The organism is bacterium, assembly GCA_035528375.1.
Taxonomy (GTDB): Bacteria; RBG-13-66-14; RBG-13-66-14; order RBG-13-66-14; family RBG-13-66-14; genus RBG-13-66-14.
In genome coordinates, this window is the sequence record DATKYS010000072.1 from 1 (window position 1) to 56,634 (window position 56,634).

The following is a 56,634-nucleotide window of genomic DNA, read 5'->3' on the forward strand; positions in this document are numbered from 1 at the left end:
ATTATCTGGGACAATTTTTAAAGAGATGTGAGATACGCGACCAGACGGGTCCGCTCGGCGTCGTCTAACTTGGCCCCGTAGCCGACCATGTCGTCCAGGACGGCGTTCCAGCCCGCCTCGTTCCTCTTCTCGGAAAAAACCCGGTCCAGGGTGTGGCAAACCGTGCAGCGTTCTTCGAGAAGCGCCTTCTCGCCGGTCGAGGTCTCGACGGCGACGGTTCCCCCGGCGGAGGCGTCGTCAGCGGTATTATCCCCCCCGCCGTCACAGGCTATGAGAAGAAGAGCTAAGAATAGGCAGCATAGCAAGATACGCATTATTTCACCTCTAAGCGGTCTTATACTCGTCATAAATGAGCGGGGTCGTGCATTGGGTCAGCCACCCAGCACACGCTCGATTTCCTCCAGTGTGGTCAGGCCGCGCTTGAACTTCTGTACCGCCGAATGGCGCAGCGTCTGCATCCCCTGCTCCACGGCGTACTCGCGCATGGCCCGCTCGCCGGCCTGCTCGCCGATCATCGTCCGGAGTGCATCGTCAATCATGAGTATCTCGAAGATGCCCACCTGCCCCGCGTAGCCCAGTCCGAGGCAGTTCTCGCAGCCCGAGCCGACGAAGCTGGCCACCCCCTCCATCTCCGAAGGTTTCAGGCCGAATTTTGCCAAAAGCTCCGGCGGGTAGGTTATCGGCTCCTTGCAGTTGGGGCAGATGCGCCTGAGCAGGCGCTGGGCGATGACCGTGTTGAGGCTGGCGGCCAGCATGAACGGCTCCACGCCCATGTTGACCAGACGGTTGATGGTGCTGACGGCGTCGTTGGTGTGGACGGTGGAGAAGACCAGGTGGCCGGTCAAGGCGGCCTGGATGCAGATGTTGGCCGTCTCGATGTCGCGGACCTCGCCGACCAGAATAACGTTGGGGTCCTGGCGCAGGAAACCCCGCAGCGCCCGGGCGAAGCTCAACCCTATCTCCGCGTTGGCGTTGACCTGGTTCACCCCGTCCAGCTCGTACTCGACCGGGTCCTCCACGGTCATGATGTTGCGGGAGGGGTCGTTCAAAACCTTGACGGCGGCGTAGAGGGTGGTGGTCTTGCCGGAGCCGGTGGGGCCGGTGACGAGGATGACGCCGTTCTGCACGCCGATGGCATGCTCGAAAACGACCAGCTGCTCCTTGGTGAAGCCCAGCTCCTCCAGGGGGATGTTTATGGTGGACTTGCGCAAGAGACGCAGGGCCACCTTCTCGCCGGTGATGGTGGGGGCGGTGGAGACGCGGATGTCTATCGGCTCGTCCCGGGCGTCGAAGCGGATGGCCCCGTCCTGGGGCATGCGCCGCTCGGCGATGTCCAGGTTGGCCATGATTTTCAGGCGGCTGACGATGGCGTCGCGGTACTTGGCCTCGGGGGAGAGGACCTCGTGGAGGATGCCGTCCACGCGGTAGCGGATACGGAAGCGGTCGGCGTAGCTCTCCAGGTGGATGTCCGAGGACTTGTGGGCGAGGGCGTCGGCGATGAGGTCGTTGACGAAGTTGACGATGGGCGCCTCGTCGGTGGAGGTGGGCGCGGCGACGGTCGTCTTCGGCGGTTCGGGGGCCTCGACGATTGGCTCCTCCTTCTCGGGGGCGGGCCTGGGTTTCGCCTTTTTCTTCTTCGGCGGCTCGAGGCCGTAGAAACGCTCGATGGCGGCCAGCAACTGCTCCCGCGACGCCAACACGGGCTGGACGTCGTAGTCGGTGGCGAAACGGGCGGCGTCAATGGCCACCATGTCCCCCGGGTCCACCATGGCCAGCGCCAGGCGGTTCCCCCGGCGTTGGAGGGGGAGGATGGTGTGCTGTCGGGCGATTTCGGCGGGGACCTTCTTCAGGAGCCCCGCCTCGATCTCGACGTCGGTCAAGTCCACGTAGGGCAGGCCGAGGTGGCGCGATACGGCCGCCGCCAGCTCGCGGTCGTCCATCAGTCCGCTTTCCAGTGCCGCGGCGATGAAGCTGACGCCCTCCCGGGTCTGAATCACGACGATCTGCTCCAGGTCCTGTTGGGAGAGCGCGCCGGACTCGACCAGGGTCTGTTCCAGGCTGCGGATGGTTCACCCCCGTTCACGTGGGCTTTCAGCCCCTACACGTGGGTTCGCAGGATGTCGTACACCTCGTGGGCGTTCTCGGCGCCCTTGAGCCACTCACGGAGCGCCGGGGCGTGGAGGAGCCGCGAGATTTCGCCGAGGAGGATGACCACCTCGGCGGGGTTCCCCGCAGAACCGGCGATGGCGAAGACGAGTCTCACCGGCTGTTCGTCCATGCTCTGCCAGTCCACGTTCACCGAGGTGACGCCGACGGCCAGCCGCGATTTTGCGAGTTCTCCCAGCCGGCAGTGGGGGAGGGCGACCCCGTGGCCGATTCCGGTGCTTATCAACTCCTCGCGGGCTCCGATGGCCTCCGCTATGGTCGCGGCGTCGTGGAGCTCGTCCCGGAGGAGCTCCGCCATCTCGGCGATTATCCCCTCCTTCGTATCCGCCGCCAGGGGGACACGGATGCGCTCGAGGGTGAGGTAATTCAACAGAAGCTCGGACACTGCTACTCTTCCAGAATCTGCCTGACCTGTGAGAGCTCATCGCGTACGTGCCGGAGCCTCTCCGTGAGCTTCGCCCCGTCGGGCGTTCCCGCTTTGTCCAGGGCGAGCTGACGGCGCGCACCGGCGATGGTGAGCCCCACCTCGTCCAACAGGAGCTCCAGGCGCAGGACGAGCCCCAGGGCCTCGTAGGTGAGGAAGACCTCGTCCTCCTCCTCGAGGGCCAGCTCCCGCAGCTCGGGGAATTCCGAGAGCCAGTAGGAGACTTTGGTCACCGGCACGCCGGTCATCCGTTCGACCTGACCCAGACTGAAGCGTTCCAAGGGGGCTCCTTACGGTTTCGGGGATTTCCCCCCACCGGACGAAGGGGCGTTCTCCCGACCCTCGCGCAGCCTCTTCAGGTTGCTCCTGTGCATGAATATTACCAGAGCCGCCGCCAGAACGCCAAACCCGAACAGAATCCAGTTCATCCCGTTCCCGGTGAGGCCGAAGACCGTTATGACCGCCGGGTAGGCCACCGAGGCGGAGATGGTGGCCACGGAGACGATGCGGGTGGCGAAGGCCACGATTAAAAAGAGGCCCAGGGTGACGAGGCCGATCCAGGGGTCAAGGGCCACCGCCGCGCCGACGCCGGCCATCGCACCCTTGCCGCCCCGGAAGCCCAGGAAGGGTGTGAAGATGTGCCCCAGCATGACGGCCAGCATCAGCGCGCAGCCGTAGAGGGTGGGGTCGAGCCAGGTTACGGGGAAGAGTTGGGGGAGGAAATAGACACCGACAAAACCCTTGGCGCCGTCCAGAATGTAGGCCAGAACCCCGGGGACTTTTCCGCAGGTGCGCAGGACGTTGGTGGCTCCGACGTTCTTCGACCCCTCTTCGCGCAGGTCAATGCCCCGCCAGAGCCTGGCGACGAGCCAGCTCCAGGGGACGGAGCCCCAGACGACGGCGACGAGAAGGCCCAGGGTGAAGGTCAACGGCGTCCCCGCTTGTTCGACGCGCCGCCGGAAACGCTCCGGACGGCGTCGGTAGCCCCCTTCCGCCGGCGGGGCCCCTTCTCCGTTTTGTACTCGACGAAGAGCGGCACACCCGCCCAGCCGCCGGCCTCGCGCAGCCGGTTCTCCAGGAAGCGCCGCCAGGAGAAATGAAGCTCCGCCGCGCGGTTGGTGAAGACGGTGAAACCGGGCGGCCCGGCGTTGGTCTGCACGGCGTAGAGCAGATTCACCTCTTTTCCCCGATAAAGGGGCGGCGGGTGGTCCTCCTGGGCTTTCTGTACGACGCGGTTCAGCTCCGGCGTGGGCATCTTCCGCCCGAAGGACTCCGCCACCCGGCCGATTTCGTCCATCAGGAGCTTGAGGCCGAGCCCTTCGGTGGCGCTGGTGAAGGCCACCGGGATGTGGGCGGCGAAGCCCAGGAGCCCGTGGGCGTCCTCGGTCAGCCGTCGCCTTTCCGTGCGGTTCAGCTCCACCAGGTCGCACTTGTTGAAGACCAGAATCGCCGCCCGGCCCTCTTCCAACGCGTAGCCCAGAATCTTCGCGTCCTGGGTCACCAATCCCTGCACGGCGTCCACCAGCATGAGCACGAGGCGGCTGCGGCGGATGTGCTCCAGGGCGCGCACCACGGTGAGCCGTTCGAGGAGCTCACCGCGGACCTTCTTCTTTTTTCGCAGCCCGGCGGTGTCCACCAGGAGGTAGTCCTGTCCGCCGTATTTAAAAGGCACCCCCACGGCGTCGCGGGTGGTCCCCGGGACCTCCGAGGTTATCAGGCGGTTATCCCCGACCAGGGCGTTGACCAGTGAGCTCTTGCCCGAGTTGGGCCGCCCGACGATGGCGATGGGGAAAGGCCCGGCGTCCGGCTCTTCCCGAAAACCGCCCACGCGGCCCTCGATGGCTTCCAGAAGTTTTTTAAAGTTCCGCTTGCCCTTTGCCGAGAGCGGGATGACATCGGCGTCGAGCCCCAGTGAATAGAAATCGGCGGCGGCGGTCTCCAGCCGTTCGTTGTCGGCTTTGTTGGCCACGACGACGAGCGGTGCGCCCAGCCGGCGGAGTGCGTCGGCTATCTCGGAATCTTCGGGCAACAGGCCGTCTATGACGTCCACCACGAAGAGGACGAGATCGGCTTCGGCGAGGGCGATGCGACGCTGCTCGTCCACGAGCTGGCGCATCTCGGGGTCGGACTGGTCCCAGCCGCCGGTATCCACGACCCCGAACCGGCCGAAGGGCCAGTGCGCCTCGGCGTACATCCGGTCCCGCGTCACGCCGGGTATGGCGTCCACGATGGCCAGCCGCCGCCCGATGAGGCGGTTGAACAGGGTGGACTTCCCCACGTTGGTCCGGCCGACGATGACGACGGTGGGCGGCATCAGAGGAGCTCGTCCAGCTCGGCGGGATCGGTGAAATCCCGGGGCAGTAGGCCCTGGTCGTCCAGCAGGGCGAGGTAGGCGTCGAAAAGTTTTTCGGCCAGTGTCACGACGGTTTCAAAATCTTGAGCGCGCCACAGGGCGGGCGCCGTCTCCGCGTACCCCGCGGGCAGGAGCGGGAAGCCGGCGGCGTCGGCCAGCCCCCGGGAGTAGTCGTGGGTCACCCAGCGGCGGTTCAAGAGGCACAGGACGAGGTTCATCTCCAGGAGAAATTCGCAGATCGCGGGGTGGAGGTCGTCGGGGGCCTCCCGCACGGCGCAGGAGCGGATGCGGCCGTAGGACTCGAAGACCAGTTCGGGCAGCTTTTTTACCAGATAATCGCGGAAGCTTTCCGGAGGGACCGATTCGCCCAGCTCGAGCCACTTCGGCACCCAGTCGCCGTCGCCGGCCAGCGGCTCCAGCACGGAGAGAATCCCCATCACGACCGGCCACTCGCTGGACGGCTCGGTGAGAAGCCGTTCCAGCACTTCCAGCCTCTTCACCGTCACGACCACGTGGATGCCGTGGTAGCGGAAGATTACCGTTTCCAGCGGGCAGAGGTCGTCCACCACGCAGAAGAGCTCGAGGTCGCTCCACGGGGTGTCGGTTCCGCGCATGGTCGAACCGTAGAGGCCGCACAGGAGGAGGTCCTCCCCGAGCCGCTCGGAGAGCGACTGGGCCAGGCGCAGCGCCAGGTAGTAACGGTTGTCCTGGTCAAGCATCGTCGGGACGGGGGCCCTTCACCCCGGCTTGCTCGCGAGTGAGGCTGAAATACTCCAGGCAGAGGTCTATGTCGTTGGAGATCTCCACGTGGTCGGCGAATTTCAGCCGGTACTCGTCGCCCTTTCCGGCGACGATGACGAGGTCGCCCTTCCGCGCCAGGGCGAGGGCCCGGTGTATCGCCTCCCGGCGGTCGAGGACGATCGAGAGCTCGCAGGAGCCGTCAATGACGCCGGAGGCTATGCTTTCCGCGATTTTCGCCGGATCCTCGCGGCGCGGATCCTCGGTGGTCAGGATGACCACGTCGGCCAGCTCCCCGGCGACGCGGCCCATGTCCGGTCGTTTGGCGGCGTCCCGTTCCCCGGCGGAGCCGATGACGATTATCACCCGGCCCGCGGCGATGCGCCGGGCGGCGGTGAGCGCCTTGGCGATGCCGTCGGGCGTGTGGGCGTAGTCCACCACGACGTCGTAGTCCGACCCCACCTCGAGGAAGTGGAAGCGTCCCGGAATCTGGGGCAGCGTTTTAAGGCCCCCGGCGATGGCCGCGTCGTCCACCCCGAGCCCCCGGGCCAACCCGACGGCCAGGAGCGCGTTGTAAACGTCGTACTCGCCGACCAGCGGGGTTTCTATGGGCAATTTCCAAAAATCCTGGACCGCGGTGAAGGCCAGGGAGCGGCGGCCGTAGCGTATCCCCTCGGCGCGCAGCTCCGCGGTTTCCCCGAGCCCGTACAGAACGCGCCGGCCGCCGGGGACGGGCGTCCCGGCCACCAGCGGGTCGTCGGCGTTCAACAGGGCGACGGCCCCGGGCTCCAGTTGAGTGAACAGACGACACTTGGTGGCGTAGTAGCCCTCCAGCCGCCGGTGGTAGTCCAGGTGCTCCCGGGTGACGTTGGTGAAGCCCGCCGCGGCGAACACCAGGCCGTCAGTCCGCCTCTGGTCCAGAGCGTGGCTGGTCACCTCCATCACCACGTCCCGGAATCCCGAATCCACCGCCTCCCGCAAGAGGCCGTGGAGCTTGAGCGGCTCCGGCGTCGTCCAGTCCGCTTCCTCCCAACGGTCGCCGAGCCAGTAGCCCGTCGTCCCCAGCAGGGCCGCTTTCCGCCCCGCCGATCCCAGGATGCTCGCGATGATGTGGGCGCTGGTGGTCTTGCCGTTGGTTCCGGTGACGCCGACCAGGCGCAGTTTTTCCGCCGGGCGGCCGAACCAGTGGGCGGCGATCTGAGCCAGGGCCAGTCGCGGGTCCTCGCTCGTCGCCCAGGGCACGATCACCCCGGCCGGGGGTGGCGCAGGTGCTAAAACCGCCGCGGCGCGGCGTTCCAAGGCGTTGCCCAGGTAGGCCAGGGCGTCGTGACCCACACCGCCCATGGCGACGAAGAGGGTCCCCGGCTCGACCCGGCGGGAGTCGTAGGCGATTTTTTTTATTTCCGTGTCGCCCCGGACGAGCACCGCCGCCGGTACGTTTGAGATGAGGGCGCTGAAGCGCATGGGGCTCCCCCATTCGTTTGAATGTCATGGTATCACCGGGAGCGTCGGGCTGGCAAGCCCGGTCGTGGGGCGAAACGGTTTCCATCTCCCCGTGGGAGAAGGATTGCCTTACGGGGATGGGAGTGAGGGTTGCCTTAGAAAGAAACGGGAGGGTCAGGAGACCCTCCCCTACGGGTAAGGTGTGAATCGTGCATCACTCTCGTAGGGGCCGACCTTTAGGTAGGCCAATTTCCTCTCCCTTCTGGGGAGAGGTTTAGGGTGAAGGGCGGGATTTGCAACGGAAGAGGCGGCCCGCAGAGGGGCCGCCCTACATCCGGGTGAAAAGCGGTCAATATTGCAGCGTGTATATGTGAAAATCCGCCACTAAGCATGTCCGTCGCGCATCGTACCTGCGGTCACGCGCACCGCGACCGGGCGGACAAGAACGCCTTGCCCGCGCCCCGGTCCTCTGGTACAATGCGCCTTCCGAGGGAGCACGATGGGCAGGCCGTCCTGGGACGAGTACTTCATGCAGATCGCCGGGCTGGTGTCCACGCGCTCGACCTGCCTGCGGCGCAGGGTCGGGGCGGTGCTGGTCCGCGACAGGACCATACTGGCGACGGGCTACAACGGCGCTCCCCGGGGGTTGAAGCACTGCGCGGAGTTGGGCGGCTGCTACCGGGAACAACTGGGTGTGCCGTCCGGCGAGCGCCACGAAATCTGCCGGGGGACGCACGCCGAGCAGAACGCCATCGCCCAGGCCGCCCTGGTCGGTGTATCCACCAAGGATTCCACCATCTACGTGACGATCCACCCCTGCAGCATCTGCACGAAAATCCTGTTGAACGCGGGCGTGAGGAGGGTGGTCTACGCCGAGGGCTACCCCGACGAACTGGCCCGTTACCTGATCGAGGAGGCCCGGAACCTGGGTTTGTTGGAGGTCATCTGCCTGGGGGAGTAGAGCGATCGGCGGCGCACTTTGGGATAACGCTGTTGAGAGGACGAGGGGTTTAAACCCCTTGCCTCTGACACGGGATGAGGAGGGCCTGGGGTGGGGATTTTCGAAAAACTGGTCGAGGGCGGCCACGAGCAGCTCATCTTCTGCCAGCACCGCCCGACCAAGCTGCGCGCCCTGATCGCCATCCACAACACGACTTTGGGGCCGGCGCTGGGCGGATGCCGAATCCGGAATTACCCCACCGAGGACGACGCCGTGGCCGACACGCTCCGTCTGGCGGAGAGTATGACCTATCAGGCGGCGCTGGCCAACTACGACGCCGGCGGGGGGATGACCGTCATCTGGGGAGAGCCGGAGATAAAAGAGGACGAGGCTGTTCTGCGCGCCTTCGGTCGCTTCCTGAACGGCATCGGCGGCCGCATCGTCACCTTCTCCGACCTGGGCACCGACGACGACGACATGCGCTCGGTGGGCATCGAGACGCCCCACGTCATCGCCAGTTCCCCCCACGAGGTCCCCTCGGATGTGGGGGCGGCCTGGGGGGTGTTCTACGGCATCACCGCCTGCCTGAACACCGTTTTCAACAGCTCCAGCGTGCAGGACCGGACCGTCGTCATCCAGGGCGTGGGGGGCGTGGGCAGCGCCCTGGCTTCGATCCTCGTCCAGATGGGCGCAAAGCTCTACATTTCCGACCTGAAGTACGACCCCCTGAAGGCGATTCAGGACCTCCACCCCGACGTGGAGATGGTCCGGACGGACGAGATTTACGACTTGCCGTGCGACATCTTCAGCCCCTGCGCCGTTGGGGGAGTGATAGACGCCGACACGGTGGAGCGCCTGCGGTGCAAGATCGTGGCCGGCGCCGCCTTCAACGTCCTCTCCGACGCCTCCTTGGCGCTGCGTCTCGAGGAGCGGGGAATCCTCCTCGCGCCGGAATTCGTGATAAACGCCGGCGACGTCCTGATGATGAACCGCCCGGGCGGCATGGCCGACCTCGAGGAGGTCAAACGGGCGACGCGCCAGATATACCTGAACCTTTCCAAGGTCTTCGCCCGCGCCAGACAGATGGGCGTTCCACCGCTCTTCGCCGCCCAGGAGATGGCGCGCGAGAAGATAGCCCGCATCGGAAAGACCAAGTCAATCATGTGCTAGGGCACAAACAACGGGGAGAATCACCAGATGTGTAAGATAGCTGCGGTCGTTGGCCGCGAAGTTCTCGACTCCCGGAGCAACCCCACCGTGGAAGTCGAGGTCCTGACCAACGGGGAGAAGATCGGTCGGGCCACGGTCCCCTCGGGGGCCAGCACCGGCGAGCACGAGGCCGTCGAGCTGCGCGACGGAGACAAGTCGCGCTACCGCGGCCTGGGCGTTCTCAACGCCGTGAAGAATGTGAACACGGAGATACGCGAGCTCCTGGTGGGGATGAACCCCCTGGACCAGGAGAACATAGACCGGGCGCTGATCGAGCTGGACGGCACTCCGAACAAGGGCCGCCTGGGGGCCAACGCCATCCTGGGGGCCAGCATCGCCGTGGCCAAGGCGGCGGCCCAGCACTACGACATACCGTTGTACCGCTACCTGGGCGGTGCCGCGGCCCACGTCATGCCCGTGCCCATGTTCAACATCCTCAACGGGGGTGTCCACGCCGACAACAATGTGGACATACAGGAGTTCATGATCTGCCCCACGGGCTTCCCCAGCTTCCGCGAGGCGCTGCGGGCCGGCTCGGAAATTTTCCACGCCCTGGCCCGGGTGCTCAAGAAGCAGGGGCACACCACGGACGTGGGCAACGAGGGCGGCTACGCCCCCAACCTCAAGTCCAACGCCGAGGCCTTCGAAAAGCTCATCGAGGCCATAGATCTCGCCGGATATAAACCGGGGGGCGACGTATGGATTGCCATAGACGCCGCCGCCAACAGCTTCTATAAGGACGGTAATTACCGTCTGGAGGCCGTGGGCAAGACCTTCGACTCCGCCGGCCTCATCAAAATCTACTGCGAGTGGGCCGACATCTACCCGCTCATCTGCATCGAGGACGGCCTGGCCGAGAACGACTGGGAGGGCTTCATCGAGCTCACACGCCTGCTGGGCGACCGTATCCAGATCGTGGGCGACGACATCTACGTCACCGACGTGGACAAATTGCGGGAGGGGATCAGGCGCAAGGCCTCCAACTCGATACTTATCAAGTTCAACCAGATAGGCACGGTGAGCGAAACGCTCCTCACGATGCGCACCGCCTTCCGCTCAGAGATGACCTGCGTCGTCAGCCACCGCTCCGGGGAAACGGAGGACTCCGCCATCGCCCACCTGGCCGTGGCCACCAACTGCGGCATGATCAAGGCCGGGGCCCCCAACCGCGGCGAGCGCCTGGTCAAGTACAACGAGCTCCTGCGGATAGAGGAGGCGCTGGAGACCTCGGAGTACGCCGGCATGGATGCGTTCAACGCCGACGTCGGCAAGAACGGAGGGTGATGAACACGGTACTGGACGCAATCTACGCGGTTCCACTGCTGGTCGTGCTACTCCTGGCCGGTTGCGCCAGCGGCTCCGAGGAGGCCGGGTGGACGCCCATGCCCGACCTGGAACGACTCCCCCCGTCGGCCGTCGGGGGTTTCGGGACGCGGGAGGGCGGGGAGGTCATGCGCTTCGACGGGAAGGACTTCCTCGTCGCGCGTGTGTGGAGCGCCGAGGAGCTCAACGCACCCCTGACGCAGAAGCCCTGCGCCTACTGGTGGTACGAGGCGGCCTGGGAGGAGCCCGACGTCAGCCACCACATCACGACCCAGATTTCAAAAAACACGCTCTACGTGGAAATGGGCGGCAAGCTGATCGAGGTGGGGCAGGCCAAGCGGGGCTTCGCCCCCCAGTACGTAAAAACCTTCGCCCGGGGCGAAGAGCCCGAGCACATGCGCTTCGTGGACTGGAATTTCTACGATTTCCCCGAGGCGACCTACGAGGAGTGGACCCTCGTGCAGGGCGGCGAGTACAGAATCCGCGTCGAGGTCTTCGGCTCGGCCTACGAGGACGATTCGGGCGACATCGTTTACGAGACGTACTACCACTACACCTTCCTCGAATTGCTCGATTGAAGGGATGATTGGGTAGTCGGCCTTTGTGGATGTGTAAGGCGGGGGCTCTGCACCCCGCCCGTTTTTCGGGCCGACCTAAAGATCGGCCCCTACGAGGTTAACGCACGATTAACGCCTTGCCCGTAGGGGCGGGTGTCTACACCCGCCCGCGGTCATTCACCGTTATGGGCTACGAATGTAGAGCGGGGATTCCTATTCCCGCTGTTTTTGCTTCGACCCTCACCCCAACCCTCTCCCTATGAGGGAGAGGGTGGATAAGGCGGCCCTCACCCCAGCCCGCGTCTCGCGGGTTGTGATGACGTAGGGGCCGACCGACGGCGCGCCGTTCAGGTCGGCCAGCGGGCGACCGTGGACGGTCGCCCCTACGGTCGGGATTCGCTGGGTATGTACGTAGGGGCGGGTGTCCACACCCGCCCGTTTTCAATCGAATCCTAAATGTTGGGCGGGGACTTTAATCCCCGCCGCTTTTTCAAATGCAGCCCTCACCCTCGGTCCCTCTCCCACAGGGAGAGGGAGGCCGTGGCGATCCGTTACCCCCCGTTGCCCAGACGGCTCAGGGAGACCAGCGCTCGGGCCCACACAGCCCAGTCGCCCTCCTCCGCCGCGGTCGGGGCGGCCTCTCTCAAAAACCCATCATCGCCCAAAAACTCACCGGCGAATAGCAGCAAGGCGGCTTTGTAAATACAGCGCTCCAGCCCCGCGTTTATGCTCTCCATCGCCACGGAGGGGTTGGTCTCGGCCCGCGCCAGGGCCAGGTAGCCGTCGGGCAGCTCGGGGGAGAGCACGACGGCCTGCTGCGCCGCCTTCCGGGCGTGGTAAACGTCGCCCAGGTCTAAGTACACCCGCGACAGGTCGGCGAGGATCGAGCCTTCGGCGAAGGGCGCTTCGGCCGCCCGCTGGAGGGTGGCCAGCGCCGCCAGGTCGTCGCCCCGCCCCCGCTGGGCCCGGGCTATTGAAAGCTCCAGCCGGGCGGGATCCAGGGCGCTCCCCCGCAGTTCGAGAAATTCCTCCTCGGCGCGTTGGTAGTCCCCGGCGGCGAGGAGCGCCTGTCCCAGGTTGAGCCTCGCCGGGAGCATCCCGGAATTTTGGTCGAGGGCCAGTTCCTGGTAGCGCACCGCCCCGGCGTAGTCGCCCCGGGCGTAGGCCTCGGTGCCCAGGTTGTTGTAGCCCACGGCGAGGTTGTCGTAGGCCCGCGTGACCTCCGGCTTGTAGGCCGTGGCGGCGACGAAGGGTATCAGAATTGCCGCGGTGAAAACCGCGCTCAGCCTGAACTTTTTGCTGAATTTCCACCGCCTCCGGAGGCGGATGAGCCGAATGACGCGCTCGACGAACAGACCCGCGCCGATTATCACCAGCGGAATCACCGGGAAGCGGAACCGGGCGGTGACGAAGAATGGGAGTAGCACGACGGCGTAGGCCAGGGCGATGACGCCCAGGACCCGCGCCCCCCGGCGTCGGCCGAGGACCAGCCCCGCCGCGCCCAGGGGCAGAAGAACGTACAGGCTCAACCAGGGCCACTTCAGCAGCGGGACGAACTCACCCTCGAAGTAGAAGTTTTCCACCTGGGGGTACTCGAAGCCGTTGAGCACGAGGAGCGCCCGCTTCCCGAAAAGGCCCGCGATGCGCCAGGGGTCCTTCTCCAACTCCTCGACGAACCGTTGGGTCCAGTAGGCGGATACCCCCGAGTCGGAGGGCGGCGGGTCGCCCCTCTCGGCCGCCTCGCGCTCCGCCGGCCAGCGGGCGGTGAAGTCCAGGCTGTAGGCGGCCGTTGAGTAGGGCCGATAGAGCCCCACGGCGCCGGGCTGGTTGCCCAGGTAGAGGTTGAGGCCGCCGTTGGTGGACAGGGGCACGAAATGCCCGTCGGCCAGGCTGTTGGCGAGGGTAACCGGAGCGACGACGACGACCGCCGCGGCGACGAGAAGCCCCAGCTCCTTGAATGCCGACCTTTTATCCCGTTTCAGCCGCCGGAGGAAGAGATAGATTCCCACCGCGGCCGCCGGAACCGCTAAAAGGCCGTGGGCCAGCGTCGCCAGGGCGAAGGCGACTCCGATTCCCACGGCGGTCCACCGCCCCGGTCGTTGAAGATGTCGCACGGCGAGGTAAGTCCCCAGAACCGCGAGGAACGTCGTCAGGGTCGTGGGCAACAGGAGGGTTTCGGTGAAGAAGAACTGGGAGTAGAGCACCGCCGCGCCGAGAATGCCCAGAGCCCACCAGCGGCCCGTCAGCCGCCGCGCCGTCCGCCAGATGAAAAAGAGCGCCACCAGGCCGAGGAGCGCCTGTAGCACCCGCACCGTCCACCAGCTCCCGCCCGCCAGCGCGTACACGCCGCCCAGCGTCATCTGGTAGAGGGGGCTCATGAAGAACGGCAGCTCGGGCCCTTCGCCGGCGGCGATCCCCAGCGCCTGGGTGTGGTAGTACCGCTCGTCTATGCCGAGGTAATCCCCGAAGGGGCTGTCGGCGAGCTGTAGAAGCAGGACCAGCCGGATGACCGCGGCGACGAGGAGCGCCACGGCGAACCAGAAGCGGTCGTCGCGCCAGGGATGCCGCCGATCCAGTGGCTTAGCTGGCGGGTAGAGTTTCACCGGGGTGGAGCTCGGCGGTTTTTTCGGGGTCGTTCGAGATTGATAATTTTATGATTTTACTGGAGTTGTTGGCGATTCCACCCTCCCCGGCGAACAGTCGTTCGGCGGCCTTTGTGTGCTCGATGAATTCCCCCGCCGGGCCGCACCAGGCGCCGTTCTCCCGGGCGTGGGCCAGGATTTTTCGAAAAACTTCGCCCCAGCCGGGGTAGGCCGGACCGAAGACCCGCTGGTGCCAGAGGATGCAACAGGCGGCGCCCGCCTCACGCGCGGCGTCGAGATACGGTAGGACGCGGCTCCAGGCGTCCTCCACGTCCACCTCGCCATCGCCGTATTTTTTAAAGAGCGCGCCGTCCATCACCACGAGAGGAAGCTCAAACAGGACAGAATCGAAGACCCGGTACGGCCCGCCGGTGCCGACGCGGTAGCCGGGGCCGTCGGGGAAACCGAGGCTGGAATCGTAAGCCGGCCCGGCCTGCGCGATTAGGCCGAGGTCGTCGGGACCGCGCAGGTGGAGGTAGTGCGCCCGACCGCCGGTGGGGGGGAAGCCGGTCGCCCGCTCGAAGGCGGCCAGCTCCGCGCCGAGTTTTTCAAAGTCGCCGGCGGTCTCGTAGCCGTAGTGGACGCCGATTTCCTGACCGGTCCGTTTAAGAAAAGCCAGCTCAAGCTTGAGCCTGTTGAATTTGTACTCCGGGTCCCAGCGCCCCCGGCGCCCGGCGTGGAAGAGATACGTCGCCCGGTTCGGAGCGTCGGCCGCGACGCAATCGTCCAGGCACCGGTGGCGGTCGGGTTCGCGCAGCAGACGGAACATCCGCCCCGCGGCCCGCAGGTGCGTTTTCGAGAATTTGATCAGCCCCGCGGCCAGGAGGCGCAGGGCCCGCCGGAAGCTCCGCTCGCTCAGCGAGTCCACGTCGTGGGTCAGGACGACCGACCAGTCCGCCCCTTCGGGATGGCGCCCGTACCTGACGACGGTGTTCCTGACGGCGAGTGCGCCGGCGAAGAAACGGCCCCATTCCTCGAGCCGGGGGCGCTCGAAGGTTTCCGGCGGGAGGGCGCTCGTACCCAGACAGAGGCGGCCGTGGGCGTCGCGCCGCTCGGGGAAACGCCGCTCTTCCTCCTGCGTTAAGAGATACCACGCCGTCGCCAGGGGGTCCGCCGCGAGGTGAACGCGGTCCCCGTCGAGTGTGACGAGGTTTTTCCCGGATTTATCCGCATACAGCGTTTTGCCCGGAAGCCGGGCCTCGGCGTCGCCGAAGAGGGCGAATAGCTCCCTGGGCCAATCGAAGGGGCCCGGCGGTTCGCCCTGGAGTCTGAGAAGCACGCCGGTCGGCTCGGTCGCCCTCGCAGGGTGGATGGTGATGTCCCCCTCCACCCCGTAGCCCACCGACGCTCCCTCCACGGGGACGAGGACGCCGCCCAGGCGCAGGATTTCGCCAAAAGCGTACTCCAGCCGCCGGCGGCGCGTCGGCTCTACGTCATCGCTGAAGAGGAGCCTAACCACCCCGCAGCACCCTTCGCAGACCCTTCATGAATCGGCGGGTCTTGGCGAACACGACCCGGGTCTGGAAGTAGGGGACCAGGTCCCCGCCGAAACCACGCTTGAAGCGGCAGAGATGCTCCGTGTTGGCGCCCACGAAATCCAGGTTTTTGCCGTCCTTTGCCGACTCCTCCAGGACACGGGCGACGAGGGCGGTGGGCGATCCGTCGCCGTGCCCCGCCGCGTCGCTGGCCGCGAGGGTGTAGTACCCGGCGGATGCGTCCCGGCCCAGGAGGACGGCGGCCGTATCCGTCTCGAAAATCGTCCCCCGACCCGCAAGTCCCCGGACAAGCGCCTCCGGGGCATGGGGCAGGCGCTGGCGGTCCATGCCTTCCCGGTGCAGCCGGTAAAGCGTTTCCCACGTATCGGCGACGCGGACGACGATGCCCGACTCGCGGGATTTTTTCAACTGGCGGCGGGTGGCCGAATCCCAGGCGTCTTCGTCTGCCGGGGGGACGAGGTAGGTGTAACGCGGAATAACCTCCCATCCCAGGCGCAGGAAGGGCCGCGCGTCGGTCACGTGGGGCGGGTGGATGAAGGCGGCCTCGACGAGCCCCAGGCCGCGCATATACTCGTCCACCGCGCGCACCGTTTTCTCCCAGACCGACTCGCCCCTCCCCGGCGCCGGGTCCGCGATCGGTACTTCCCAGATACCCCAGTACTGGCCCAGGGGCGGCAGGACGCCGGTTTTTCCCTCCCGCAGGAGGGGGAAGAGGGCCCGCGTCTCCCCGCCGGAGCTCACCTCGAAGAGCTCGACGGCGTCGCGAAAAACCTCCCGGACGGCGTCCAGGTAATCGGTGAGGTAGTACGCGCCGAGGCCCATGAGTGTCGGCCTATCGCCCCTGAGAGCCCTGACTTCGAAATCGGCCATGCCCCCGCCTTTCGACCTCAATTATAGCATTAAGGCGCGGGCACGCGCCCGATTGACCCAGGGCCGCCGGGATGCTAGGCTTTACCCGTCGGTCAACCGTGGAGGAAAGACGCCGTGCGTCTCTTCGTGGCGGCGGAGATACCACCCGGGGTGCAGGAAAAACTTGCCGCGGTGCGGAGCGCCTCGCGCGACTCCGCCTGGCGGTGGGTGGCGGCGGGGAACGTCCACCTGACGCTGAAATTCCTGGGGGAGACGGACGAGGGGCTGGTTCCACGGATAAAAGAAGCCCTGGCCGCGGTCTGTCGTCCTCTCACTCCCTTCGAGCTCGGCCTGACCGGTCTGGGAACGCTCCCCCCCTCGCACCCCCCGGCGGAGGGGGACCGAAGGCCGCCGAGACCGCCGAGGGTCCTCTACGCCGGTCTGGACCGGGGGACGGTCGAGCTGCGGAGGCTGTCGCTGGGCGTCGAGGATGTTATGGTCGCTCTCGGTTTTCAAAAGGAGAGGCGCCTCTTTACGCCCCACGCCACCCTGGCCCGGGTGCGCAAGGAGCAGCGCCCCCGGGACGCGGCGGAGCTTTTAGGGCGGTTCGAGGGTAAAAGTTTCGGCGCCTGGCGCTGCGGGGGGGCGGTGCTCTTTTTGAGCGAGTTGGGCCCCGGCGGGGCGCGTTACACGGCGCTGGGAGAGTTTCCCTTCGGCGTATAAATTTAGCGGCCATCGCGGACCGCTTTTTCACCCCTCACCCCGGCTCGTTAAATGACCCGTCCCCTCTCCCTTTCAGTGGAGAGGCTCGCCTACGGGACGGGGTGAGGGTCGGGGTCAGGAACGTGAAAACGGCGGCCCGCAGAGGGGCCGCCCTACGTTTGGTATTCGATGGTCATTGGCTTTTACTGCCGTAGGGGCGGGTGTCCACACCCGCCCGTAATAATTCACCGTCAATGCCAACGAAACGGTTTACATGACCATCCCGCCGTCTATGTTGATTATCTGTCCGGTGACGTAATCCGCCGCGGGGGAGCAGAGGAAGGCGATAACCGCCGCCACGTCCTCGGGCGTCCCGGGCCGCCCCAGGGGGACGGCGGTCAGGAAGGCCTTCTTCACCTCTTCGGGCAGGCCGGCGGTCATCTCGGTCTCGATGAAACCCGGGGCCACGGCGTTGACGGTGATCCCGCGCCCGCCCAGCTCCTTGGCCAGGCTCTTGGTCAGTCCCAGGAGCCCCGACTTGCTGGCGGCGTAGTTGGCCTGCCCCACGTTGCCGGTGAGGCCCACCACGCTGGTGACGTTGACGATGCGGCCCCTGCGCGCCTTCTGCATCGGGCGGACCACGGCCTTGCAGCAGTTATAGGCCCCGGTGAGGTTGACCCGCAGGACCAGGTCCCAGTCCTCGGGCCGCATGCGCATGAGGAGGCCGTCGCGGGTTACGCCGGCGTTGTTGACCAAAACCTCGACGGTGCCGAAGGCCTTCGTCACTTCCTCGGCCGCGGCCTGGACGGCGTCGAAGTTTCCCACGTCCACGCCCCAGCCCTTCGCCCGTCCGCCCCCGGCGGTGATTTCCCCTGCGGTTCTCTCCGCCCCCGGGGCGTCGAGGTCCCAGACGGCGACGGGGAACTCCCGCGCCAGCGCCCGGGCCACGGCTGCACCGATGCCGCGGGCCCCGCCGGTCACGATCGCCGCGCCTCTCTCTCCCATGATTCCTCCTAAAGTCCCGACTCGTCCAACTCTACCTTGGCCTCGGCGAGGGACTTGCCCCAAAGGGCCAGCTCCTCCGCGGCCCGGGTCATGCGTTCCGACGCCTCCTCGCGGCTCAAGAGCAGAACTTCGGCGGCGGTGACGGCGGTCTGGTTGAGCATTTCCGCGAACCGCTCCACCTCGTCCAGGGCGGCGGCGACCATCTCCTCGGCCCGGTCGCTCGTTTTCCCGATGCGCCGGGCGTCGCGGTTGACACGGTCGGCGAGCCCCACGGCCCGCAGCCGCGAAGAAAGGGCGATCAGAGCCCGCAGCGCCTCCCGCCGGGCTTCCCCGATGAGCTCCTCGTCCAGGGTTTCCGTCTTTTCCCAGAAGTTGACGAACACCCGCTCGATGACGGCCAGGCGCGACCGGAAGCGGTGCGACAGGCCGCTGAAACCGGACAGCTCGCGCAGGACGGAGCGCGCGATGTGGACCGGGCGCCCCGTGGTCGCCGCGGACCAGACCACGTAGCCTATCACGGCGATGGCGAGGAGGCCGACGGAGGGCCAGAACCAGGCGAGGACGAGGCTGAAGATGACCGCCGTCCCCAGAAGAACGACCAGGAGCGTAAGCCGCGACGCACTCAGAAAAGCGCGTCGGAAAACCGCCTTCTTCTGCCAGGGCTCGAGCATTTTAAAAACTCCAGATTTCGCCGCCGAAATAGTCGGCCAGGAAAAACTCCCGCGCCGCCTCCGGCAGCCGCCCCTGCGCCTCGTACACCTTTCCCAGAAGACGATGCGCGGCGGAAAAGCGGGGCCGCCGGTTCACCGCCTCCTCGAACTGCCCGGCCGCATCATCGTACCGGCCGAGCGCCCGGAGCGCCATCCCGTAGGCCATCCGCGCGGGGATGAAGTCGGGGTCGGCCTCGACGGCCCGCGAGTAGAGCGAAAGGTACTCCTCCGGGGGGGAGGTCCCCGTCCTCTGGAGGAGCGCCGCCAGGTCGTAGAGGGCGTCGGCGTAGTCGGGGGCAATCTCCACCGCTCGCCTAAAGTCCTCGAGCCGCCCTTCGGCGTCGCCCAGGCGGCCCCGCACCGCGCCCCGGCGTTGGTAGGTCTCGGCGTCGTCGGGGTGGATCTCCAGGGCCCGATTGTACAGGACGAGCGCCTCGGTGGAAAGCCCCCGCTTCTCGAGGGCCAGCCCGGCGTAGAATTCTCCCGAGAAGCCGTCTTCCGCCGGCACCACGGGCGCCAGGGTCAGCCCCAGACAGACCAGGAGCAGGACCCAGGGCAGGATGCTAAGCCGGGCCTTTTTGTCCCTGACCATGCGGATCAGATGGGCGACGAAACCGGCGCCGAGGAGCGCCATGACCGGCAAAAGCGGCATCCTGTACCGGCTGGTGACGAAGAAGGCGACGACCCCGACGATGTAGGTGACGGCGAAGGCGACGAGGATGGTGAGCCCGCGCCCCGCGCCGGGATTTGCCAGCATCCGCCCGCGGTCGCGGCCCAGGGCGGTCACGAGCCCGGCCAGGCCGAAGGGCGCCGCCAGCCACCAGCGCAGCGGGTTGAACCGGAGCCACAGGCTCTGACCCCGCGCCCAGCCGATGTTCACGTTGCTGGAGACGTCCGCCGCGTTGAAGAACCCCAGGGCCTTCTTGAAGAACAACCCGATTGCCCGTCCGGGGGACGCAAAGACGGCGTCCAGGCCCCGGGCGTACCAGTAAGAACCGTCGGCCAGCCCCCCCGCGCCGCCGAGGTCCGAATCGCCCGCGAGCCGACGCCAGGCCATCCCCGGAGGCACGGACGAGAAGCCGTCCGCCTCCGGGCCGTTGCCGATGAAGAAGTTCACCCCCCCGTTGGCGCTCACCAGAACGAATTTCCCCGACTCGAAGAGGTTGTGGAGGGTGGCCGGGAGGATGACCGCCAGCGCCAGGCCCAGTGGGATGAGCGCGGCGGCCAGGGCCCGCTTCCACGAATAATTTTCGTCGCGCAGGCCGTAAAATAACCCCAGCGCAGCCGCCACCGGCAGGAACAGGAGCAGATTGGGCCGGGCCAGCGCGCCGAATCCCAGGGCGATTCCGGCCCAGATGAGCCTCCCCCTCCGCGCCTCCCAGTCGAGACCCTCCTCCCAGGCGTTGACGAAGAGTGCCAGGGAGACCAGGTACGTCAGGGTCTCCAGCGTGACGGAGAGGGCCTGCTCCTCGAAGAAGGGGCCGAGGTCGTAGAGGGCGACGAAGAGCGCGGCGGCGAAGGCCGGTGTGCGGCCGAATAATTTCTTCCCCCACAGGAAGGTCAGCGCGACGATTCCCAGACCCAGAAGGGTGTTGAAAATGTGCGCGGCGACGAGGGACTTGCCGCCCGCCGAGGAGTAGAGGTCGGTCAGGAACCAGACGTAGAGCGGCGGTTTGAAGTATGGACCGCCGGGCAGCGCGGCCCCCTCGGACCCCAGCCGCGCCAGAAAGCTGTGGTAGCCGGCGTCTATTATCGGGAAGTGGTAGAGCGGCGAGCCCGAGTAATCGAAGGCGTAGAGAACCCGCGCCGCCAGGGCGACCAGGATGAGCGCCAACAACAGCTTGGCGTCCCGCCTGAAATCGCTGCTGACGAGCCGCTCGGTCATCAGAGGTAGTTGAAGGAGTACAGGAGTAGGTAGCCGCCCACGCCCAGGACCACCACCGGCCCGGCCCACCAGAGGAAGCGGTACAGCCTCCCCCAGAACGTTTCGCCCCGGAAGCGGCCCGACAGGCGCTCCACGGTTTTTGAGAAGAAGACCGCCAGGAGGGCCACCGCGATCATCGTCACGGCGATGCCCAGGCTGTAGAAGGCCAGGGCGACCAGGGGGTCGGCCAGCTCGTCGAAAAGCTCGGTCGCCGCCGAGTTGCCGAAGTAGATCAGCAAGGCCCCCCGGCACGGCACGATTCCGCCGGAAACGCCCAGGGCGACCAGGCGCTTGATCGAGCGGGGATCGTCGTCCCCCGCGGCCCAGGCGGGGAGGTGGACGTGGTCATGCCCGTGATGGTGGTCCGATTCCACCGCATCGCCGTGGTGGTCCACCACCCCGTGTCGCCGGGCGTGCTGCCGAATCCGCTCCCGGAGCATCCACACGCCGACCCCGATGACCAGCGAGGCGCCGACGACGGAGGTGATGCCCTGCAGGAGGGTGTCGTCCACGAGGTTCCCGGCGAGCTTCACCGCCAGGGCGATGGCGTAGACGACGACGGTGTGCGTGGCGGCGGCGACGAGCCCCAGGATGACCGCGTCGAGGGCGGCGCGGGCGGGCTTCCGGCCCGGGGTGCTCCCGACCATGTAGGCGGAGATGATCGCCTTGCCGTGACCGGGCTGGAGGGCGTGGCCGGCGCCCCAGCCGAAATAGAAGAGGAGTTGGAGGAACATCAGTCGGCAAGCCTTCGGCGTAGGGTGTCCAGGGCGTGAATGACCGTCCGGCGGCGGACGAGGTCCCGGTCACCGGTGAGCTTTAGCTGTCGCGTAAAGAGGAAGTGCGGACCCTCGTGGGTTTGGGTCCGCTGCAGGTCACCCAGGAGCCTGCCCCGCTCGGGCGGCCAGTCGTCCAGGGTGCGCGGGTGCTGGGCCAGGCCGACGAACACCGTCCCGACCGGCTTTTCAGCCGAACCGCCTCCCGGTCCGGCCACGCCGGTGGTGGAGAGGGCGACGTCGCACCCCAGGGCGTCGAGGGCGCCCAGGGCCATGGCCGCCGCCGTCTCGCGGCTCACCGCCCCGTGCCTTTCCAAAATTGCGTTCGGGACGCAGAGGAGCTTGATTTTAATCGCGTTGGAGTAGGCGATGACGCCGCCGACGTAGTAGTCCGAGCTGCCGGGGACGTCGGTGAGCCAGTCCCCGATGCCGCCGCCGGTGCAGCTCTCGGCGGTGCCCAGGGAGAGGCCCAGCTCCCGCAGCCTCGCGCCCACCGCTCCCGACAATGTGTCCGAGTCGCGACCGTACACGCAGCCGCCGACCGCCGCCTCGATCCCCTTCACCAGTTGCGCGAACCGCTCTTCGGCCGACGGGTTCTCGCCGGTCAAAAAGCGTGTCAGGCGCAGGTCCACCAGGCCGTGGCGCGGGAGGAAGGCCAGGGCGATGCCGGCCTCGTCCAGCTTCCCGGGCATCCCGGCGTCCTCCAGGCGCTGCGACAGGACGCTTTCGGAGACGCCCACGGTGCGGACGGTTCGCTTCAGCCGGGCGAGGGGTGTATCCGTGAGCGCACGGACGGCCTCGCGGATGCCCGCCCCCCAGAGCTCGCGGACCTCCCGGGGCACGCCGGGGAGGAGGCAGACGTGACCGCCGCCGACGGCGACGAGCTGTCCCGGAGCCGTGCCCGAGGGATTGTAAACGATTACCGCGCCTTCCATGCGGCGGAACTGGCTCTCGTTGATGGCGGGCATCTCGATGGCGCGCCGGGCGAAAACCTCCCGCACCCGCCGGGCCTGCTCGGGGTCCACGACAAGATTTTGGGAAAATTCCGCGGCCACCGCGTCCAGGGTGATGTCGTCCCGGGTGGGCCCCAGGCCGCCGGTGGTGATTACCAGTCCGGCCTCCCCGAGCCCGAGACGAATTGCCCCCGCGATGGCGGCCGCGTCGTCGGGGACGGTGTGCCGCGCGCTGACACGGACCCCGAGCGCGTTCAACTCCTGAGCCAGGAAGGCCGAGTTGGTGTCCAGCGTGTCGCCGGAAAGAATCTCGTTGCCGATGGTGACTATCACCGCGCGCACGGGGTCTCCTTCTCTTTTCATGCACCGGCCTCGGCGTCTTCGGGGGCAGGTTCCTCGGTTTCGGTTTCAGTCGGAGCCGGCTCGTCCTCGGCGGCGTCATCCTCCGGCATCTCAACAACGACCGCTTTCCGGGCGGGGCGTCCATACTCGGCCCGCTCCGCAAAGCCACCGGGCCAGCGGACGGACCAGGGCCAACCGGTATCGTCCAGGTAAAAGGCGAACCCCTGTGGCTCGACCAAAACTTCGAGGCACGGGCGCACGCCCCAGGCCGTCTCCACGTCTTTCCGGCCCCCGACGGTGATTTCCAGGTCGTAATCGGTGCCCTGGCGCAGATCCCGGGCGGGTAGCCGGTACTCTTCCCCGTCCGCGAGCGCGCAGCCGGCGAGAATCATGGCGATGACGCCCACCGACGGCCCGTCGGTGAGCACGTCGGCGCGGCGGGTCAGGCCCGGACGACCCACGGCCCGCTCCTCGACCCCCGGGGACGGGTGAACGGTCAGGGTCACCAGGCCGGGGAGGAGGAGGCCCTCGCTCCAGCCCGCGCCGGTTTCGAGCCAAAAATCCGTCCGCCACCGACCCGAGCGGCAGGTAAGTGTCTCGCGGCCCAGGTAGTACGGGTCCGCGTCGCCGAACGGCTCGCCGAACGGCTCGCCGAAGCATTCCAGGACGATCGGCTCGACCGTGTCCGGCGGGAGGCGGTGCTGCGGTTCGTGATTCACCGCCGGGACGCTCGTACACAGATTGACCGGCGCCTCACCGGGCACGGGCGACGGTCCGTCGCAGCCGGTTATGAGCGTAGCGGCGAAGCCCAGAACGACCGATGTCTTTATGGTCCGCACGACTGCGGATTCTAGCACAGCTCCCCGGGGCGGACAAGGCGACGTGGACGCGCGGGTTGTGGTAAACTTTGCGTTTGCACTGCACCGTGGAGTACCTACGGGGAATTTCATGGAAAAAATTCTCGTCACCAGCGCCCTTCCCTACGCCAACGGCCCGCTCCACGTGGGGCAGCTCGCCGGCGCCTACCTCCCCGCCGACATCTTCGTCCGCTACCACCGCCGGCTGGGGAACGACGTAGTCTACGTCTGCGGCTCCGACGAGCACGGCGTGGCCATCACCCTGGCCGCCGACGCCCAGGGTACCACGCCCCGGGCCATCGTGGACTACCACCACCCGCGCCTGAAGCGCACCTTCGAGAGGCTCGACTTCTCACTGGACTGCTACGGGCGCACATCCTCGCCCATCCACCACGACACGGCGCAGAAGTTCTTCACCGTCCTTCACGACGCCGGTTTCCTCTACACCAAGACCGTGGAGCAGTTCTACGACGCGAGTGTGGATCGCTGGCTGCCGGACCGTTACGTGGAGGGCACCTGCCCCCACTGCGGCGCGGAGAACGCCCGGGGGGACGAGTGCGAGAGCTGCGGGCGGTGGATCGAGGCCCGGACCCTCGTCGAGCCTCGGAGCAAGCTGACCGGCAGCGCCCCCGAGCTTCGAGAGACGACCCACTGGTACTTCCGGCTCTCCGGCCTCGAGGAGGAGGTCCGGCACTGGATCGAGGCGCGGGACGCCGCGGTGGGCTGGAAGGACAACGTGCTCAACTACTGCCGCTCCTGGTTCAAGGAGGGGCTGAAGGACCGCCCGGTGACCCGCGACCTGAACTGGGGCGTCCCGGTCCCCCTACCGGGGGCGGAGGGCAAGGTCATCTACGTCTGGTTCGAGAACGTCCTGGGCTACGTCTCCAACGCCAAGGAATGGGCGGCGGAGCACGGGAGACCCGAGGCCTGGCGCGCGTTCTGGCTCAACCCCGACTGCCGCCTGTTCCACTTCATCGGCAAGGACAACATCGTCTTCCACGCCATTCTCTTCCCCGCGATGATTTTCGCCTACAACCGGTCCGTGCCCGAGACCGAGCGTTTCGTCCTGCCCGAGAACGTGCCGGCCAACGAGTTCCTGAACATCGAGGGCAAGAAGCTCTCCACCAGCCGCAACTGGGCCGTGTGGGTGGACGACGTGCTGGACGCCTTCCCCGTTTGCTACCTACGCTATTACATGACCTTCTGCCTGCCCGAGACCCGGGACACCGATTTCAGCTGGGACGAGTTCGGTGAGCGGGTGAACTCCGAACTGGCCGATATCTACGGCAATCTGGTCCACCGGACGCTGGTGTTCATCCACCGTTACTTCTCGGGTGTCGTTCCCGATCCGGGAAAGCCCGATGACGCGGCGCGGGCGCTGGAAAGCGAGGTGGCCCGCCTGGTGGGCGAGGTGGCCCGCAGCATCGAGGGGTTCCGCTTCCGGGAGGCGGCCAAGCTGATGATGGACGTGGCCCGGGCCGGCAACAAGTACTTCGACGACGAGCGTCCCTGGGTCACCCGCAAGGATGACCTCCCGGCCTGCGCCCGGACGATGTACCATCTTTACCAGACCCTGGCGTCCCTGGCCATCGTGAGCAGTCCCTTCATCCCGGCGTCGGCGGCCCGGCTGGCCGGGCAGCTCGGCGTCGCCCCGGCCTTCGAAGGCTGGGGATGGGACGACGCCGCGCGCGGAGACCTCGTTCCCGCGGGAACGAAGCTCGGCGAAATCGCCGTCCTCTTCGTAAAAATCGAGCCGGAGGAGATAGAAAAGCAGCGGGCAAAGCTGGGACGCCCGCTGGACGTTTCGGAGGAAAATGTGAACGTTCTGCCCCTGTCGGACGCGCTTTTGGAGTACGCCGATTTCGAGCGGCTGGACCTGCGCGTGGGAAAGGTGCTCGCGGCCGAACGGGTGCCCAAGACGGACAAGCTCCTCCGCCTGGAGGTGGACCTCGGGGCGGAGAAGCGGACCATCGTGGCCGGCATCGCCCTGCACTACGCGCCCGAGGAACTCCCCGGTCGGCTCATCGTCGTCCTGGTGAACCTGAAGCCGGTAACGCTCCGGGGCGTGGAGAGCCGGGGGATGCTCCTGGCCGCCACGGAAGACGGCGGCGGGCTGCGTCTTTTGACCCTGGACGGCGACATCCCCCCGGGTTCCAAGGTGTCGTGAAGCGTTGAACGTGGTGCGGCGTGACGATCGAAACCGTCGAATCGGTGGTGCGATGGATCGGCGCGGCGGCGGCGCTGGTGTTCTTGACGGTCGCAGTGGTCGGATTGGTCGTGACGAGGAACCGGCCCTCGGGGCGGACCGTCGGAAAGGTCCGACGTTGGTCGCCGCTATTTGCGCTGGTTTTTCTCGTTTTCATCGGCGCGTGCGTCTTTTTGTGGAAACCGATTCCGTTGAAGCTCACGTCCGGCTTCAGCGCGGCGGCTCTGGCCTTGGGTGCGCTCCTTTTTTTCCCGGGGTTGGCCCTGTACGTCCGGGGTCGGTTCGCAATCGGAGATATGTTCGGCACCTCGAGCACTTCCGGTGCCGAGCTGTACGGCGATCACAGGCTGGTGACCCGCGGACCCTTCGCCCTGGTGCGTCATCCCATGTATCTGGGGCTGATCCTCGCCGTCATCGGAGGATTGCTCGTCTACCGAACCTGGACGTTCGCGCTGTTACTCGTCTTTATCGTTGTGCTTCCCCTTCGTGCCCGCCGCGAGGAGCAGGTTTTGGCCGCCGAATTCGGCGGCGATTGGGAGGAGTACCGACGGGGGGTTCCGGCTTTCATCCCCTTTCGCTTTAAAGGGCGTGATTCGACCTTGAACAAGGGTGACCATGAAGGGGGTTGAAAGGCGCGAGGTCCTCTTCGAGCAGGATTGCCCCGCTCTGGACCTGGGCCGGGTGGCCGTTCTCGGCTTCGGCAACCAGGGCCGGGCCCACGCCCTGAACCTGCGCGACGCGGGCGCGGACGTGGCGGTCGCCCTGCGCGCGGGCTCACCGAGCGCCGAGGTCGCCCGCGGGGAGCGTTTACACGTCTGTTCTCCGGGAGAGGCCGTCGGAGCCGACGTGCTGGTCTGGGCGATTCCCGACGAGGCCGTCCCCGACGCCGCTTCGTCTTTCAAGAAAATAAAAGACGGTCAGCTCTGGCTCTTCCTCCACGGCCTGGCCGTGACCTGGGGCTGGGTCGTCCCTCCGGGAAACGCGGATGTCGCCCTCCTCGCCCCCCAGGGTCCCGGCGCGGCGTTGAGGGGGCTCTTCCTGGCGGGGAAGGGCCTGCCGGGGGCCCTGGCCGTCGAGCGGGATTCCACCGGGACGGCGGAAGAGCGGCTGCTGGCCTACGCCCGGGCGGTGGGGTGCGCCAGGGGCGGTCTCCTCTGGACCACCTTCCGCGAGGAGACCGTGGTGGACCACTTCGGGGAGCAGGCCGTGCTGTGCGGCGGCGTCCCGACGCTGGTCCGGGCGGCCTGGGACACCTTAGTCGGGGCCGGGCACGACCCGCGCCTGGCCTACATCGAGTGCATGATGCAACTCAAGCTCCTGGCCGATCTGATGTACGAGCGCGGAACGGCGGGGATGCGGGGCGCGATATCGGGTACGGCGCTCTTCGGCGCGGCGACCGGCGGCGATGATGTGATCGGGGCGGAGACCAAAAAACGGCTCAGGGCGCTTTTAGAAAAAATCGAATCGGGCGCCTTTGCCGACCGCTGGCTCGCCGAATCCGGGAAACCGGACTGGCCCCGGGAAAGGGAACGCATCCTCGGCGGTGCGGACCCCTTCGAGGAGGCCGGCCGCTGGGTGCGCGAGAATCTTCGCTGGCCCGGTCTGGGCGGGGAGAACAGATGACCGTACAACTGCCCGTCACGCCGCCGATTCCCCAGATATACTCCATCGCGTACATAATCGCCTACGTGTTCCTGGTGGTGGGCGTCGTCGAGCAGTTCCGCTCCAGGGGCGTCATCTCCGACCTCTCGTCGCGGAACATCGTGGGTCTGGGCGTGGTCCCCTGCACCCTGGCCGCTCCCTGGCTCTTCACCGACTGGTACTGGGTGCTGGCGGCGTCGGTGCTCTTCCTCGTGTTGAGCGCCCTCTCGATGAAGTTCGGCCTGCTCTCGAGCGTGGACGCGGAGAAGGGGCGGTTCGGCGGCGTGGCGATGGCCATCGTGCTGTGCGTCTCGGTTTTCATCGGCTGGTTCTTCACCGACCCGGGGCGGGGTATCGAGCTTCGACCCCTCGCCGCCTTCTGCGTCTTCCCCTCCTCCGTGGCCGACAGCCTCGCCGCCATGGTGGGCCGGCGATACGGCAAGGGAGAGCTCCGGCGCAATCGCTCGAAGATAGGCACCGCGGCCGGGATGCTGGGGGGCGTCGCGGCCTTCGTAATCGTGAACGTTATCTTCGGGTTCACCGGTTGGCTTTCCTACATCCTCGCCGTGGGCTTCGGGGCGCTCGTCGGTCTAGCCGAGCTGATAAGCCCGGTTCAGCTCGACAACCTCGTTACGGGCGTCGTGGCCGGCGTGGGCGGTTACCTCATCCTCACCCTGGGGTAAGAAGGAGGCTCCATGAACCAGTGGGTTTCCCTGGCCGTCTCCTACGCGGCCGTCTTCGCGGTCATCGGCACGGCGGGCGTCCTGGCCAGGAAGGAAAAAATCTCCGGCGAGGCGGCGCGGAAAGTCATCCACATCGGGGTGAGCAACTGGATCATCCTCGCCCTGTTCATCTTCCGCGACTGGTACTTCGCGATAGCAGGCCCGCTCTCCTTCATCGTCATCAACTACGTCTCCTGGAAGCTCGACCTCTTCAAGGGGATGGAATCGGGGGACAAGAGCCCGGGCACGGTGTTCTTCTCCGTCAGCCTCTCGATTCTCACCTGGCACTTCTGGTGGCTGGCGAACATCGGCGCCGGCGATTTCCGCTACGCGGCCGTCATGGGGATACTCGTCCTGGGGTGGGGCGACGGGCTCGCGGCGGTTTTCGGCCACAAGTGGGGGAAGACGAAGCTTTTCGGCCAGAAAAGCCTCGTCGGTACGCTGACGATGTTCGTCACGAGCGCCGTCGTGGTTTTTTTGGTTCTGACCCTCGTCGGGGCGCACGACCTTTTGACCAACGTCCTGTTGGCCCTCGGCCTGGGCGCCCTGGGGACGCTGACGGAGCTCTTCCTCCCCGGGGGCTGGGACAATCTCCTGATCCCCCTGGTCGTGTCATACGCCTACTACGGCTGGTTTTGGCTGTGCAATCTCGCCGCGGGCGGCGTTTTCTGATAGAATTGGTTGACTGATACGTTTCGTCCCGGAGTGACCCTTGATCGTAGGCTTCTTCTCCGACATACACGCCAACCTCGACGCCCTGGCGATGGTGCTGGACCACCTCCGGCGCCTGGAGGTGAACGCCCTCTACTGCGGCGGCGACATCGTCGGTTACGGCGCCTGCCCAAACGAGTGCCTGAACATCGTCCGCTACGCCGAGGGGGACAAGCGGGTTTCCAAAAAGCAGGTCCTCGAGCACCTCGCCTCCACCGATGTGAGCGACCCCGAGCGCCTGGTCTCCTTCCTGACCCAGACCACCACCGTGACGGTGAAGGGGAACCACGACCACGTCGCCATAACCCCCGGCGCCGAGTACCTCTTCAACTCCTTCGCCGCGAGGGCGATTCTTTGGACCCGCGAGGTGATTTCCCGCGAGAACGTGGACTACATTTCCGCGCTCCCCATGGGCATGGACGCGGGCGAGGACGGTCAGCCCATACGGCACAAAAAGTCGAAGACCGTCCTTTTCCGGATGGTCCACGCCAGCCCACACGAACCGGAGCGCTGGCACTACCTGTTGAACCGGCGCGAGATAGAGCGGGCCTTCAACGCCCTGGAAGTGGGTTTCTGCTTCATCGGGCACAGCCACCAGCCGGTCATCTTCGAGCAGCACGAGGACGGCTACGTGGAGGTCATCACCGAGGAGGAGCACGTCCCGAGCATCTTCCGCCGCTACATCATCAACATGGGGAGCGTGGGCCAGTCCCGGGACGGAAACCCGAAGAGCTGCTGCGCCACCCTGGAGTTCACCCCCGGCTTCCGCAACCTGATGATTCGCCTGCACCGCGTGTCCTACGACATACCGCGGGCCGCGGAGCGTATCATCTCCGCCGGGCTGCCCGAGGAGCTGGGCGGCCGGCTCCTGCACGGCATTTGAGCCGGGAAGCCATAGCCGCGTTCTTCCGCTCGAAGGTCATCGCCGTGGCCGGGGCCAGCCGCGACGAACGGAAATACGGTTACAGGGTCTACCGTAGGTTGAATGGGTCCGGAAGGTACACGGTCTACCCGGTGAACCCGCGGACCGACGAGATTGACGGCGACCGGTGCTATCCGACGCTGGCCGCGCTCCCGGAAAGGCCCGACGCGGTGATATTCATCACCCCGCCCCCGAGGACCGCCGCGTTGATGCGGGAGGCACTGGGGCTGGGGGTAAGAATTTTCTGGATGCAGCCGGGCGCCGACGGCCCCGAAGCGGTCCGCATGGCCGAGGAGGCCGGGGCCCACTTGGTCCGCGGTCGTTGCGTCCTGGTGACCGATCCCGAGGAGTATTTGACGTAATGAAAAAGGGCTCGCTGGACTTCGTCCTGGTGGGAGCGGCGGCGGCGGTCGGCCTCGCCCTGCTCCTCGTCGGCCTGTTCGTACCCTTCGGCCCCGAGGAGGGCCGGATGGTCGCCGAGAGCGGACCGGGGGGCGTCGTCAACTGGCTCTTCATCGGCTTCGGCGTCGCGGGGCTCGGCGCTTCAATCGTCCTTCTGCTCCTGGCGCTGCGCCGTCGGCGACAGGTGGCCGATCCCGACCACCCCGCCCGGCACCACCTCGTCGAATCCTTCCTCAAGAGGCCCGAGCCGCTCAAGCCCGGCATCTACCACCTGCGCTCCGGCGACGCAATGGAGGGCTACCGGGTCCACCTGCGCATCGAACCCAACGGCAACGGCACCCTGGTGGTCAACGCCGCGAAAATCATCCACCTGAACCAGACCGCCGCCGAGTACGCCAAGCTCATCGTCGAGGAACGCACGCCCCGGGACGCCGTCCGGGAGATAACCGCCCGGTACAACGTCCCCAAAAAGATCGCCCTCGCCGATTACCGGGAAATCCAGGGAATCATCACCGAGCTGGCACGCGGCGGTGACGTCTGCCCCGTGACCTACCTCGACCTCGACCGCTACGAGCCGTTCAGCGTGGAGACATTCGCCCCCTACCGGGTGGACCTCGTTCTCACTTACGCCTGCAACGCGGACTGCGGCCACTGCTACGTGGCCCCCGAGCGCCGGAACAAACCATCGTTGGTCAAGGAGGACTGGCGCCGGGTCATGGAAAAACTCTGGGCGGTCGGGGTGCCCCACGTGACCTTCACCGGCGGCGAGGCCACTCTTTACCCCCACCTGCGCGAGCTGATCGAGTACGCCGAGGACATCGGCCTGGTGACGGGTCTTTTAACCAACGGGCGGAAGCTGGCCGATAAGGACTACCTGGCCGGGCTGGTGGAGGTGGGGCTGGACCACGCACAGATAACGCTGGAGAGCTGCGACGAGGCGGTGCACGACGCCATGGTGGGGGCTCCCGGGGCCTGGAGGGAAACGGTGCAGGGCATCAAAAACGCCCTGGCGCAGCCGCTCTACGTCCTGACCAACACGACGATCACCCGGCGCAACGCCGACCACGTCCGCCGGACGGTGGAGTTCCTGGCCGACCTGGGACTCTCCCAGGTGGCGGCCAACGGGATGATCCACTCCGGGAAGGGGAAGGGAAATCCCGACGCCCTGACCGAGGCCGAGCTTGCGCCGTACGTGGAGGAGTTTTTCAACGCCGCCGTCTCGCGCGGCCTGAACTTCCTCTGGTACACCCCGACGCGCTACGAGGAGCTCAACCCGCTCGAGCTGGGCGTGGGTATAAAGACCTGCTCCGCCGCGAGGTACAACCTGGCCGTGGAGCCCGACGGCGACGTGCTGCCCTGCCAGAGCTACTTCGAGGTTATGGGCAACATCCTCACCGACGACTGGGCGAAAATCTGGAACAGCCCCCTGGCGGTGAGCCTGCGCAACAGGGAGTGGGTCCCCGACGAGTGCCGCGGGTGCGCCGAATTCCCCCTGTGCGGCGGCGGCTGTCCACTGCTCCTGCAGGAGGACGGGAACGTCATATGCAGCGCGCCGGCGTAAAAAAGGTGGGATGGCCCCACCTTTTTTTATCATCCGATGGACCGACACGCGTCACGCACCACCGTGTTCCCCGATGGTGGCGAGGGCGTCGAGAACCACCTCCCGGAAGGCCTCGGCTTTATCCTCGTGACAGTAGCAGTCCACGTGGACGAGGTTTTTCCCGACGAGGAGCAGGCTGTCCAGGTTGTAGTACCCGAAGTTGAAGTAGTCGGCGGAGGCGATGGGAACACCCTTGGCGCTCGTCCGGTTGTATCCGCCCCAGCGGAAGGCGGGCCCCCGGTCGCCCGCGGTTATGGCCCGGCGGAGATCTGCGAGCATGTCCCCCAGGAAGGCGTTGGCGTCGCCGTCGTAGAAGGACGTTATCTCCTCGATGCTGTGCCCGGGCTCCCCCACGGGGTAGATGTAAATGACGCCCAGCGCCTCGCCTTCGGGCCTGAGCAGCAGGACGTGACCCGCCTGGTAGGCGTAGAGCTCCGTTCCATCGGGCTCGTCGAGGTCCACCTTCAGCCCGTCCAGGTCAAGCGTCAGGGCCGAGACGGGGAGGGACGCCAGGAGCAGCAGGTAGAGCGAGCGGTGGAGCATCTTTTAAAAACCTCCGGTGGGATTTTCTTCGTATTATAATCCGCCGGCGGCGCGAAACCAAGACGTCAAATCGAGCGGGAAAATCAAGGAGAGGCTTTGCGAATTTCTCTGGATAACATCCGCGAGCACATAGTCGGATGGGATAAAAAGGTCCCCCTGGCCACGGGCGGCACGCGGCGCTACGTCTATCTGGACAACGCCGCCAGCACACCGGCCCTGGCCCCGGTGCGGGACAAGGTGAACGAGCTCATCGGCTGGTACTCCTCGATCCACCGCGGCACCGGCTTCAAGAGCGCCGTGGCCACCCACGCCTACGAGCGGGCCCGGCAGGTGATACTCGACCTCGTCGGCGCCGGGGAAAACGACTACATCGCCGTCTTCAGCTCCAACACCACCGAGGCGCTCAACAAGCTGGCCTGCTCTCTGGGCTATCCCGAGGACCCAGTGGTTCTGGTGAGCCCGCTGGAGCACCACTCCAACGATCTGCCCTGGCGGCGGTACGCCGAACTGGCGTACCTCCCCATTTCCGCGGGAGGCGTCGTTGACCTGGCCGCCACCCGCAGACTCGTGGAGAGCCTCGCCGACCGTCTGGCTCTGATTGCGGTCACCGGGGCGAGCAACGTGACGGGCCTGCTGGTCCCGGTTCACGAGCTGGCGAAGATAGCCCACGCGAACGGGGTGAGGATTCTGGTGGACGGCGCCCAGCTCGCTCCGCACCTGCCACTCAGCGTGGACCCGGGCGAGCCGGGGGCGCATCTCGACTACGTCGTCATCGCCGGGCACAAGATGTACGCCCCCTACGGCGGCGCGGCGCTCATCGGTCGGAGGGACGCCCTCGAGGCCTGCGGTCCGGCCTGCCGGGGCGGCGGCACGGTGAAGCTCGTCACCCGCGACGACGTCGTGTGGGCCGACATGCCCGACCGGCTGGAGCCGGGCACGCCCAACTTCGTCGGCGCGGTCGCCATGGCGGTGGCGGCTAAAACGCTCGAGACGCTGGGTTACGACGCGATTCGACGTCGAGAGAACGAGATGACGAAACGGCTGCTGGAAGGTTTGCTCGCGGTGCCCGGCATTACAATCTACGGCTCGTCCGACACGACCGCGCTCGACGGGCGGTTGGGGGTGGTCAGCTTCAACCTCGACGGGATACCGCACCAGCTCGTCGCCGCCGTTCTGGCCTTCGAGGGCGGCATCGGGGTCCGCAACGGCTGCTTCTGCGCCCAGCCCTACGTCGCGGAGCTTCTGGGGTTGGGAAGGGAGGAATTCGCCCGGCTGGCGGGGGAGATGCTGACCGACGGCGACCGACGCCGGATACCCGGCATGGTGCGGGCCAGCCTTGGTATCTACAATGATGAAGAGGATGTAGACCACTTCCTCGCCGAGCTCGCGCGCCTGGCGGAAAAAGGCCCACGGCTCGACTACACGCAGGACACGGCCACCGGCGCCTTCCACCCCGAGGGCTACGCACCCGATCTCGATCGCCACTTCGTCCTCTGACGCCGCCGCGTCCGGTAAACTATTGGGGGTGCGCGATGGGCGCACCCCTTTCCGCGACTGCGGTTGACGTTCCCCTCAAGGTTCGTATATTATGTATCAATCACTGAAACGGGAGAGAAACCGGAGGAAGGGAGGGACGATGTACGTTGTGCGAAAGTGGGCTGTTCTGCTGCTGCTCCTTACCCTCGTCCTGGGCGCCTGGGCCGAGGTGAAGCAGTACGAGGTGACACTCACCCTGACCAGCGAACAGATCAAGTCCGTAAAGGGGGGCTACGGGCGGACCGTCGCCGTCAAATTCACCGCGGCCCAGCTCACCGCCATCCGGGATGTCCTGCCTGAGTTCGACTTGACCGAGATGACGCTGACCTCCTCGCTCCTGGGGCGGAGCAACCAGATTCTGCTCGTCATCAAGGCTTTCGACGACCCGCGCGGACGGTTATTCGAGGCCAACCCGCAGCCGTCGCCGTAGGCATTCGGGCTGCTTTATAATGGTGTAGGGCGGCCCCTCTGCGGGCCGCCGCGAATAACCCCCCTCCCTGGACAATTCCTAGTTGCGATGATGTAGGGGCCGACCGACGGCGCGCCGTTTAGGTCGGTTGAGCGGGCGACCGTGGAGGACTCGTCCTACCAGTCGCCCCTACGGATAGGATTCGCGACTTGCCGACGTAGGGGCGGGTCTCCTTACCCGCCCGCCTGCCACCGAACACCAAATGAAGGGCGGGGATTTTAACCGAGCGAAGCGAGCTATGCCCCTGGTAAATCCCCGCCGTTTTTTACCCCTCTACCCGACCCGTAGGCGCGCCTTCCCCCAAAGGGGGGAGGGAGAATAAAGCAGCCCTCACCCCCGGTCCACGCCTCGCAGACCTTTGTAGGAGTAGCGAAAATTGCGGGCCGACCTGAAGGTCGGCCCCTACGAAGGCTTCGCAGACGGGCTGTGGTGTTAAATGAAGGGCGGGGATTTTAACCGAGCGAAGCGAGCTATGCCCCTGGCAAATCCCCGCCGCGCTTTACCCCTCACCCTCACCCCCGACCACTCCTCACAGGCCCCTTCCTGGGGCAGACGCTCACAGGGCGATGCCGAAGAGGAGGGAAAATCCGCCGACCTGGGCCAACTCGCCGCTCCAGGCCAGCTCCAGCCGCAGCTCGGCGTTCAGGCGGAAGTTTTTCTCGCGGAAGAAGTCCAGTCCGGCGGCCAGGTGGGGCATGAATAAAAGCTCGGTGAATCCGTCCTCGCGGCCGCCCCCGGCCAGCAGCCGCTCACCCATGTTGAAGATGGTGAAACCCACGCCGCCGCCCACGTAGGGGCTGAAATTTTCCCCAAACTCATAGTACGCGCCCAGGGAGAAGGGCACGACGAGGAAGCTCGGTGTGTTGTCGAAATCCGGGTTGTTATCCACCTCGCCCAGGTAGAGGCCCAGCGTGGCCATGGCCTTCCAGTCGCCGCCCTCGAGGTTGACGAGGCCTTCGAAGCGCCAGGCCAGCGAATCGAAGTGGAGGTAGTTTTCCTGGGAGAAGGGGAGGAAGAAGCCGAAGCGACCGCCGTAGTAAATCCCCGTGGCGACGTCGGTCACGCCGGTCACCCCGGCGGGGATGACGATGTGCCCGGGCGTTCCGGGCAGGACCTCGTCTTCGGCCGCGAGGGCGACGAGCGCCGACAGCAGGAGGACTGCACAGACGAGGCGGGACATGGCTCTCCTTGTGAGCGAATCGTCACAAGTGTAGCCGGGGACGGGCCCTTTCGCAAGAAAAAAGCGGGCTCAGGCCCGCCTCTTGAACTCCTCGATCCGGGTGACGGGACCCGGTTCCACATTCCGCTCCCGCGCCAGGGCCAGGGAGAGGAGGTCTCCACGGAGGACCAGCCCCAGGGCGGCGGTCAGCGGTTCGGGACCCTCTCCTTTGAGAAAGATGGTTTGAACGCCGTCACGGAGGACCTCGTCCAGCGGCGGTGCGTCGGTCAGTGTCAGGCAGAGGCGTCGAGGCGGCTCGCCCGGTCCGGCGCCCTCTATCTCGTTGTGGGCCAGCTCGGGCAGCGTGCCGGACCAGGCGTACATCTTGGCGTTCTCGTTCAACTGTTGCTTCAGGCGCACCGCGGCGGCGGCGGTTAGCGGGCAGGTGCCGTAGACGACCAGGGGGCGGTCCTTCAACTTCCGGGCCAGCTCCTCGATGTCGGTGTAACCGCCGGCGGAGAGCCCGTCGCGCAGACGCTTCAGCGCCGCGACGACTTTCCCCGACTCCCAAAGTTTTTCGCCGGTCAGCCGCTCCACGGCGTGCAGGCCGGTGCCCAGGAGGAAGCCGAAGGCGGCCCGGGGCGGCATTCCGCCGGGCACGGTGAGGAGGGGCAGACCCTTTTCCGTTAAAAACGCGCCGAGCTTCCCGCCGGTGGAAATGCCGACCACCGCGGCGCCGCTATCCATCCCCTCCCGGAGCGTGGCCAGAGTTTCCGCAGTCTCGCCGGAATGGGAAATCGCCAGCAGGGCGTCGTCACGGGAGAGCCAACTCGGGACCCCCGACCAGGGCCAGGGGATGACGGGGGTGCTGTTTTTATGGGACAGTGCTTCGAGGAATTTGGCGGAAACGCCGCTGCCGCCCATTCCGGCGACGAGGACGCGCCCGGGCGGGCGTTTCGGAGCACGGAGGCCGTCCAGCCCCGGAGCCTCGTAGGCGAGCTGTTCGGGCAGGCTTTCGGCCCACCGCCGCATCTGCGCCGCCGTCGCCCCGACCATGCCGTTCCCCGGTAGTTTTAAGGGCACCCGGCGGGTGCCCCGTGGGATTCAATAAAAGCTACTTGTAGACCTTCGACTTCTCCTCGCCGCGCAGGACACGGAGAGTTCCACGCGCCAGGGCTCCCATCTCGTCCTCGCCCGGATAGACGATAACTTCGCCCAGCCATTTTATCCGCGGCAGGAGCAGATCCGCAAAGGGTTTGCTCTTGGCGATCCCGCCGGTGATGACCACGGCGTCGGGCTTGCCTCCCAGGGCGGCGGCCATGGCGCCGCACTCCTTGGCCACCTGGTACGCCATGGCGTCGAGCACGCGCTTGGAGTTCTTGTCGCCCGCCTCCACCCGGCGGTCTATCTCGAACATGTCGTCGGTGCCCAGGTAAGCCACGAGCCCGCCCTGGCCCACGACCCGGTTCTTGAGCTCGGCGGCTGAGTATTTGCCGGAGAAGCAGAGCTTGATCAGGCCGGTTGTGGGCAGGCCGCCCGCGCGCTGGGGGGAGAAGGGTCCACCGTCGTTGGCGTTGTTCACGTCAATCATCTTCCCCCGGCGATGCGCGGAGACACTGATGCCGGTACCCAGGTGGGCGATTACCAGGTTCAGCTTATCGTAGGGCTTCTTCAGCTTTTCGGCCGCCCGGCGGGCGACGGCCTTGAGGTTCAGGGCGTGGGAGAGGGACTTGCGCTCCAGCTCCGGCAGGCCGCTCAGCCGCGCCACGTCGTCGAACTCGTCCACGCTCACCGGGTCAACGATGAAGGCCGGGATGCCGTGGGGCTTGGCTATCTCGAAAGCCAGAAGGCTGCCGAGGTTGCTGGCGTGCTCGGCGGCCACTTTGCCCGTGAGCACGTCCGAGACCATCGCCTTGTTGACCTTGTACGTGCCCGAGACCATGGGCTTGAAAGCCCCGCCCCGGCCCACCGTCGCGTCGAGGTCCTTCGGGGAGAGGCCGATTTTGCCCAAAACCTCGAGGATGAGGTTCTTGCGGTACTCGAGCTGGTCCAGGATGCTCGAAAAAGACGAGAGTTGGTCGTCGTGGTGCCTGACCACCTCGCTGAAGCTCATCTTCTCGCCGTCGTATACGGCGATCTTGGTCGAGGTGGCACCGGGGTTGATCACGAGTATCTTTTCAGCCATCTCACGCCCTTCCTCAGTTGCCGGTCGGTCACCGGTCAAAGGTGGGAGCTACTCGGCCGAACGGTCCTTGGAAATCACCTGGGCGATGGAGCTCTTCAGAAACTCGAGCTTCACGTCGCCCGAGACGCGGATGGTCACCGAGTCCTCCCGGTCGTCCACCCCCACGACGGTGCCCTTCAGGCCGCCGATGGTCACCACGCGGTCGCCTTTGGTGACGGCGCTGAGCATGGCCTGTTTCTGTTTCTCCTTCTTGCGCTGGGGCATGATGATCAGGAAGTAGAAGATGGCGATGACGATGACGAAGGGGAGGATGAGGCCGAGGATTCCCCCGCCGCCGTCGCCACCCTCTCCGCCGCCTCCGCCTCCCGAGAGCGCGTAAACCAGATGTGTGAACAAGGGTTACTCTCCTCTGACCGGTGGGCTTGAGACGTTAACTCGCAACCGCCGAAGTGTAGCAAACCCTCAACTTACGGTCAACTCCCCAAGCTTGTCAGCCGGCGGGGGGGTGTGTAAGATAACGGCAATTATCATGTCCTCCCGCCTCCACCGACGGAGGAGCCGGCCGATATGTGCAGACTGCCCGCGGTTCTGCTAATGCTGCTCCTGGCCGTCGTCTACGCCGATCCCCTGCCGGTTCCCGAGGTGTACGGCGAAACCGAGGAAATGCCGGCTCCCGAGCGCTACTCGTGGGAGGCGGGCCTTTTAGGCAACCTCGTCCCCGGGCTGGGTTACTTCCTCATCGAGGAACCGATCTGGGGCGTCGTGGAGATCGGCCTAGTGGGAGGCGGAGTAGCCCTGATGATCATCGGGGCGAACCAAACCGGATCACTGGCCGGGTTCGACGAGATATTATTCGGCGCGTGTATCATGAACACCGCTTACCTGGGCGGCCTGATCCACGCCCCGCTCCTGGCATTGGAAAAGAACGAGCGGCTGGAATACGCCCTCTATCTCTCCCCGGGTCTGGGCGTCTCCGGCGACGGCGAGTTCTATCCCACGCTGAGCCTGGCGCTGCGTTTTTAAGGCTCACCGGGCTTACCTAAGGGGCGACAGTTTCCCTCTCCCCGTCGGAGAGGGACCTAAGGTGAGGGCTGCCTTATAAAACGGCGGGGATTACAATCCCCTCCCTACATCTTAGGCAAGGCGGTGGGATTGAATCGCCCGCGGGTGTGGACACCCGCCCCTACGTTTTTCAAACGACGGCGATCAACGAGGGCCGACGTAGGGGCCGACCGACGGCGCGCCGTTTAGATCGGACCGAGGCGGCGCTAAACAGACTGAATTCCCAAATTGCAGCGGGGAGCCTCCCCCCTCAGTGCCGTTGAAATGGCATGGCCCTCGGTCGGCCCCGGAGAGCGCCCTTGTTTTTTAACCCGAATCTATACCATGATTACGGGCGTATCGGCCGCACGCGGTCGTCTTAAATGCAGGTGTCTCATGCCCTTCCCGCCCGACATAGAAATCGCCCAGGCGGCGAAGCCGCGGCCCATCGCCGAGGTCGCGGCCGGACTGGGCCTCGGGCCCGACGACCTCGACCTCTACGGTCGGGGCAAGGCCAAGGTCCACAACCACGCCCTCCGCAGATTCCAGGGTAGTATCGGCAAGCTCGTCCTGGTCTCCGCCATCACCCCCACCCCGGCGGGCGAGGGCAAGACCACGGTGACCATCGGCCTGGCCCAGGGACTGGCCAAGCTGGGCGAGAAGGCGGCCTGCGCCCTGCGCGAGCCCTCCCTGGGGCCGATATTCGGCGTGAAAGGCGGCGCCGCCGGCGGCGGATACTCCCAGGTCATCCCCATGGAGGACATCAACCTCCACTTCACCGGCGACATCCACGCGGTCACCTCGGCGCACAACCTGTTGGCCGCGGCCCTGGACAACCATCTCTTTCGGGGCGACGCGAGCGGGCTGGACCCCCGCACCGTGACCTACCGCCGCGTGGTGGACATGAACGACCGCGAGCTGCGGGACATCGTCATCGGCCTCGGCGGCCGGACCCAGGGCGTGCCGCGGGAGTCCGGCTTCGACATCACCGCCGCCAGCGAGGTCATGGCCATCCTCTGCCTGGCGGAGGATTTCGAGGACCTGAAACGCCGCCTGGGGAGCATCCTCCTCGGCATGACTTACGACGGCAAGCCGGTGCTGGCCAAGGAGATAGGTGTTGCGGGCGCCATGACGATGCTGTTGAAGCACGCCATTCGGCCCAACCTGGTGCAGACCCTCGAGGGCGTTCCCGCCTTCATCCACGGCGGCCCCTTCGCCAACATCGCCCACGGCTGCAATTCGGTCCTCGCCACCCGCATGGCCCTGGCCTTCAGCGACTGGGGGATCACCGAGGCCGGCTTCGGCTTCGATTTGGGCGCGGAGAAGTTCTTCGACATCAAGTGCGTCTCCGGCAAATTCTGCCCCAGCCTGGTGGTCCTGGTGGCCACCTGCCGGGCGCTGAAGATGCACGGCGGAGTGAAGAAGCGGGACCTGGCCGAGCCCAACCCCGAAGCCCTGGCCCGCGGCCTGCCCAACCTGGAGAAGCACCTGGAGAATATAAAGAAGTTCGGGCTGCCGTCCGTGGTCTGTGTAAACCGCTTCTTCTCCGACACCGAGGAGGAGATGCGCGTCGTCCTGGACCGTTGCCGGGAGCTGGGGGTCCCCGCCGCCGTGGGCGAGGGCTTTGCCAAGGGCGGCGACGGGATGCTCGAGTTGGCCGAGCTGGTCCGGGAAAGCGCCCGGGATTGCACGGGTGACTTCAAGCCGCTCTACGACTGGAGCTGGCCCGTCGAGAAGAAAATCTACACCGTGGCCCACGAAATCTACGGCGCCGAGCACGTGGACTACACGTCCAAGGCGAAGCGCGACCTGAAAACCATCGAGGACTTCGGCTACTCCGGGCTGCCGGTCTGCATCGCCAAGACGCAGAATTCCCTCTCGGACAACCCGGTGCTCCTGGGGCGCCCCAAGGACTTCGTGGTGACGGTGCGGGAGATTCAGATCGCCGCGGGGGCCGGGTTCGTCGTCCCGCTCACCGGGGACATCCTGCGCATGCCGGGCCTGCCCAAGGATCCGGCGGCAGTGCACATGGACATTGACCTGGACGGCAACATCACCGGGCTGTTTTAGCGTGGACCGCGCCGACCATGTCACCTACTCCCCCCGGTTCGTCAACCGCATCCGTGAGCTCCACCGGGGGATGGAAGGCTGGCCCCGTTATGCGCGGTACATCGAGGAGCACCTGGAAGGTCCGGACAGCCGCGTGGTCCGCTTCACCGAACGGCTCCTGCCCGAGATAGAGTTCTTCTGCGGGCCGCTAGACTCCAAACGTGTGTTGGACTTCGGCTGCGGCACGGGAGCCAGCACGGTCGCCCTGGCCTGCCGGGCCGGAGAGGTCCACGCTTACGACATTGACCGCGAGGCCCTGGACATCTGCAGGCTACGCCTGAGTGAGCACGGCCTCGCCGACCGGGTGGCGATCCTGGACGACCCCGAGGACGCCGGAGGGAGGTACGACCTGATCCTTCTCTCCGGGGTCGTCGAGCACATCCCCTCGAGCGAGACCGGTCTGCGGAGGGACGTCCTGCGGCGGGTCTTCGGGCTCCTCGCGCCTGGCGGCTTCCTTTACGTCAACGAGACCCCCAACCGGCTGTGGCCCATTGACTTCCACACGACCGGGCTCGCGGGGATTCCCTGGACGCGGCCGGGCTCGCCCTGGGCGCACCGCCGGGCCGTGAGGCGCGGGCGTTATTCCCCGACGGAGCGGCTGAGCCCGGGGCCGCGCGGGTTGGAGGAAGCCGGAGCCTGGGGGTCCACCTGGTGGGAAATCAAAGGTTGCCTGCGCGGGCTGCCCTGGCGGTCGGTCAACCTCCTGCCCGGTTGGGATTCCCACGTCCACCACCCGCCCGGGGGCCCGCTGAGACGGGTGGTCGAAGCGCTGCTGTACTTCGCCGTGGCGCGGCCGGCGCGCGTACCGCTGACCGCCTTCACCCCGTTCATCAGCAACCTGGTTATGCAACGGTCGGGATGAACCGGAACGGAAAGTGTCCGCGGCTGACCGGGAGAACACCGTCCCGGCCGCCGTCGTCAACGGCCGGGCTCAAACGATTGTGACCCCAAGATAACGGAGGCACCTTGGTCCGACTCACCGCCCGCCTGCGTAGGGTCATCCGGCGCCGGTTTTTCAAGGACGAGGAGAAACGCAAGCGGGTCACCACCGCGTTGTCCCTTCTCCCCGCGGCCTTATTCATCGGATACATGGGTTTAATCTTGCTGGAAACTTTATGGGTCGCAGTGGGGACGATCGGTGCCGGGATACTCGTCGTCATCTTCGTCTACGCGAAGGTTTTTTCGGATCGCGTCCTGCGGGTGAGCCTGCTCTTCGTGGAAATCGAGGAGCACTGGCTTGCCTTCAACGAGAGGATAGACAAGAATCCCGCCGGACCGCGATTCAAGGAGATAAGTTCGGGGTACGAGACGATAGTCAAACGGTTCAAGGAGATAGATACGAAACCCGTGGAGCTCGAGCCGCTGGTGGACGAGGTTTATACGGGCGCCGTCGCCCTGGCCGGAGAATGGCTGCGCCAGGACAAGGTGTACAAGTTCTACGAGCGCTCCAGGGACATAGACTCGAAGCCCTTGGCAGAAAAGGCCTGGCGTCTGTTGACCAATCTGGTCGAGCGCACCAACGACTTCGCCGGGCTGGTGGACCGACTTTCCGAGGCGTCGAACCGCCTGGAGGCCTTCGAGCTGGAGAGCGAGGTGGCGCAGGAGTTCGGCACCGCGGGCTCCGGCACCGCCGTGGATTTCTCCCCCATCACCGCCCTGGTGGACGACCTGCGCGATTGGAGCAGGTGCCTGACCGCGACCCAGGAGGAGTTCGACGGGGAAGAGCTTTAACCGTTCGGGTCGTGAAAAAGCGACGAGAGGAGAGGCATGGGCAGTTACGACGCGAAGGCGCACGCGGACACCATCGAATACTACCGCCTGACGCTGGAGGCCCGGAAGCGGGACCCCCACGCGGTGGAGGCGGCGAAGGCGGACGCCGAAACCCTCGAGATGGTCAAGAAGACCCCGGACCTCATCGAGATGAACCGGCAGTTCATGGAGGGCGGTCTTTCCTTCCGGCTCGGCCGGGCCATGGCGGTGGACGGCGCCCGCTTCCAGGCGGAAGTGTACGCCGAGATGAAGTTGGACGAGCTGGCCGGGATCTGGAACGCTCGGGCCGACGCTATTTCCAAGGCCGCCGATTTCAACGAGATAGACTCCGTCTCCGCCCGGTTCGCCGGAGACGAGTCGAAGATTTTAGAAAAAATCAGCCGCACCAAGACACTGATGGACGAGATCGCGGAGAGCACGTTCTTCGTCAGCGCCGCCAAGCCGGGCTCCGAGCTCTCCGAGAGCACCCAGACCAAGCTGGAGGCCGGTCTGAAGGAGCTCGCCGAGCGCAACCCCGGCGGGCGCTTCCCCGACCTGTTGAAGCTCCCCTGGATTCGCAACCGCTTCACCTACACCGACGCGCAGATCGAGCGGCTGGTGGAAATCTTCGCTCATGTCAACGCCGAATGTCTCGGGGGGAGGTTTTAAATGGACGCCGCCGTCAAACAGATGGTAGACGGGATGAAGATGGGCCTGGACGCACAGTCGTCCATGATTTCCGACAAGAAGCTCCTCGAGCCGGTGCGCGAGGTCGTCGCCCGCATGGAGGCCATCGGAAACGAGCCCGGGATGGACATCATCAAGTTCCAGGACCGGATGCAGTCCGAGGGCCTCATGGAGAAGTACGGCAACGCCATGGTCAAGCTCTCCGAGGTCCAGACGGCCGGTATGGACCAGAAAATAAACGAGATGGAACAGGCGGAGAAGGTTTTAGGGCCGGTGGACCTGGCCACCCTCGACATCACCGACCTGGAAATCGTCCTCAAGCCGCACCGCATGGTTTACGACACCTCGGTCAGGGACAACGCACAGCTTCCCCACCAGAAGAAGGCCTACGAGGCGCTCTTCGCCCTGGCCGGGGAGTGCACGACGATTCCCGAGTTCAACCGCCGCTCGCTCGCCGAGGGGCATCAAGACCATCTGGGGCAGGCGGCCACCTGGGACGCCAACATGGGCTCCTTCAACGTCGAGATTACCCACCATCAGCCCGACATGATCACCTGGGCCTTGAACGCCCTTGAGATCACCCGGGACTACCCCTTCCCGATGAACCTGGTCTACGCCCTGAACAAGAACTCGTACGAGAACGAGCTGACCCTGGCCCGGCGCGAGAACGCGCTGCGGCCCTTCACCTGCTTCACCGACGCCCTGGGCGAGTACATGCTGTGGGCCCACCTCCACACCGAGGAGCAGCGGCGGAAGATACACGTCCTCCTGGGTTATTCCGGAGAGTTCAACGGCTGGGAGATGGACGAGGCTTTCTACCGGCCCTACGTCCGCCGGCGGATGGAGATGGGCCAGGAGCACATCGCCAAGGAGCAGGGACCGGACTACCTCGGCCTGACCGCCATGCTGCGCGCCGGCTGGCACATGGACGCCAGGTACACCCCCGAGGAGAAGAAGGCGTTCGGCGATTTCAAGAACTTTCCCAAGCCCGATCCCCTGCCGTACCCCTACCGCACCGGCCCGGTGGGCGGGGTGGAGCTCGTCCTTCCCGAGCCGGCCTTCGCCACTCCCTTCGATTCACCGTATCAGGTCAAGGTCATCCTGACCAACCACGGCGCCGAGCCGCGCACCCTGGATACGACCAAGGGCCTGCGCTGCTGGGTCTTCCGCGGCGAGGGGAAGCCCGTCGTCATGAAGACCGACGTCAACCTGCCCGGTCAACTGGCGCCCGGCCAGAGCGTGACCTTCGAGGGCGATCTCTTCGCCTGGGGCCTGCCCAAGGTGGAGGAGCTGATGCTGGTCGCCTTCGATGTCGGCGTAGGCGGGGATTTCGCCTGCGACCTGGCACAGAAGCACTCCGACCCCAACTCGCTCACCCCCTTTACCTTCGCCGATTACCTTCTGGAGCCGTTCCAGGGCGGGACGGCTGCGGCGCCGGTCTTCGTCATGCCCCACCGCCCCGTGCCGGCGTATCCGTTCCCCATTCCGCTTACCGGGTAAATTGCGTTTGCCGATGGACATACCAGGCGGAGGTCCGGCCTCCGCCATTGATTACCGCACCCGGCTGGGGTAAAATGGGCTTCAGGAGGCGGAGATGGACGGCATAACTGTAGACCAGCGTCGGCTCGATGCCCTGTGCCGCCGGTGGAGAATCGTTGAGTTGGCGCTCTTTGGCTCTTTTCTACGCGGCGACGATACTAAAGAGAGCGACGTGGACCTGTTGGTGACCTTCGATCCCGAAGCCGGTTGGTCGCTTTTCGATTTCGTCGAACTGCAGGACGAACTCTCCAGTCTGCTTGGGCGAAAGGTGGACCTGGTGAGCCGCCGGGGTTTAGAACGCAGCCTAAACCCCATCCGGCCGAAGGAAATCTTGTCAACGGCGAGGGTAATCTATGCCTGCGAGGGATAGAAGTCATCTGTTCGACATTCTCGGGGCCCTGAATTCCATCCGGGCCTTTATTGCCGGCGTGGACCACGATTCCTTCGTGAAGAACGACATGTTGCTGTCGGCGGTCATCCGCAAGCTGGAAATCCTCGGCGAAGCGACAAAGCGCCTATCGCCTGAGTTTCGCTCCGCCCACCCCGGTGTACCCTGGACGATGATGTCAGGTATGAAGGACGTCTTAATCCACGATTACGACCAGGTGGATGTGGAGCTCGTTTGGAAAACGGTATCGTACGAGGCGGACGAGACGAGGCGGATGGTAGAGAAACTTATCGGCGAAGGGGACCCGGACTCCGGTAGCATGCCAAATGATTAACGACGACACGGCCCCCGTCATCGAATCCGAGGGGCTGACCAAGGTTTTTCGCGTATTCCGGCGCCGGTCCGGCATCGGGGGCGCCATCGTCAACCTCTTCAAGCGCGAGTATGAAGAGATCCGGGCCGTGGACGGGGTGAGCTTCGCCATCCAGCCCGGGGAGATTCTCGGCTACATCGGCCCCAACGGCGCGGGCAAATCCACCACCATCAAGATGCTCTGCGGCATCATCCGCCCCACCGAGGGAAGCTGCCGCGTCCTGGGCCGTGACCCCCACCGCCAGCGCGTGGCCAACGCCCGGGAAATCGGCGTCATGTTCGGCCAGCGCTCCCAGCTCTGGTGGGACATCGCCGTTCAGGAGAGCTTCCGGCTGCTGGAGAAAATCTACGAGGTTCCGCGTGACGAGTTCAAAAAGAACCTGGACTTCTTCATCGAGGTGCTGGAGCTGGGAGACCTGTTACGCCTGCCGGTGCGCAAGCTCTCCCTGGGCCAGCGGGTGCGGTGCGAGCTGGCCGGGACCCTTCTGCACAACCCCCGGGTCGTGTACCTGGACGAGCCCACCATCGGCCTCGACGTCTCGGTGAAGCAGCGCATCCGGGAGTTCCTCTCCCACGTGGCCACCGAGCGCCGGACCACCGTCATGCTCACCACCCACGACCTGGCGGACATCGAGCGGCTGGCGAAGCGTATAATGATAATTGACCGGGGGAGGATCATCTACGACGGGCCGCTGACGGAGTTCAAGCGGACATTCGGTCGCCGGCGGGTCGTGTACCTGGATACGGAAGGTCCGGCGTCGCTGGATGCCGCGGAGCTGGCGGCCGCCCTCGCCATCCCCCGCGAGGCTTTGGAGGTGCGGCTGGGGGAGCGCAACGGGCTGTCGGTGGGGTTCGACCCGAAGGAGACGACGGCCAAGGAGGTCATCGCCGCCTGCCTCACCCGCCTGACCGTCCGCGACCTGACGATCAGCGAGCCGAAGATAGAGAGCATCGTCCGGCACATTTACGACGACCGCATGGACAACTACCCCCACGATGCCGATCCGATGGCCCGGACCGCCGGGCGGCGCGCGGGACGGCGGCGACGGATATGAACGGAAGCCAGCTCGGACGATAGTCCATTCCAAAATCTAAGGAGCACGATGCGCAAAGCTCTCTGCGTATGGCTGGCGGCGGCGGGCGCCGCGTCGGCCCTGCCCGTCCCCGGCGCGCAGACGACGGGCATGGACCCCTTCGTCCGCCTGATAGTCACCGTGGGGGTCATCCTGGTTTTTGCGCTCCTGACCTGGTTCATCCTCGGGCGGCTGGTGAAGCTGCGCAACGAGATGGCCGAGGAGAAGGCCTGCGGCCACGCGGCCAAGCTGGTGGCGGAGATGCTCATCGCCGGGGCGCCGCTGGGCTACGAGGTGGTCGAGGAGCTCATAGATTCCTGCCGACGGGAGTACAAGGTCCCGCTGACGCGCCTGACCGTGGCCGACCTGTTGGAGGACGTGCAGGCGCGGGTGCTGATGGACGAGCTGCTCACGCCGCGGCTGAAGGGGGAGTACCTCGAGGAGCTGCGGCGGCATCTGGACGAGGCCCAGAAGCGCGACGCCCGGCCGGCCAAGAAGACGGAGACCGTGAAGGGCAAGCTCAAGGAGTCGCTCTCCGAGATGAAAGCCGCCCTGGAGGCGGGGGACGTGGAGAAGGCCAAGGTGATTTTCGTGAACATAAAAAAGGCGGCCTTCGAGGTGTACCGCTTCGGCGCGGCCTTCAACCCGCTCTACGACGCCCTGGCCCTGGCCCGCAAGCACCCGCGGGTGGCGCTCTTCGGCGCCGTCATCTACTTCGGCCTCTTCCTGTTCACCCTGTTGACGGTCTGGAGCATGTGAGGCTGCTGTTCAGCGGGAGGTGCGTCATCCAGGCGCGTAGAACGGGTCATTGGAGTGCGGAGGATAAACTTATCTTTAGAGATTATTCAGCACAGCGGATGAGGGGGGCTGTAGCCCTAAAAGGAATGCCCCTCCCGGGGCACTCCTCCGCTAACCCATTCGGGTTATCCACCTCTAGCCGACTGGATTGTCCGTATACTACCATAACCCCAAAGGCTAAAGCGGGATGGATTTCAGTAGGTTAGTAGACAGTAGGCATTCCTGCCGCGCCTTCGACCCGGACCGCCCGGTGCCGGAGGATTTGATTACCCGGTGTCTCCGGGCGGCGCAACTGGCACCCAGCGCCTGCAACGCCCAGCCCTGGCGATTCGTCGTGGTCACCGAGGCGGATAAACGGCGACTGATTTGCGACGAGGCCCTGGGCGGCATGGTGCCGAACAGATGGGCCGCGGACGCCCCGGTCCTCGTGGTCCTGGCGGCGGTCAGAAAGCTCGGCATCGCGCGCCTCGGCGAGGGCATCAAGGACATCCCCTATCATTTGATGGACTGCGGCGCGGCGGGCGAGCACCTCGTCCTGGAGGCCACGGAGCTGGGGCTGGCCACCTGCTGGCTCGGTTGGTTCAAGGAGAAACCGCTCAGAAAACTCATCCACGCGCCGGGGTCCTGGAAGCTCCTGGCCATCATCGCCCTCGGCTGGCCCGCGGAAAGTTGGGAGCCCGCGAAGCGTAGCCGGGTGGAACTCGGAGAGGCGGCCTTCCGCGGAGACGCCGGTACGCCGTGGAGCGTGGAGGGGTAGCTTATGAATATGGACGGCGTAATCACCCGATGGGTGGAGAGGATACAGGTCAAACTCGACGAGCTTTTACCGAAAAAACCCAACGAGGAGGAGTTCCGCCAGGCGATTCACCCGCTCCTGGCGGCTTTCTGCGCCGAATTCGGGGTCCGCGCCGAGATTTCCGACGGGTACACCCTGTCCACCGGCCGGAACGATTCCGCCTTCAACCGCGTCGTCGTCGGATACCCACATCCGGGATATCTCAGCCTGAACTTCACCCGGGCGACGGATTACGCCATCGGAGACTTTCTGGGATACCTCCACCGGCTGGCCGAGGACGAAACGAGCGGGATTCGGCGTCTGGCCGGAGCGCTCTTCGACGGTCGCTGCATCGTATTCGTCCAGTGCATAGACGGGGATTGGCGGGAGGATTACATCGCCGAGGTAGACCGGGGCACCCTGGAGCGGCTGCTGATTATGCTTTTGGGGACCGCGCCGGGCGGCGACCGTTAGTCGTGGAAAGACCTGTTAATTAGTAGTGTTACAAAGAAGGCGAAAGTTTTTTTTGTATTTATATTTGACAGAAAGCCCTTTTATCTCTAAACTTACTGTGATTTATAACTTTTCTTACGGAGGGTATGTGCGCAGGGTACTGATTTTCGTGTTTCTACTCGCTGCCGGCTCACTGGGTGCGGAGAAGATAAAGCTCGCCTTCATCGGTCTGGATGCTGCGGGAGTCAGTGAGTCCGCGGCGGCGGGGATTGCGGATGCAATCCTGGATACCCTGATCAATACCCACCGTTTCGACGTGGTCGAACGGGAAAAGCTTGCGGCCATACTCGAGGAGCAGGCCCTGACATTATCGGGGTGCACGTCAACCGAGTGCATCGTGGAGGTCGGCCAGTTGGCCGGTGCCGATAAAGTCCTCGTCGGAAAGGTTTCCCAGGTGGGAAGCATCTACACCTTAACCTTGCGTTTAGCGGACATAACAACCGGTAAATTAGAATATTCGGACTCCGCCGATGCCATAAACGTGGAATATCTTGTTAACGAAGGGCGTTCGATCGTGCAACGGTTCGCCGACAGCATCCCGGTGACGGGTAAGGTTATCGGCGTGGATAAAGGCATAATAAAGGTGAATCTGGGTACGCAGGAAAACCTGAGCCCAGGCGATGAGCTCGAGGTTTACCGGATTGGCGAAGAATACTACGACCCGGAAACGGGTTTACTCGTAGGGCATGACATTATCGAATTGGGTAAGGCGGTTGTCTCCCGCGTTATTGAAGCGGCCTTATCGGAAGCCAAGCTGAGGGGGGAATTCGAAGTCACGACCGGCGACAGGGTACGTTTAGCTGGAATCACCAGTACAAGCGGATATAGACGTGAAATTACATTAGATGAATTCCAAATCCATCTCGGCGGGGGATACCCCTTTATCGGAGATTTCTCCATCGCCTACTCCAGTCGGGGAGAAGGCTACTTCGGTCTGTCGGTGGCCACTATATTAATGGATAAGGGTATCGGCTTGGACCCTGACAAGTACGTCGCGCGGTCGGGATCACCGATGCTTACACTGGACTACGATTTCTATTTCGGCCGTATCTTTCGGGTGTATGCAGGTCTCGGAGCTGGAATATTCATCAGATTCGGCGAAGACGACTCCACGTTACTCTTCATAGGCAAGGCAAAGGCTGGTGTGGAGTACCGTTTCTCTTCCTGGTTGGGGGTAAGCATCGGTGCCGATTACTACCCATTCATCGGCAGCCCCGGGCAGCCACAGATAACCAGCCCGGGCGGCACGGGCAGCACGGACAATCAAAGTGGGATTATATGGTTCGGAAAGGCTCTTAACACGCGGATCGGCGTCGAGTTCTACCTCTAACGGTTTGCACAGGCGTTATTCACAGGAGTACGGGATGAAGAGGTACAGCGGACTCATCTTTATCATTATCTCCGCGGTCCTGGCTTTTTCGCTGGGTTGTGTCAGCGACCTTTTGGGTTTGCTCGGAGAACAAAAACTCTCGGAGTGGCAGATAGAGACCGTGGATTCGGGTGGCTTCACTTCTCTGGCGCTGGATTCTTTCGACAACCCCCACATTTCTTATTACGACGACTACAACGGAAATCTCAAGTACGCCTGGTGGGACGGAACCGTCTGGCAGATCGAGACCGTGGACTCGGCGGATTACGTGGGTATGTACACCTCCCTGGCGCTGGATTCCTTGGACTACCCCCACATTACTTATTACGACGGCATCAACGGTAATCTCAAATACGCCTGGTGGGACGGAACCGTCTGGCAGATCGAGACCGTGGACTCGGCGGATTACGTGGGTATGTACACCTCCCTGGCGCTGGATTCCTCCGACAACCCCCACATTTCTTATTACGACGGATACAACGGTGATCTCAAATACGCCCGCTGGAACGGTGCCGCCTGGCATATTGAGACCGTGGACTCGGTGGGATACAGTGGCGGTTACACCTCCCTGGCGTTGGATTCCTCCGACTATCCGTTCATATCATATTCTTATGAGGATGATTATGAAGGAAACTGTTATGTCAAATGCGCCCGCTGGGACGGCGCCGTCTGGCAGATTGAGACCGTGGATTCAGCGGGAATTGAAGGCGGTTACGCCTCCCTGGCGCTGGATTCCTTGGATTACCCCCACATTTCTTATTACGACAGCAACGATAATGTTCTCAAATACGCCCATTGGGACGGCGCCGGATGGCAGACCGAGATCGTGGGGTCATGGGGAGCGGAGTATCTTACCGGGACCAACACATCCCTGGCGCTGGATTCCTCCGACTACCCCCACATCTCTTATATTGCTGAGTACCAGGGTTACCTCAATTACGCCCGCTGGGACGGCGAAACCTGGCAAATTGAGACCGTGGACTCGGCGGGAAACAGCACCAGCTACACCTCACTGGCGCTGGATTCCTTGGACAACCCCCACATTTCTTATTACATCTACAACACCGGTGAGCTCAAATACGCTCACGGGGAGTGATGCGGATTCGGAGGGGATGTTTACAGAGGCCGGCGACGATAAGACAAGGGGCTTGAGCCCCTTGTTCATTACTGAGAGCTGAAAGGTTTACTCTGTGGGGCCATGTAATAAAAGCGGGAGCGCATCCCGCCTTCTTTATTACCCCTCTCCCTAGCCCGTGCCTCGCAGGCCTCCCCAGAGGGGCGAGGGGATTAAAACTACCGGGCCTGGACCAACACCCGGATGGCGGTGCCCGGGAAAACCACGTTCTCCACGTACTCGCCGTACTCGTCCAGGTAATCCGTCTCCACCCAGCCGTTGTCTATCCCCTGCTGGGCCTGGTAGTCATCCCAGTCGGCGATGTCCACGTCGTCGTCCCACTCGTCGCCTCCCGGGTACTGCCAGTCGGTGAGGGACATGACGTTCCCGGAGGTTTTCTCCGCGTACCAGGCGAAGAAGAGGAAGTAAGTCCCCTCGTCCTCCGGGGCGTTGAGGTTCAGGGTCACATCGAAGGTGGCCTTCCCGGAGGGGATGTTTATGGTGATTTCCCAATAACTCGACTTGTGGTCGCCGAAGCTGGGGGTGGCGGCCAGGGGGGCGGTGCTGGATGAGGAGCCGGCGTTGTAGGTCTCCAGGGTGACCAGGCCGACGATGTTCTCGCCGGGGGCCACAGTCAGGACGGGATCGGACGGGTCGAGGTCCTGCTCGTTCACCAGGGCGGAGACCAGTGTGCAGGTGGAGGTTTCGGTCTCCGAGGGGCCGGTGGGGTCGTCGCAGCCGAAGTTGGGGAATGTGCAGCCTACGATGGGCGCTTCGTCCGAAGCCCCTCCCACCAGTTGGGGCCCCGCGAGGAGCAGCACGGTGAGGAGGAAGAGGTAGAAGGACGCAGGCCGGTTCTTCAAGATGACTCCGCGGACGTGTGCACCACTAGCTTATGAGCGACGGGGCGCATTGTCAAGGCTCCGTCTTTAGAAGAAGACGCGCTTCAGATCGGAATAGAGGGCGTAAAGCAGGAGGAAGCCCAGCAGCACGATACCGATGTACTGTATCCTCTGACGCACCTTCAGTGACAGGGGCCGGCCGCGGACCGCCTCCACGACCAGGAGCGTGACCATCCCCCCGTCCAGCATGGGAATCGGCAGGGTGTTCATGATGCCCAGCATGACCGAGAGGAGGGCGACGAAGCGCAGGAACACGCTGAGGCCCGCCTCGGCCATCTTACCCGAGACGGAGGCGATGGCGATGGGTCCCCCGATGGCTTCCGAGGCTGGTATGCGCTGGGCCAGGAGGAGGTAGAGGACGGTGTAGAACTCGAGGGCCGCGGAGAAGGTTTCGTCCGCCGATTGCCCGAGGGCGCCGAAGAGCCCCGGGGCCATGTGTCGCACCTCGCCGCCAAGAGTGAACGCCCGTTCGTCGAGATGATCGAGAGGGACGTCCAGGGCGAAGCTTTTCCCGCCGCGCTGGAAGGCGACGGTAACTTCGACTGGCGGATTTTCCATCTTTTTCAGCTCGTCCAGGCGCGCCGTGTAATCGTCGGCGCTCGCCACCGGGGTGCCCGCCAGCGACTGTATCCGGTCTCCCACTCGGAAGCCCAGGTCCTCCCCCGGGGGGTAGAGGGCGCTCACCACCGGCTCGAGGTGGACCCGGACGCCGACCTGGGCGAAGCCGGTCTCGGGGTTCACCCAGGGGGTCAGGGTGAGCTCCCGTCTCGCGCCATCCCGCTCGACGTCGAAGGTCAACTCTTCCCCCGTGTGGAGGGTGATGCGGCGGCTGAGCTCGCTCCAGTCAGTGATGGGCTCGCCGTCCACGGCGACGACGAGGTCCCCGGGCAGGAGTCCGGCCCGCGAGGCGGGACTGGGCTTACCCTCGGGCAGTTCCCCGATGACCTCCCCGATTACCGGCTCGAGGTGGAGCTCGTCGTAACCGCCCAGGTTGACGGCGAAGTTTAAAAGGAGCGCCAGGACGACGTTGGCCAGCGGGCCCGAGAGGTAGACGATGATCCTCTTCCAGGCCGGGGTGGAGTTGATGTGGGTGGGCTCGGCGGACAACGGGTTCTCGGCGGCGTCTCCCGCCAGGCGGACGTAACCGCCGATCGGCACGAGGGAGAGACAGTAGTCGGTCTCACCGCGCCGGATGCCGAAAAGGCGCTTGCCGATGCCGATGGAGAATCGCTGGACGCCGATACCGAGGATTTTCGCGGCGACGAGGTGCCCAAACTCGTGGACAGCCACCACCAGCCCGAAGGAGATTACGAACCCGAGGATGTCGAAGAAGATGCCTTGCAATGCCTTAGGGGGGTGGCGGTATTTACAATCCGCGATTCACGAGCGCGGCCGCCCGCTCCTTCGCGGCGTCCAGGGCGGAGCGAACCTCGCCCAGGGTGGTGTACCCCGGCGCGCCCAATTCGTCCAAAACGCGCTCCAGGACGCGCGGTATGTCGGTGAACCGGATTCTCTCCGTCAGAAAGGCCTCCACGGCGACCTCGTCGGCGGCGGAGAGGTGCGCCGGCGCCAGGCCGCCCGCGGAGAGCGCCCGCCGGGCCAGACCCAACGCCGGAAAACGGTTCTCGTCAACCGGGAAGAACTCGAGTCCGTCCGTCTGTGTCAGGTCGAGTCTCGGCGCGGGGCCCGCGACCCGGTCCGGGTGGGTCAGGGCGTACTGGATCGGCAGGAGCATGTCGGGCCGACCGAGCTGGCCCAGCACGGAGCCGTCGGCGAACTCCACCAGGCTGTGCACCACGGACTGGGGATGGACGAGCACCTCTACGTCGTGGATTCCGAAGAGCCAGTGGGCCTCGATGAGCTCCAGCCCCTTGTTGAAGAGGGTGGCCGAGTCCACGGTTATCTTGGCCCCCATGCTCCAGTTGGGGTGGCGGAGGGCCTCGCTGGGGGTTACGTCCGTCAGATCGGATCGGTTCAGGAAGGGGCCGCCCGAGGCGGTGATGATGAGCCGGGCGACCTCGCTCCGGGGGCGGTCGCCCAGGCACTGCCAGATGGCCGAGTGCTCCGAATCTATGGGGAGCAGCTCCACATCGTGCTCTTTGACGGCTTCGATGAAGAGCGACCCGGCGGCGACCAGAACTTCTTTGTTGGCCAGGGCCACGTCCATGCCGGAGCGGACGGCTTCGTAGGTCGCCTCGAGAGCCACGGAACCGGAGCTGGCGGCGACGAAAGTGTCCGCCCCGTCCACCCGGGCGAGCTTTAAGAGGCCCTCGGTCCCCGACGCGACCTCGGTTCCGAATCCAGCCGTCTTCTTCGCCAAAGCCTCCGCGGCGGGTTCGTCGAAGAGGAAGGCCAGACGCGGCCTGAACTCCTCGATTTGGGCGAAAACCTCCTCGACCTCGTCCAGGGCCCCCAGGGCGACGACCGGAAACCCGAGGGACCGCGCGACGGTGAGCGTCTTGAGTCCGATGGAGCCGGTCGAGCCGAGAATGGAGAGCGTCCGTTTACGCATGGAAAATCAGCCCAGGGTGCCGTTCCAGAGTCCGATGTGTTGGAGACTTATCAGATAGAGGCATACTGCGGGCATGACCAGAAGGAAGCTGTCCAGCCGGTCCAGGAGGCCGCCGTGGCCGGGTACGATGCTGCCGGTGTCTTTCAGCCCCGCGTCGCGTTTGATCGCCGAGACGGCCAGATCGCCCAGGAGGGCCGCCAGCGCGACCACCACACCTAGAATGAGGATGTATCTCCCCCGGATACCGGCGTTCAAGAGGTAGGTTTCGAGGGTCAAGGCGCCGCCTGCGGCCAGAACGACGCCGGCGACGAGCCCCTCCACGGTCTTTTTCGGTGACAGATGCGGGGCGAGCTGATGCCTGCCGAAGAGTGAGCCGACGATGTAGGCCCCGGTGTCCGCGATCCAGAGCGCGGCCAGGGTAACCACCAGCAGCGGCCCACCCCGGGTCCCATGTCCCAGAAGCACCGCCGCCCCCGTCCCCAGGCCCAGGTAGAACGAGGTGAGGACACTGCGGGCGAAAATTTCCAGCGCGCCCTCGTACCGACGCCGCAGAACCGTCAGCGCGTTGACCAGCACCGCGGCCAGGGACCCGTAGGCCAGGCCCTCGACCCCGCGGAACCAGGCGCCGGCCAGAATGACCAGGGCGCCCAGGCCGCTCAGGAAGGGATCGGCCGCCTTTCCCTTCTCCCGGGTCAGGTTGCGCATTTCGTACACGCCGCCGATGACGCACAGACCCATCAGGATGACCCAGCGCCAGGTGGAGCCGTACCAGGCGCAGAAGAGAAAAACACCGGCCCAGACCAAGCCGGAAAGGGTTCGTAAAAGGAAATTCGGAGCTTTTTCTTCCATGACCGCGTACCGCGCAGTTTAATCGAAGTTTACGTCAAAATCCACCACGCCCGGTTCCCTGACGGTGAGCGTCAGGTGGTAGGCGCCCGCCGCCCCTTATCCCCGCCGACGCCGCCGAAGCGGCGTTCCCGCCCCTCGTAGTCCTTGAGCGCCAGGTAGAGCTCCTCCCGGGAAAAATCGGGCCAGAAGACCTCGGTGAGGTAGAGCTCGGCGTAGGCTATCTGCCAGAGCAGGAAATCGGACACGCGCAGCTCGCCCGAGGTCCGAATCAACAGGTCCACCTCGGGCTGACCGGCGGTGTAGAGCCTTTGGGCGAAGGCGTCCTCGTCCACGGGACCGGCGGGTAGCGTCCCCTGCCTCTCCTCCTCCAGGAGCCGGTTGACCGCGCCCAGAATCTCCTTCCGGCCGCCGTAGCTCACCGCCAGGTTGAGGTTGAGCCCGGTGTTCTTGGCCGTCATCTCTTCGTCCCCGCGGGCGGCCTCACGCACCGCCTCGGGGAGCATACCCCGCTCGCCGAGTGCCCGGAAGCGGATGTTGGAGTACATCATCTCCCCGAGCTCGCTCTTGAGGTACTTGACCAACAGGCGCATCAGGGCGTCCACCTCGACCTTGGGGCGCTTCCAGTTGTCCAGGCTGAAGGCGTAGAGGGTAAGCGACTCGATTAACAAGTCGCCGCAGGCCCGGGTGATGTCCTTGGCCCGCTCCATGCCGCGGCGGTGGCCGAAGATGCGCGGCTTGCCCCGGGCGGCGGCCCAGCGGCCGTTACCGTCCATGATTATCGCCACGTGGCGCGGGAGCCGCGTGAAGCGCGGGACCTCGGGCTTCTGGCTCTGGGTGTCGAAACGGGGCAAGGGCTTTTTCGAAGGGTCGAGGGCGTAGGCAGTATATCGGTCGAAACGCTGGACTGTCAAGGGAATGTCGGCCGCGGCTTTTCTCCCGGAACTGAACACGGTCCGCTTCTCATCGGCTGGGTGGAGTATGACGCCGACACGCCGGACATCCTCGAAACGTCCTGGTGACGCCGTTTTTCTACGACCGAAGGGCGGCCCGACGACCGCCTTTTCATTTTGATGACTTCAGTCTGTTGACGCCTGAAAAACGGCCTGTAAAATCATAATAGTCTGAGTGTGTATCACAGTAAAGGAGGAGAAATGGCGAAGTGGGCGGATTACCTCATCTCCTGCTGCACCTACGAGGAGGGACACATCGAGAAGGTGGGGGTGCGGGAACACTCGAACGGGGGCGTGGGGTCCGCAACAACGCGGACCCGTTCATGGGTGCTGGGCAGAATGGACGCGGGATACTCCTTCTGCACGATAACGAAGGACAGTGATGGAGAGTG

General features: G+C 65.3%; 57 protein-coding genes (1 of these 57 only partly in view). 30 read left to right on the forward strand and 27 right to left on the reverse strand.

The genetic code is table 11. The features are described 5' to 3' along the window. Positions 1-17: 17 nt before the first annotated feature. The 8 genes from VM054_05195 to VM054_05230 all read right to left on the reverse strand — a co-directional run bounded on the left by VM054_05195 (position 18) and on the right by VM054_05230 (position 7,145). On the reverse strand, positions 18-314 hold the full coding sequence (locus VM054_05195) for a hypothetical protein (protein ID HUT98457.1): 297 nt from the start codon (positions 312-314) through the stop codon (positions 18-20). A 57-nt stretch (positions 315-371) separates the two neighbouring features. Beyond that, on the reverse strand, positions 372-1,997 hold the full coding sequence (locus VM054_05200; GenBank protein HUT98458.1) for an ATPase, T2SS/T4P/T4SS family: 1,626 nt from the start codon (positions 1,995-1,997) through the stop codon (positions 372-374). A gap of 101 nt (positions 1,998-2,098) precedes the next feature. Next, positions 2,099-2,551 (reverse strand): PTS sugar transporter subunit IIA, encoded by a 453-nt coding sequence (locus VM054_05205; protein ID HUT98459.1) that lies wholly within the window; start codon positions 2,549-2,551, stop codon positions 2,099-2,101. Between the two features lie 2 nt (positions 2,552-2,553). Further along, a complete protein-coding gene (locus VM054_05210; GenBank protein ID HUT98460.1) occupies positions 2,554-2,871 on the reverse strand; it encodes a MerR family transcriptional regulator in 318 nt (105 codons plus the stop codon). Positions 2,872-2,880: 9 nt separating this feature from the next. Then, positions 2,881-3,519, reverse strand: a complete 639-nt coding sequence (locus tag VM054_05215; protein HUT98461.1) for a glycerol-3-phosphate acyltransferase — start codon at positions 3,517-3,519, stop codon at positions 2,881-2,883. Next, positions 3,516-4,904: a ribosome biogenesis GTPase Der gene (gene der / locus VM054_05220; GenBank protein ID HUT98462.1), complete on the reverse strand. Its 1,389-nt coding sequence runs from the start codon at positions 4,902-4,904 to the stop codon at positions 3,516-3,518. The genes VM054_05215 and der overlap by 4 nt, the downstream gene beginning before the upstream one ends. Next, on the reverse strand, positions 4,904-5,662 hold the full coding sequence (locus VM054_05225; GenBank protein ID HUT98463.1) for a hypothetical protein: 759 nt from the start codon (positions 5,660-5,662) through the stop codon (positions 4,904-4,906). Before VM054_05225 ends, der begins: the two co-directional genes overlap by 1 nt. Next, positions 5,655-7,145, reverse strand: coding sequence for a UDP-N-acetylmuramoyl-L-alanyl-D-glutamate--2,6-diaminopimelate ligase (locus tag VM054_05230; GenBank protein HUT98464.1), 1,491 nt, complete (start codon positions 7,143-7,145; stop codon positions 5,655-5,657). The genes VM054_05225 and VM054_05230 overlap by 8 nt, the downstream gene beginning before the upstream one ends. 478 nt (positions 7,146-7,623) lie before the next feature. On the opposite strand from VM054_05230, the gene VM054_05235 reads away from it, so the two are divergent. The 4 genes from VM054_05235 to VM054_05250 all read left to right on the forward strand — a co-directional run bounded on the left by VM054_05235 (position 7,624) and on the right by VM054_05250 (position 11,174). Beyond that, positions 7,624-8,085 carry a dCMP deaminase family protein gene (locus VM054_05235; GenBank protein ID HUT98465.1) on the forward strand — a complete coding sequence of 154 codons (462 nt, stop codon included), beginning with the start codon at positions 7,624-7,626 and terminating at the stop codon, positions 8,083-8,085. Between the two features lie 90 nt (positions 8,086-8,175). Continuing rightward, positions 8,176-9,234 carry a Glu/Leu/Phe/Val dehydrogenase dimerization domain-containing protein gene (locus tag VM054_05240; protein HUT98466.1) on the forward strand — a complete coding sequence of 353 codons (1,059 nt, stop codon included), beginning with the start codon at positions 8,176-8,178 and terminating at the stop codon, positions 9,232-9,234. Positions 9,235-9,261: 27 nt separating this feature from the next. Then, positions 9,262-10,557 (forward strand): phosphopyruvate hydratase, encoded by a 1,296-nt coding sequence (gene eno / locus VM054_05245; GenBank protein ID HUT98467.1) that lies wholly within the window; start codon positions 9,262-9,264, stop codon positions 10,555-10,557. Further along, positions 10,557-11,174, forward strand: coding sequence for a hypothetical protein (locus tag VM054_05250; protein HUT98468.1), 618 nt, complete (start codon positions 10,557-10,559; stop codon positions 11,172-11,174). The genes eno and VM054_05250 overlap by 1 nt, the downstream gene beginning before the upstream one ends. A 530-nt stretch (positions 11,175-11,704) precedes the next feature. On the opposite strand, the gene VM054_05255 is transcribed toward VM054_05250, so the two are convergent. From VM054_05255 to VM054_05265, 3 genes are read right to left on the reverse strand one after another with little or no spacing between them, the layout of a single operon-like run. Continuing rightward, positions 11,705-13,756: a glycosyltransferase family 39 protein gene (locus VM054_05255; protein ID HUT98469.1), complete on the reverse strand. Its 2,052-nt coding sequence runs from the start codon at positions 13,754-13,756 to the stop codon at positions 11,705-11,707. Further along, positions 13,734-15,254, reverse strand: coding sequence for a hypothetical protein (locus VM054_05260; GenBank protein ID HUT98470.1), 1,521 nt, complete (start codon positions 15,252-15,254; stop codon positions 13,734-13,736). The genes VM054_05255 and VM054_05260 overlap by 23 nt, the downstream gene beginning before the upstream one ends. Beyond that, positions 15,247-16,161: a hypothetical protein gene (locus VM054_05265; GenBank protein HUT98471.1), complete on the reverse strand. Its 915-nt coding sequence runs from the start codon at positions 16,159-16,161 to the stop codon at positions 15,247-15,249. The genes VM054_05260 and VM054_05265 overlap by 8 nt, the downstream gene beginning before the upstream one ends. 114 nt (positions 16,162-16,275) lie before the next feature. On the opposite strand from VM054_05265, the gene thpR reads away from it, so the two are divergent. Further along, a complete protein-coding gene (gene thpR, locus VM054_05270) occupies positions 16,276-16,863 on the forward strand; it encodes an RNA 2',3'-cyclic phosphodiesterase (GenBank protein ID HUT98472.1) in 588 nt (195 codons plus the stop codon). Between the two features lie 249 nt (positions 16,864-17,112). On the opposite strand, the gene fabG is transcribed toward thpR, so the two are convergent. The 6 genes from fabG to VM054_05300 are packed head-to-tail and all read right to left on the reverse strand — an operon-like array spanning position 17,113 to position 23,388. Next, positions 17,113-17,850: a 3-oxoacyl-[acyl-carrier-protein] reductase gene (gene fabG / locus VM054_05275; GenBank protein ID HUT98473.1), complete on the reverse strand. Its 738-nt coding sequence runs from the start codon at positions 17,848-17,850 to the stop codon at positions 17,113-17,115. Between the two features lie 5 nt (positions 17,851-17,855). Next, positions 17,856-18,518, reverse strand: a complete 663-nt coding sequence (locus VM054_05280; GenBank protein ID HUT98474.1) for a hypothetical protein — start codon at positions 18,516-18,518, stop codon at positions 17,856-17,858. A 1-nt stretch (position 18,519) separates the two neighbouring features. Beyond that, positions 18,520-20,442 (reverse strand): tetratricopeptide repeat protein, encoded by a 1,923-nt coding sequence (locus VM054_05285; GenBank protein ID HUT98475.1) that lies wholly within the window; start codon positions 20,440-20,442, stop codon positions 18,520-18,522. After that, positions 20,442-21,215 (reverse strand): hypothetical protein, encoded by a 774-nt coding sequence (locus tag VM054_05290; protein HUT98476.1) that lies wholly within the window; start codon positions 21,213-21,215, stop codon positions 20,442-20,444. The genes VM054_05285 and VM054_05290 overlap by 1 nt, the downstream gene beginning before the upstream one ends. After that, positions 21,215-22,570, reverse strand: coding sequence for a CinA family nicotinamide mononucleotide deamidase-related protein (locus VM054_05295; GenBank protein ID HUT98477.1), 1,356 nt, complete (start codon positions 22,568-22,570; stop codon positions 21,215-21,217). The genes VM054_05290 and VM054_05295 overlap by 1 nt, the downstream gene beginning before the upstream one ends. Next, on the reverse strand, positions 22,567-23,388 hold the full coding sequence (locus VM054_05300; GenBank protein HUT98478.1) for a hypothetical protein: 822 nt from the start codon (positions 23,386-23,388) through the stop codon (positions 22,567-22,569). The genes VM054_05295 and VM054_05300 overlap by 4 nt, the downstream gene beginning before the upstream one ends. A 109-nt stretch (positions 23,389-23,497) precedes the next feature. On the opposite strand from VM054_05300, the gene metG reads away from it, so the two are divergent. Genes metG through VM054_05340 form a run of 8 tightly spaced genes read left to right on the forward strand, consistent with a single transcriptional unit; the run spans position 23,498 to position 31,571 of the window. Then, a complete protein-coding gene (gene metG, locus VM054_05305; protein ID HUT98479.1) occupies positions 23,498-25,573 on the forward strand; it encodes a methionine--tRNA ligase in 2,076 nt (691 codons plus the stop codon). Positions 25,574-25,593: 20 nt separating this feature from the next. After that, the gene (locus VM054_05310) at positions 25,594-26,241 is read left to right on the forward strand and encodes an isoprenylcysteine carboxylmethyltransferase family protein (protein ID HUT98480.1); all 648 of its coding nucleotides are present in this window, start codon (positions 25,594-25,596) and stop codon (positions 26,239-26,241) included. Then, positions 26,228-27,235, forward strand: a complete 1,008-nt coding sequence (gene ilvC, locus VM054_05315) for a ketol-acid reductoisomerase (protein HUT98481.1) — start codon at positions 26,228-26,230, stop codon at positions 27,233-27,235. The genes VM054_05310 and ilvC overlap by 14 nt, the downstream gene beginning before the upstream one ends. Next, positions 27,232-27,936, forward strand: a complete 705-nt coding sequence (locus VM054_05320) for a hypothetical protein (GenBank protein ID HUT98482.1) — start codon at positions 27,232-27,234, stop codon at positions 27,934-27,936. Before ilvC ends, VM054_05320 begins: the two co-directional genes overlap by 4 nt. 12 nt (positions 27,937-27,948) lie before the next feature. Beyond that, on the forward strand, positions 27,949-28,647 hold the full coding sequence (locus tag VM054_05325) for a hypothetical protein (protein HUT98483.1): 699 nt from the start codon (positions 27,949-27,951) through the stop codon (positions 28,645-28,647). 40 nt (positions 28,648-28,687) lie between these two features. Beyond that, positions 28,688-29,569: a metallophosphoesterase family protein gene (locus VM054_05330; protein ID HUT98484.1), complete on the forward strand. Its 882-nt coding sequence runs from the start codon at positions 28,688-28,690 to the stop codon at positions 29,567-29,569. Beyond that, positions 29,566-29,970, forward strand: coding sequence for a CoA-binding protein (locus VM054_05335; protein ID HUT98485.1), 405 nt, complete (start codon positions 29,566-29,568; stop codon positions 29,968-29,970). The genes VM054_05330 and VM054_05335 overlap by 4 nt, the downstream gene beginning before the upstream one ends. After that, complete coding sequence (locus tag VM054_05340; protein ID HUT98486.1) at positions 29,970-31,571, forward strand: PqqD family peptide modification chaperone; 1,602 nt, start codon at positions 29,970-29,972, stop codon at positions 31,569-31,571. The genes VM054_05335 and VM054_05340 overlap by 1 nt, the downstream gene beginning before the upstream one ends. Positions 31,572-31,622: 51 nt before the next feature. Here VM054_05340 and VM054_05345 read toward each other — a convergent pair whose 3' ends face one another. Beyond that, on the reverse strand, positions 31,623-32,153 hold the full coding sequence (locus VM054_05345; GenBank protein HUT98487.1) for a hypothetical protein: 531 nt from the start codon (positions 32,151-32,153) through the stop codon (positions 31,623-31,625). Between the two features lie 96 nt (positions 32,154-32,249). Here VM054_05345 and VM054_05350 point away from each other — a divergent pair, with 96 nt between their 5' ends. Beyond that, a complete protein-coding gene (locus VM054_05350) occupies positions 32,250-33,650 on the forward strand; it encodes an aminotransferase class V-fold PLP-dependent enzyme (GenBank protein HUT98488.1) in 1,401 nt (466 codons plus the stop codon). 139 nt (positions 33,651-33,789) lie between these two features. After that, entirely contained in the window at positions 33,790-34,119 is a 330-nt protein-coding gene (locus VM054_05355) for a hypothetical protein (GenBank protein HUT98489.1), read from the forward strand. A 595-nt stretch (positions 34,120-34,714) separates the two neighbouring features. Here VM054_05355 and VM054_05360 read toward each other — a convergent pair. From VM054_05360 to yajC, 4 genes are all read right to left on the reverse strand, one after another. Then, entirely contained in the window at positions 34,715-35,338 is a 624-nt protein-coding gene (locus VM054_05360; GenBank protein HUT98490.1) for a hypothetical protein, read from the reverse strand. 69 nt (positions 35,339-35,407) lie between these two features. Next, positions 35,408-36,400 (reverse strand): SIS domain-containing protein, encoded by a 993-nt coding sequence (locus VM054_05365; GenBank protein HUT98491.1) that lies wholly within the window; start codon positions 36,398-36,400, stop codon positions 35,408-35,410. A 31-nt stretch (positions 36,401-36,431) separates the two neighbouring features. After that, the gene (buk, locus tag VM054_05370; protein HUT98492.1) at positions 36,432-37,502 is read right to left on the reverse strand and encodes a butyrate kinase; all 1,071 of its coding nucleotides are present in this window, start codon (positions 37,500-37,502) and stop codon (positions 36,432-36,434) included. Positions 37,503-37,550: 48 nt separating this feature from the next. Further along, complete coding sequence (gene yajC / locus VM054_05375; protein ID HUT98493.1) at positions 37,551-37,898, reverse strand: preprotein translocase subunit YajC; 348 nt, start codon at positions 37,896-37,898, stop codon at positions 37,551-37,553. Between the two features lie 171 nt (positions 37,899-38,069). Between yajC and VM054_05380 the strand changes: the two genes are divergently transcribed. The 14 genes from VM054_05380 (at position 38,070) to VM054_05445 (ending at position 51,011) form a co-directional block, all read left to right on the forward strand. After that, complete coding sequence (locus tag VM054_05380) at positions 38,070-38,525, forward strand: hypothetical protein (GenBank protein HUT98494.1); 456 nt, start codon at positions 38,070-38,072, stop codon at positions 38,523-38,525. Positions 38,526-38,939: 414 nt separating this feature from the next. Then, entirely contained in the window at positions 38,940-40,613 is a 1,674-nt protein-coding gene (locus tag VM054_05385; protein HUT98495.1) for a formate--tetrahydrofolate ligase, read from the forward strand. Position 40,614: 1 nt separating this feature from the next. After that, the gene (locus VM054_05390; GenBank protein ID HUT98496.1) at positions 40,615-41,514 is read left to right on the forward strand and encodes a class I SAM-dependent methyltransferase; all 900 of its coding nucleotides are present in this window, start codon (positions 40,615-40,617) and stop codon (positions 41,512-41,514) included. Positions 41,515-41,618: 104 nt separating this feature from the next. Further along, complete coding sequence (locus VM054_05395; GenBank protein ID HUT98497.1) at positions 41,619-42,383, forward strand: hypothetical protein; 765 nt, start codon at positions 41,619-41,621, stop codon at positions 42,381-42,383. A 36-nt stretch (positions 42,384-42,419) separates the two neighbouring features. Continuing rightward, a complete protein-coding gene (locus VM054_05400; protein HUT98498.1) occupies positions 42,420-43,070 on the forward strand; it encodes a hypothetical protein in 651 nt (216 codons plus the stop codon). Further along, positions 43,071-44,588 (forward strand): hypothetical protein, encoded by a 1,518-nt coding sequence (locus VM054_05405; protein ID HUT98499.1) that lies wholly within the window; start codon positions 43,071-43,073, stop codon positions 44,586-44,588. Positions 44,589-44,682: 94 nt separating this feature from the next. After that, entirely contained in the window at positions 44,683-44,997 is a 315-nt protein-coding gene (locus VM054_05410; protein HUT98500.1) for a nucleotidyltransferase family protein, read from the forward strand. After that, the gene (locus VM054_05415; protein HUT98501.1) at positions 44,981-45,349 is read left to right on the forward strand and encodes a DUF86 domain-containing protein; all 369 of its coding nucleotides are present in this window, start codon (positions 44,981-44,983) and stop codon (positions 45,347-45,349) included. Before VM054_05410 ends, VM054_05415 begins: the two co-directional genes overlap by 17 nt. Continuing rightward, entirely contained in the window at positions 45,342-46,442 is a 1,101-nt protein-coding gene (locus VM054_05420; GenBank protein HUT98502.1) for an ATP-binding cassette domain-containing protein, read from the forward strand. The genes VM054_05415 and VM054_05420 overlap by 8 nt, the downstream gene beginning before the upstream one ends. Before the next feature lie 48 nt (positions 46,443-46,490). Then, positions 46,491-47,219, forward strand: coding sequence for a hypothetical protein (locus VM054_05425; GenBank protein HUT98503.1), 729 nt, complete (start codon positions 46,491-46,493; stop codon positions 47,217-47,219). Between the two features lie 226 nt (positions 47,220-47,445). After that, the gene (locus VM054_05430; GenBank protein ID HUT98504.1) at positions 47,446-48,015 is read left to right on the forward strand and encodes a nitroreductase family protein; all 570 of its coding nucleotides are present in this window, start codon (positions 47,446-47,448) and stop codon (positions 48,013-48,015) included. 9 nt (positions 48,016-48,024) lie between these two features. Further along, positions 48,025-48,507 (forward strand): hypothetical protein, encoded by a 483-nt coding sequence (locus VM054_05435; GenBank protein ID HUT98505.1) that lies wholly within the window; start codon positions 48,025-48,027, stop codon positions 48,505-48,507. 127 nt (positions 48,508-48,634) lie between these two features. Continuing rightward, positions 48,635-49,876 (forward strand): CsgG/HfaB family protein, encoded by a 1,242-nt coding sequence (locus VM054_05440; GenBank protein ID HUT98506.1) that lies wholly within the window; start codon positions 48,635-48,637, stop codon positions 49,874-49,876. Between the two features lie 34 nt (positions 49,877-49,910). Then, on the forward strand, positions 49,911-51,011 hold the full coding sequence (locus VM054_05445) for a hypothetical protein (protein ID HUT98507.1): 1,101 nt from the start codon (positions 49,911-49,913) through the stop codon (positions 51,009-51,011). A gap of 197 nt (positions 51,012-51,208) precedes the next feature. On the opposite strand, the gene VM054_05450 is transcribed toward VM054_05445, so the two are convergent. From VM054_05450 to VM054_05470, 5 genes are all read right to left on the reverse strand, one after another. After that, positions 51,209-51,892 (reverse strand): hypothetical protein, encoded by a 684-nt coding sequence (locus tag VM054_05450; GenBank protein ID HUT98508.1) that lies wholly within the window; start codon positions 51,890-51,892, stop codon positions 51,209-51,211. A gap of 66 nt (positions 51,893-51,958) precedes the next feature. Further along, on the reverse strand, positions 51,959-53,275 hold the full coding sequence (gene rseP / locus VM054_05455; GenBank protein ID HUT98509.1) for an RIP metalloprotease RseP: 1,317 nt from the start codon (positions 53,273-53,275) through the stop codon (positions 51,959-51,961). Between the two features lie 22 nt (positions 53,276-53,297). Then, positions 53,298-54,443, reverse strand: coding sequence for a 1-deoxy-D-xylulose-5-phosphate reductoisomerase (gene dxr, locus VM054_05460; protein HUT98510.1), 1,146 nt, complete (start codon positions 54,441-54,443; stop codon positions 53,298-53,300). 6 nt (positions 54,444-54,449) lie between these two features. Then, on the reverse strand, positions 54,450-55,292 hold the full coding sequence (locus VM054_05465; GenBank protein ID HUT98511.1) for a phosphatidate cytidylyltransferase: 843 nt from the start codon (positions 55,290-55,292) through the stop codon (positions 54,450-54,452). 71 nt (positions 55,293-55,363) lie between these two features. Beyond that, positions 55,364-56,143, reverse strand: a complete 780-nt coding sequence (locus VM054_05470; protein ID HUT98512.1) for an isoprenyl transferase — start codon at positions 56,141-56,143, stop codon at positions 55,364-55,366. A 300-nt stretch (positions 56,144-56,443) separates the two neighbouring features. Between VM054_05470 and VM054_05475 the strand changes: the two genes are divergently transcribed. After that, a protein-coding gene (locus VM054_05475; protein ID HUT98513.1) for a DUF3892 domain-containing protein crosses the window boundary here: on the forward strand, positions 56,444-56,634 show its 5' portion. It continues 109 nt past the right edge of the window; 191 of the gene's 300 nt are visible here — the first part of the coding sequence; it begins with the start codon at positions 56,444-56,446; the stop codon falls past the right edge of the window.

What these genes read in the sequence shown, in the direction of transcription:
- VM054_05195 (HUT98457.1), bottom strand. Translation starts at nt 314, where the DNA reads ATGCGTATCTTGCTATGCTGCCTATTCTTAGCTCTTCTTCTCATAGCC.
- der (HUT98462.1), bottom strand. Translation starts at nt 4,904, where the DNA reads ATGCCGCCCACCGTCGTCATCGTCGGCCGGACCAACGTGGGGAAGTCC.
- VM054_05225 (HUT98463.1), bottom strand. Translation starts at nt 5,662, where the DNA reads ATGCTTGACCAGGACAACCGTTACTACCTGGCGCTGCGCCTGGCCCAG.
- VM054_05230 (HUT98464.1), bottom strand. Translation starts at nt 7,145, where the DNA reads ATGCGCTTCAGCGCCCTCATCTCAAACGTACCGGCGGCGGTGCTCGTC.
- VM054_05235 (HUT98465.1), top strand. Translation starts at nt 7,624, where the DNA reads ATGGGCAGGCCGTCCTGGGACGAGTACTTCATGCAGATCGCCGGGCTG.
- eno (HUT98467.1), top strand. Translation starts at nt 9,262, where the DNA reads ATGTGTAAGATAGCTGCGGTCGTTGGCCGCGAAGTTCTCGACTCCCGG.
- VM054_05250 (HUT98468.1), top strand. Translation starts at nt 10,557, where the DNA reads ATGAACACGGTACTGGACGCAATCTACGCGGTTCCACTGCTGGTCGTG.
- VM054_05265 (HUT98471.1), bottom strand. Translation starts at nt 16,161, where the DNA reads ATGGCCGATTTCGAAGTCAGGGCTCTCAGGGGCGATAGGCCGACACTC.
- VM054_05280 (HUT98474.1), bottom strand. Translation starts at nt 18,518, where the DNA reads ATGCTCGAGCCCTGGCAGAAGAAGGCGGTTTTCCGACGCGCTTTTCTG.
- VM054_05285 (HUT98475.1), bottom strand. Translation starts at nt 20,442, where the DNA reads ATGACCGAGCGGCTCGTCAGCAGCGATTTCAGGCGGGACGCCAAGCTG.
- VM054_05290 (HUT98476.1), bottom strand. Translation starts at nt 21,215, where the DNA reads ATGTTCCTCCAACTCCTCTTCTATTTCGGCTGGGGCGCCGGCCACGCC.
- VM054_05295 (HUT98477.1), bottom strand. Translation starts at nt 22,570, where the DNA reads ATGAAAAGAGAAGGAGACCCCGTGCGCGCGGTGATAGTCACCATCGGC.
- metG (HUT98479.1), top strand. Translation starts at nt 23,498, where the DNA reads ATGGAAAAAATTCTCGTCACCAGCGCCCTTCCCTACGCCAACGGCCCG.
- ilvC (HUT98481.1), top strand. Translation starts at nt 26,228, where the DNA reads ATGAAGGGGGTTGAAAGGCGCGAGGTCCTCTTCGAGCAGGATTGCCCC.
- VM054_05320 (HUT98482.1), top strand. Translation starts at nt 27,232, where the DNA reads ATGACCGTACAACTGCCCGTCACGCCGCCGATTCCCCAGATATACTCC.
- VM054_05325 (HUT98483.1), top strand. Translation starts at nt 27,949, where the DNA reads ATGAACCAGTGGGTTTCCCTGGCCGTCTCCTACGCGGCCGTCTTCGCG.
- VM054_05340 (HUT98486.1), top strand. Translation starts at nt 29,970, where the DNA reads ATGAAAAAGGGCTCGCTGGACTTCGTCCTGGTGGGAGCGGCGGCGGCG.
- VM054_05345 (HUT98487.1), bottom strand. Translation starts at nt 32,153, where the DNA reads ATGCTCCACCGCTCGCTCTACCTGCTGCTCCTGGCGTCCCTCCCCGTC.
- VM054_05355 (HUT98489.1), top strand. Translation starts at nt 33,790, where the DNA reads ATGTACGTTGTGCGAAAGTGGGCTGTTCTGCTGCTGCTCCTTACCCTC.
- VM054_05360 (HUT98490.1), bottom strand. Translation starts at nt 35,338, where the DNA reads ATGTCCCGCCTCGTCTGTGCAGTCCTCCTGCTGTCGGCGCTCGTCGCC.
- buk (HUT98492.1), bottom strand. Translation starts at nt 37,502, where the DNA reads ATGGCTGAAAAGATACTCGTGATCAACCCCGGTGCCACCTCGACCAAG.
- VM054_05380 (HUT98494.1), top strand. Translation starts at nt 38,070, where the DNA reads ATGTGCAGACTGCCCGCGGTTCTGCTAATGCTGCTCCTGGCCGTCGTC.
- VM054_05385 (HUT98495.1), top strand. Translation starts at nt 38,940, where the DNA reads ATGCCCTTCCCGCCCGACATAGAAATCGCCCAGGCGGCGAAGCCGCGG.
- VM054_05400 (HUT98498.1), top strand. Translation starts at nt 42,420, where the DNA reads ATGGGCAGTTACGACGCGAAGGCGCACGCGGACACCATCGAATACTAC.
- VM054_05405 (HUT98499.1), top strand. Translation starts at nt 43,071, where the DNA reads ATGGACGCCGCCGTCAAACAGATGGTAGACGGGATGAAGATGGGCCTG.
- VM054_05410 (HUT98500.1), top strand. Translation starts at nt 44,683, where the DNA reads ATGGACGGCATAACTGTAGACCAGCGTCGGCTCGATGCCCTGTGCCGC.
- VM054_05415 (HUT98501.1), top strand. Translation starts at nt 44,981, where the DNA reads ATGCCTGCGAGGGATAGAAGTCATCTGTTCGACATTCTCGGGGCCCTG.
- VM054_05420 (HUT98502.1), top strand. Translation starts at nt 45,342, where the DNA reads ATGATTAACGACGACACGGCCCCCGTCATCGAATCCGAGGGGCTGACC.
- VM054_05425 (HUT98503.1), top strand. Translation starts at nt 46,491, where the DNA reads ATGCGCAAAGCTCTCTGCGTATGGCTGGCGGCGGCGGGCGCCGCGTCG.
- VM054_05430 (HUT98504.1), top strand. Translation starts at nt 47,446, where the DNA reads ATGGATTTCAGTAGGTTAGTAGACAGTAGGCATTCCTGCCGCGCCTTC.
- VM054_05435 (HUT98505.1), top strand. Translation starts at nt 48,025, where the DNA reads ATGGACGGCGTAATCACCCGATGGGTGGAGAGGATACAGGTCAAACTC.
- VM054_05445 (HUT98507.1), top strand. Translation starts at nt 49,911, where the DNA reads ATGAAGAGGTACAGCGGACTCATCTTTATCATTATCTCCGCGGTCCTG.
- dxr (HUT98510.1), bottom strand. Translation starts at nt 54,443, where the DNA reads ATGCGTAAACGGACGCTCTCCATTCTCGGCTCGACCGGCTCCATCGGA.
- VM054_05465 (HUT98511.1), bottom strand. Translation starts at nt 55,292, where the DNA reads ATGGAAGAAAAAGCTCCGAATTTCCTTTTACGAACCCTTTCCGGCTTG.